The sequence below is a fragment of the Isoptericola sp. NPDC060185 genome, from assembly GCF_042728595.1.
In the GTDB taxonomy this organism is placed as follows: domain Bacteria; phylum Actinomycetota; class Actinomycetes; order Actinomycetales; family Cellulomonadaceae; genus Isoptericola.
On the sequence record NZ_JBHWYY010000010.1, the window covers coordinates 1 to 55613 of the forward strand.

Below are 55613 nucleotides of genomic sequence, written 5' to 3' on the forward strand. Positions count from 1 at the left end.
CGCGCTCGCCGGGCTTCGTCGTCCCCGGGCTCTCGTCGTCCGGGGCCCTCGTCGTCGCGAGGTGTCGTCCTGCGAGGTGTCGTCCTACCGGGCGGCGTCCTCGTGGGAGCCGTCGTGCTCGGCGGCGTCCAGCAGCGCGTCCTCGTAGTCCTCGTCGACGCGGCGGCGCGGCTGCCGCGGGACGCGGGAGCCGCCCGCGCCGCCTGTGCCGTCAGTGTCCGGGCCGTCGTGCGCGGCGATGAGGTCGCCGGCGGTGACGCGCACCGGCCTCGTCTCACGACGCCACAGGACGATGTAGCCGCCCAGCGCCCCGAGCGCGAAGATGCACCACTGGAACGTGTAGCTCAGGTGCGAGCCCGGGTCGGTGTCGGGCTCGGGGAGGGCGCCGGGAGTCGTCGCGGCCGCCGGGTCCTCCGAGCGCAGCTGGCCGTAGCCGCCCACCGTGGCCCCGTCGGCCCAGGACGCGCCCTCGGAGCCGGCGGCGAGCACCTGGTCGGTGTGGATCGCCTGGACCTGGCCGGCGGGCGTGCCGCGCGTGGAGGCCGGCTCGTCGGGCCGCATCGTCATCGTCACCTCGACCTCCCCGCTCGGGGGGTCGGGCACGGACGACGGGCTGCTGGCGTCCTCGCCGGTCGGGACGAAGCCCCGGTCGACCACCAGGACGAGCGGCCGGCCGTCGGCGCCCGTCGTCTCGAAGGGCACCAGGACGTGGAAGCCGGGCTGGCCGCCGACGGGCCGGTTGCGCAGCAGCACCGTGTCCTGCGGGCGGTAGGTGCCGGTCGCCACCGCGGGCTGCCACTCGTCACCCGGGTCGAGGACGGCCCCGGGCTCGGGCAGCAGCGTGTCGAGGGCCACCGGGGCGCTGGCGTAGTTGCTCTCGACGAGGTCGATCTGCGCCTCGCGCCAGGTGTAGCGGTGCCACTGCCAGAACGCGGCGAGGACGCAGAGCGCCGCCAGCACCACGGCACCGAGGCCGAGGGTGATCCACTGCCGGCGGGTGCGCGGCGCGGCGGGGGCGGGCAGGTCGGAGGGTCGGCCCGGCGCGGGGGAGGTGCTCACGCGCGGTCGAGCTCCGCGACGGGGACGGTCTGCTTCCAGAAGGAGCGCGCGCCGAGGAACTGCTCGAGGTGCTCGCGGTGGTCGTCGCACGCGAGCCAGACCTTGCGGCGCTCCGGGGTGTGCAGCCGCGGGTTGTTCCACAGCAGGCCCCACGCGGCCTCGGCGCGGCAGCCCTTCGCGGAGCACACCAGCTCACCGGCCACCGGGTCCGCCCCGGTCCCCAGCACGTCCATCAGCGGTCTCCTCCACGGTTCTCGTCGGTCGGGTCGCCCTGGCCTTGATCCTGGTCTGGACCCTGGTCTGGACCCTGGCCGTCGGGCGCGTCGTCAGGCTCGTCGTCCCGGTGCTCGACCACGCGGTGGGCGCCGTCGAAGGTCTCCGGGGCGGACGACGAGCCGGGCCGCGAGGCGGGCGCGGGGAGCTCGGCCGGCGCGACGTCGACCATCGGCGAGGTGTCGTAGCTGACGCGGTCGCGCCCGGCGTTGGCGAACAGCACGGCCGAGTAGGGGAGCACGACAGCGGCTGCGACGAGCGTCAGACGGATCCAGAGCTCGTCCACCAGGACGGCGCCGATGAAGCACACGATCCGGATGCCCATCTGCACCAGGTAGCGCCGGGTGCGGCGCGCCTGGTCCTCCTCCAGCGGCTCGGGAGCGCTGGTGATCGAAGGGACCTCGGCGTCGCGGCCCGCGTCGTGACGGCGGTTCCCGGACGGGCGCGAACCGGACGAGGTCGCGCGGGCATGGCTCACCCGGCCAGTCTACGGCGGGCCCCGCGTCCCCCCGACCGGCCGCCAGGGACCCCGCGGCTTGTAGGGATCCGACAAACGGCCGCGGCGACGTGTGACGCGCCGCGACCCTGCGGGAGCCCCGCGGCGGGGTACCGTCACCAGGGCGTCGGCGGTGCTTCGCGCGCCTTCGCGCCCCGTCCGTCCCGACCCGCCCTGACCTGCCCTGACCAGAGCACGACCGCCGAGGAGACCCCGTGACCGACGCCCCCGCCACCCAGCCCACCCCGGCCGCCGCCGGTGCCGCACCCACGGGCCGGGTCGTCGTCGTCACCGGTGCCGCGCGCGGCATCGGCCGTTCGATCGCCGAGCGCTTCGTCGCCGACGGCGACACCGTCGCGACCCTCTACCGCGGAGGCGACCTCCCCGAGGGCGTGCACGGCTACGTCGCCGACGTGACCGACTCCGCGGCCGTGGACGCCGCCTTCTCGGCGATCGAGACCGACCTCGGCCCGGTCCAGGTGCTCGTCGCCAACGCGGGCGTCACCCGCGACCAGCTCCTCATGCGCATGAGCGACGAGGAGTTCGAGTCGGTCCTGGACGTGAACCTCACCGGGACGTTCCGCTGCGTGCGCCGCGCCTCCAAGGGCATGATCCGCGCGCGCAAGGGCCGCATCGTGCTGGTCGGCTCCGTCGTCGGCCTGTACGGCGGCCCCGGCCAGGTCAACTACTCGTCCTCCAAGGCCGCCCTCGTCGGCATGGCCCGGTCGATCACCCGCGAGCTCGGCGCGCGCGGCATCACGGCCAACGTCGTGGCCCCCGGCTTCGTCGAGACCGACATGACGGCGGCGCTGCCCGAGGACACCCAGAAGAAGTACAAGGCGACCATCCCCGCCGGGCGGTTCGCCTCGACCGACGAGATCGCGGGCGTCGTCGGGTTCCTCGCCTCGGACGCCGCGGCCTACGTCTCCGGCGCGGTCATCCCCGTCGACGGCGGCCTCGGCATGGGCCACTGACGCCCGCCGCCCCCCGCTCACTCACCCTCAGCACAACCGGAAGGTCATCATGGCTCTGCTCGACGGCAAGAAGCTCCTCGTCACCGGCGTCCTCACGGACAGCTCGATCGCGTTCCACGCCGCCCGCCTCGCCCAGGAGGAGGGCGCCGAGGTGGTGCTCACCTCCTTCGGCCGCCAGATGAAGCTCACGCAGGCGTTCGCCAAGCGGCTGCCCGTCACGGCGCCCGTGGTCGAGCTCGACGTGACCAGCGACGAGGACCTCGCGGCCCTCCCGGAGCGCGTGAAGGAGCACGTCGACGGCATCGACGGCGTCGTGCACTCGATCGGCTTCGCCCCCCAGTCCGTCATGGGCGGCAACTTCCTCGCCGCCGAGTGGGGCGACGTCGCCACGGCCCTGCAGGTCTCGACGTACTCGTACAAGTCGCTCATCGAGGCGGCCCGCCCGCTGATGTCCGGTGGTGCCTACGTCGGCCTCACGTTCGACGCGTCGTTCGCGTGGCCGGTCTACGACTGGATGGGCGTCGCGAAGGCCGGCCTGGAGTCGGCGAACCGTTACCTGGCCCGTGACCTCGGGCCGCACGGCATCCGGTGTAACCTCGTCTCCGCCGGGCCCATCCGCACCACGGCCGCGAAGTCCATCCCGGGGTTCGCGACCATGGAGGACGCCTGGCCGCAGCGTGCCCCGCTGGGCTGGGACCAGACCACGGCGGAGCCCGCCGCGCGCGCCGTCGTGGCGCTTCTCTCGGACTGGTTCCCCGCCACGACCGGTGAGATCGTCCACGTCGACGGTGGTGTGCACGCGATGGGTCAGTGACGGGCCGGTCCCGGAACGACCCCCGGACCGACCTGTGAGACGGAGCGCATGAGAGCGGTAACGCAGGCCGAGGGCGCCGCGCCGAGCTGGCGACTCGTGCTGTTGCGGCACGCGAAGGCGGAGCCGGGCAAGGGGGCGCTCTCCGACGAGCAGCGGCCCCTCGCGCTGAACGGGCGCAAGCAGGCGAGCCGCGTGGGCATGGCCCTCACCGCGGCCGGCCTGCTGCCGCAGGTCGCGCTGGTGTCGTCCGCGCTGCGCACGCGCCAGACCTGGGACCTGGCCTCGGCCCACCTGGACGGCTCGGCTGCGACCGTCCTCGAGGTGCGCGACGAGCTCTACGAGGCGAGCGTGCGCGACGTCCTCGGCCTCCTGCGGGAGGTCGAGGCGTCCGTGCGCACCGTCCTCGTCGTCGGGCACGAGCCGACGATGGCCGCGACGGCGGCGTACCTCGCCGCCGAGGGCTCCGAGCCCGCCGCCCTCGCCCAGGTGCGCGTCGGCGTCCCGACGGCCACCTACTCGGTGCTGGAGTCCGCCGCGCACCCGTGGGCCGACTGGGGTCGCGGCACGTCACGGCTCGTGCACGTCGGCCGCCCGTCCTGACCTCCGGTCTGGCGGGCCCGGGCGCCCGAACCCGCCCCGTTCAGGCGCTGCCGAGCACCTCGTCGACCGACGTGACCTCCACCAGCGGCGCGTAGAGCCGCATCGCGGCCAGCGCGCGCTCGTGGTCCTCGGGGCTCGCGCCGGCGCACGCGTCCGCCACCACCCGCACCCGCCGGCCGGCGTCGGCCGCGGGGAGCACGGTGGACAGCACGCAGCAGTCGGTGGAGACGCCGGCCACCACCAGCTCGCCCGCGCCGCCGACCGCGGCCTCGAGCTCCGGGCCCCACTTGCCGAACGTCGTCGCGGTGACGACGTGCGCGCCCGCCGGGTCCAGGCCGTCAGCGATCGCGTACAACGGGTCGTCGGCGGGCACGAGGGCGAACGGCCACTGCGCGAAGTACTCCCGCCACGCGCCTTCCGGCTCCGCGGGCGCCACGTACCGCGTCCAGACGGTGCGGCCCGCGAACGCGGGCAGCAGGCGCCGCACGCCGTCGGCCGCGGCGTCGAACGCCGGTGACGCCCACGGGCTGCCGGGCGCGCCGAAGACGGTCTGCATGTCGACGACGACCAGGACCGCGCCGCCCGTCCCGCGGCTCATGCCGCCTCCTGCGCCGAATCCTGCGCCGAATGCTCCGCCGACTCCTGGCGCCGCACGGCTCGGGCGGAGAGCAGGAACGTGCCGAGCAGCCCGAGCGCGAGGGCGACCAGGACGCCGAGGTTGGCGCCGGCCCACTGCCCGTCCCGCCCGCCGAGGCCCAGCGGCCCCAGCAGGTAGCCCTGCCAGGACAGCCACCCGGCGTACGTGTTCGTCACCAGGCCCCAGCCGACCACGGTGCCGCCCACCACGAGGAGGACCGCGGGCCAGCGCACGCTCCCGTAGCGGCCGTGCCGGTCGCCCAGCTCGGCGTCGGCGTAGTCGCGGCGGCGCAGCGCGATGTCGGCCAGCAGCACGCCGCACCAGGCGGCGATCGGGACGCCCAGGGTGATGAGGAAGCCCTGGAACGGGCCGAAGAAGTCGTCGGCGACGAAGACCACGTACACGGCGCCGAGCACCATGAGGACGCCGTCGATCGCGGCCGCGACCCAGCGCGGGGCGGGCAGGCCCAGCGACAGGAGCGCGAGCCCGGAGGAGTAGATGTCGAGCGCCGCGCCGCCGATGAGGCCGGCCAGGGCCACGACCATGAACGGGATCAGGAACCACTCGGGCAGCAGCACGGCGAGCGCGCCGATCGGGTCGGCGCCGATCGCGTCGGCCAGCGCGGGGTCCGAGCCGGCGAGCAGGAGGCCCGCGACCAGGAGCAGCACGGGCGGCAGGGACGCACCGAACGTCGTCCAGCCGACGACGCCGGGGCCCGACGCCGTGCGCGGCAGGTAGCGGGAGTAGTCGGCGGCCATGTTCACCCAGCCGAGGCCGAAGCCGGTCATCATGAACACGAGCCCGCCGATCACCTGGGGCGCGTGCCCGGGAGGGATCGCCGCGACCGTCGCCCAGTCGATGTGGCCCGCGACCAGCACGACGTACACCACGGTCAGCACGGCGGTCAGCACGGTGATGACCTGCTGCAGCCGCATCACGAGCTGGAACCCGAAGATCCCCGCCGTCACGACGACCAGTGCCACCACGGCCAGCGTGACCACCTGCGTCACGGTGCCGCCGCCCCAGCCGAGCGTGCCGAGCACGGTCGCGGTGGCGAGGGTCGCGAGCGCCACCAGCACGGTCTCCCAGCCGACGGTGAGGATCCACGACAGCAGGGACGGCAGCCGGTTGCCGTCCACCCCGAAGGCGGCGCGGCTGAGCACCATCGTGGGCGCGGACCCGCGCCGGCCGGCGAGCGAGATGAACCCGCAGGCCAGGAACGACGCCACGATGCCGATCGCGCCCACGGCGACGGCCTGCCAGAAGGACACGCCGAACGCCAGCAGGTACGCGCCGTAGCCGAGGCCGAGCACGGACACGTTGGCCGCGAACCACGGCCAGAACAGGTCGCGGGGGCGGCCGTGCCGCTCGGACTCGTCGATGGTGTTGAGGGCGTTGGTCTCGACCGTCGTCGCCATGGTCCGATCCTGGCCCCCGCCAGGGGTTTCGCGCTACGGGTGGGGGATCACGGCCGCGCGGTGCCCGGCGCCCGCCCGGCGGCGGCGTCCACCTCGTCGATGACGGCGAGCACGGCGTCAAGGCGCGGCCCGTCCACGCTGAACGGCGCCTGCGCCCGCACGACGGGCTTGGCGGCGAACGCGATGCCGATGCCGGCCGCGTCGATCATGTCGAGGTCGTTCGCGCCGTCGCCCACGGCGACGGTGTCGACCATCTCCAGCCCGCACTCGTCGGCCCAGCGGCGGAGGGTCGCGGCCTTGTCCGCCCGGTCGACGACGGGGCCGACGGTCCGGCCGGTGAGGACGCCGTCGGCGACCTCGAGCCGGTTGGCGCGCCAGCGCGCGATGCCGAGGGCGTCGGCGATCGGGCCGAGGATCTCGGCGAAGCCGCCGGAGACGAGGCCGAACTCCCAGCCGCGCCGGCGGGTCTCGCTGACGAGGTCGGCGGCGCCGGGGGTCAGCACGACCGCCTCCCGCACCGCGGTGAGCGCCTCGACGGGCACGCCGCGCAGGGTGGCGACCCGCTCGCGTAGGGAGCCGGCGAAGTCGAGCTCGCCGCGCATCGCGCGCTCGGTCACCTCGGCGACCTGCGCGCGGGTGCCGGCGTGGTCGGCGAGCAGCTCGATCACCTCGGCGGTGATGAACGTCGAGTCGACGTCGGTGACCACCAGGCGGCGCCGGCTCGGCGGCTCGGTGGGAACGGGGGCGGTGCGGGGAGCGGGATCAAGCAACGACGGTGCCCTTCGGGACGACGGTGATCCCCGACGCCGAGACGGTGAAACCGCGGGCCCGGTCCTCCTCGTGGTCGACGCCGACCCGGGCCCGCTCGCTCACCACCACGTTCTTGTCGAGGATGGCGCGGTGGACCTGGGCGTGCCGCTCCACCTGGACGTTGTCCATCACGACGGAGTCGGTGACGGTGGCCCAGGAGTGCAGGTAGGCGCCCGGGGACAGGATGGACCCTGCGACCGTCGCGCCGGAGATGAGGACACCAGGCGAGACGATCGAGTCGGCGGCGTGGCCCAGGCGCCCGGGCCCGGCGTGCACGAACTTCGCCGGCGGCAGGCCGGTGTACCCGGTGAGCAGCGGCCAGTCCTGGTTGTAGAGGTTGAACACGGGCTGGACCGCGATGAGGTCCGTGTTGGCCTCGAAGTAGGCGTCGATGGTGCCGACGTCGCGCCAGTAGTCCCGGTCGCGGTCTGTCGAGCCGGGGATCTCGTTGCGGATGAAGTCGTACACGCCGGCCGTCCCCTCGGCCACGAAGGCGGGGATGATGTCGCCGCCCATGTCGTGCCGGGAGTCCGGGTCGGCGGAGTCCTTCGTGACGGCCTCGACGAGCGCGTCGGCGTCGAACACGTAGTTGCCCATCGAGGCGAGCACCTCGGTGGGGGAGTCGGGCAGGCCCACGGGGCTCTCGGGCTTCTCGAGGAACTCGGAGATGCGCGTCGGGTCCTCGCGGTCCACCTCGATGACGCCAAACTGGTCGGCCATCGCGATCGGCTGCCGGATGGCCGCCACCGTCGCGCGCGCCCCCGTGGAGACGTGTGCCTCCACCATCTGGGAGAAGTCCATGCGGTACACGTGGTCGGCGCCGACCACGACCACGATGTCCGGCCGCTCGTCGTCGATGATGTTGAGGCACTGGTAGATCGCGTCCGCCGAGCCGAGGTACCAGTGCTTGCCCACCCGCTGCTGCGCAGGCACGGACGACACGTAGTTGCCGAGCAGCGACGACATCCGCCACGTCTTGGAGATGTGCCGGTCGAGCGAGTGCGACTTGTACTGCGTGAGCACGACGACCCGCAGGTACCGCGAGTTGATGATGTTCGAGAGCGCGAAGTCGACCAGCCGGTAGATGCCCCCGAAGGGGACCGCAGGCTTGGCGCGGTGCGCCGTGAGGGGCATGAGCCGCTTGCCCTCGCCGCCGGCGAGGACGATCGCGAGCACGCGGGGCTGGGTCGACGCCATGCCCCCGACCCTAGGGCGTCGTGGGCCGCCGCGCCCGCGACCCGCCCGCATGGGTAGGTTGACCGCGTGAGCACCCCGGAGACGAGCCCGTTCCGCGTCGACCTGCTGACCCGCGAGTACCCGCCGCACGTCTACGGCGGCGCGGGCGTGCACGTCGAGGAGCTGTCCGCCGTGCTGCGCCGGCAGGTCGACGTGCGGGTGCGCTGCTTCGACGGGCCGCGCCCCGCGGACGCCGCCGCGGCCGGCGTGACCGGGTACGGGGTGCCCGCCGGCCTGGCCGCCGTGGACCCGGTGCTCGGCACGTTCGGCGTCGACCTCGCGATGGCGCAGGACGTCGCCGGCGCGGACGTGCTGCACTCCCACACCTGGTACGCGAACCTCGCCGGCCACCTGGGCGGCCTGCTGCACGGCGTGCCGCACGTGGTCACGGCGCACTCGCTCGAGCCGTTGCGGCCGTGGAAGGCCGAGCAGCTCGGCGGGGGGTACGCGCTGTCGTCGTGGGCGGAGCGCACCGCCTACCTGGGGGCGGCGGGCGTGATCGCGGTGTCGGCGGGCATGCGCGCCGACATCCTGCGGGTCTACCCGGAGCTCGACCCCGCGCGCGTGCACGTGGTGCACAACGGGATCGACCTGGCCGGCTGGCGGCGTCCCGGCGCCGGCGACCCGGAGGCGGAGCGCGTGGTGCGCGATCTCGGCATCGACCCGGAGCGCCCGGCCGTGGTGTTCGTCGGGCGGATCACCCGGCAGAAGGGGCTGCCGTACCTGCTGCGCGCCGCGGCCCGGCTGCCGCGCGAGGTGCAGCTCGTGCTGTGCGCCGGCGCCCCGGACACCCCGGAGCTGATGGACGAGGTGCGCGGCCTGGTCGCCGAGCTGCGCCGCGCGCGCGGCGGCACGGGGGAGGCCGGGCCCGGCGGGGGCGGCGCCGAGGCCGGCGTCGTGTGGATCGAGCAGATGCTGCCGCGCCCCGACCTGATCGCCGTGCTCGCCGCGAGCACCGTGTTCGTCTGCCCGTCCGTGTACGAGCCGCTCGGCATCGTCAACCTCGAGGCCATGGCCGTGGGCCTGCCGGTGGTCGGCACCGCCACGGGCGGCATCCCCGAGGTGGTCGACGACGGCGTCACCGGCGCGCTGGTGCCGATCGAGCAGGCCGACGACGGCACCGGCACCCCGCTCGACCCCGAGCGGTTCGTCGGCGACCTGGCGGCGGCGCTCCTGGGCGTGCTGGACGACCCGGCGCGCGCCGCGGCGATGGGCGCGGCGGGCCGCCGCCGCGCCGAGGACCTGTTCTCCTGGGACGCCGTCGCGGGCCGCACGCTCGACGTCTACCGGGCGGTCCTCGCGGGCTGACCGGGCTGACCGGGCTGATGGCGCCGGGTCGTGATCCTCGGGGCGGTCAGCGCACCGCGCCGTAGGTGGCGGCGCTCAGCGCGCGCCGCGCGGTGCGCTCCACCTCGCGCAGGGCGGTGGCGCGCTGGTCGGACTGCCAGACGTTGACCGCGCCCCCCTCGTCGACGGTCGCGAGGTCGACGATCGCCAGGAGCCGGGTGGCGAGTTGCAGCACGCGCGCCCGTCGTCCCTCGAGGGTGGGCACGGGCCAGCCGTCCGTGCTGCCGCCGCGCAGCCGCTCGATCGCGTCCGCCGCGTCGTCGCGCCACCGCGCCACGTCGAGGGCGTCGAGGGCCTCGGTGGCGGTGACGAGGCTGGTGCGCAGCTCGCGCTCGGCGTCCGGCAGGGAGCCGAGCGCGCCCGCCACGTGGGTGGACCACGCGGGCACGGCCCGCACCTGCCACGCCACGAGGTGGCCCGGCTCGAGGGCGCTGCCGAACGTGGTGACGGCCGGCACCGCGGCCCACGACCCGGCCGGCGTGGTCACCATCACGCACTCGCCGGCGTCGGTGGCCTCGGCGCTCACGGCCGCCGGCACGCCGCCGAGGTCGCCGGGAGCGGGCAGGAGCGCGCACACCTCGCGGGGGCCGTCGAGCCACGCGGTCACGAGGGCGCGCAGGTCGGCGTCCTCGTCCTCGGCGCGGCCCGGCATCCCCACGACGCCGTGCGGCTCGTCGTCGCCCTGCACGCTGCGCACGACGACGCCCGGCGCGGCGCCCACGGTCTGCAGCCAGAGCGCGAGGACGACGCTGCGCGGCAGGGTGTCGGGGGAGGTGTCCACGGCATCACACCCTAGACGTCGGGCGGGCCCGGACGCAGGCCGGTCCGGCGTCGGCGCTCGGGTAGGGTCGGGCCTCATGAGCGCGGTTCTCGACCTGCAGGGCGTCACCGTTCGACGCGGTACCACCACCATCCTCGACGCCGTGGACTGGCAGGTGAACGAGGGCGAGCGCTGGGTGGTGCTGGGGCCCAACGGCGCCGGCAAGACGACGATGCTGCAGATCCTCGCGGCGCGCTCGCACCCCACGTCCGGCACCGCGGAGCTCCTGGGGGAGCGGCTGGGCCGCGTCGACGTGTTCGAGCTGCGCCCGCGCATCGGATTCGCGTCGGCCGCGCTCGCCGACCGCATCCCGGGCCACGAGACGGTGCGGGACGTCGTGCTGACCGCCGCCTACGGCGTGACGGGCCGCTGGCAGGAGTCGTACGAGGAGTTCGACGAGCAGCGCGCCAAGGACCTGCTCGCGGCGTTCGACGTCGCGGACCTGTCCGACCGCTACTACGGCACCCTGTCCGAGGGGGAGCGCAAGCGCGTGCAGATCGCCCGCGCCCTCATGACGGACCCGGAGCTCCTGCTGCTCGACGAGCCCGCCGCGGGCCTCGACCTGGCCGGCCGCGAGGAGCTGGTGGGCGCGCTGTCCGAGCTCGCGGCCGACCCGGCGTCGCCCGTCCTGGTGCTCGTGACGCATCACGTCGAGGAGATCCCGCCGGGCTTCACGCACCTGCTGCTCATGCGCCACGGGGGGATCCAGGCCGCCGGCCCGATCCACGAGGTGCTCACCGCGGACAACCTCTCGCAGGCGTTCGGGACGCCGCTGATGGTCGCCCACGGGGGCGGTCGCTGGCTGGCGCGCGCGGCGCGACCCGCCGGTCGCTGACCGTTCCCAGCACGGGGGAAGTCTTGGTAAAGTCTGAGCAAAACCCTGTGGCCGCGACAGTCGGGTCCCGGCGCAGGGCCTGGCGGAGGTGACCATGGATTCCTGGCTGTGGTGGATCGGGGCGGCGCTGGTGCTGGCCGCCATCGAGATGTTCTCGCTAGACCTCGTGTTCATCATGCTCGCCGGGGGCGCGCTGGCCGGTTCCGTGACGGCGGCGGCAGGCGGCCCGGTGTGGCTGCAGTTCGTGGTGGCGTGCGTCTTCGCGCTGGTCCTCGTGCTCCTGCTGCGCCCGTGGCTGCTGCAGCACCTCCGGCAGCGCGTGCCGCTGCAGGAGACCAACGTCGCGGCGCACGTCGGGCGTCCCGCCGTCGTCCTGAGCGAGGTCACCGAGACCGGGGGCCGCGTCAAGCTCGCCGGCGAGGTCTGGAGCGCGCGGCTCGTCGACGACGGCGTGCCGAACTCGAGCGGCCGGGTGCCCGAGGGCGCCGAGGTGCGGGTGGTGCGGATCGAGGGCGCGACCGCCGTCGTCGAGCCCGTCCCCACCTCGCACGCCCAGCCCGAGCACAGCGCCTGACGGACGCCCGGGCCGCCGACGGTCCGGGCGCGTTCCACCCTGCCGGGATGCCGGCAGTCCTGTTCGACGTCGACAGAAAGGGACCATCGTGTCCGACCCGTCCGCCGGCACCATCGTGCTGTGGATCGTGATTCTCGCGCTCGTGATCTTCGTGGTCGTGGCGCTGTTCAAGATGGTGCGGGTGGTGCCGCAGGCCACGGCGCTCATCATCGAGCGCCTCGGCCGCTACCGGCACACGTTCGAGCCGGGGCTGCACTGGCTCGTGCCGTTCATCGACCGCGTGCGCGCGGGCGTCGACCTGCGCGAGCAGGTCGTCTCCTTCCCGCCGCAGCCGGTGATCACGAGCGACAACCTCGTGGTGAGCATCGACACCGTCGTGTACTTCCAGGTGACGGAGCCGAAGTCGGCCGTCTACGAGATCGCGAACTACATCACCGCCATCGAGCAGCTCACGGTCACCACGCTGCGCAACGTCGTCGGCTCGATGGACCTGGAGCAGACCCTCACCAGCCGCGACCAGATCAACGGCCAGCTGCGCGGGGTGCTCGACGAGGCGACCGGCCGCTGGGGCGTGCGCGTCAACCGCGTCGAGCTGAAGTCGATCGACCCGCCCGCCTCCGTGCAGGGCGCGATGGAGCAGCAGATGCGCGCCGAGCGCGACCGCCGCGCCACGATCCTCACGGCCGAGGGTGTCAAGCAGTCGCAGATCCTCACGGCCGAGGGTGAGAAGCAGTCGCAGATCCTGCGGGCCGAGGGCAACGCCCAGTCCGCGATCCTCACCGCGGAGGGCGAGGCCCGCGCGATCCTGCAGGTGTTCGACGCGATCCACCAGGGCGACGCCGACCCCAAGCTGCTCGCGTACCAGTACCTGCAGATGCTGCCGCAGATCGCCAACGGCAACGCCTCGAAGCTGTGGGTCGTGCCGACCGAGTTCACGGCGGCGCTCGGCTCGATCGCGCAGGGCTTCGGCGGCGTCCCCGGGACGCCCGGCATCCCGACCCCGCCCTCGGGCGACGACGAGGGCGAGCGCACGCCTCGCCCGCGCACCGCGTTCGGCGAGACCGCGCTGACCGACCCGGGCGAGGCCCTCGCCGAGGCGCGTCGCCAGGCCGAGGCCGCGACCGCCGACGCGACGAGCGCGGGCACCCGGTCGGGCGCGCCGTTCGACCCGTCGGCGGAGCGCGGCCAGCGCCCCGCGGGCGGCCCGGCGACCCCGCCGGCCACCGGCACCCCGCCGCGCCCCGTGACGGGCGAGCCGGAGGAGCCGCAGCAGTAGCCGGCTGCACGCCGCGACGGGACCCCGTCACCCCTCGTGGGTGGCGGGGTCCCGTCGTGTCCGGCCGGTCGCGACGGGAGCGGCGGAGGGGGTGGACGAGTGAGTGCTCACTCATTTAGCATGTCGCTCATGCTGGCTGCACCGGGCGCGAGTCGTCGCGCCACCCCGCTGTCCCCGGAAGACCGGCGGTCCGCGATCATCGACGCCGTCCTGCCGCTGGTCGGCGAGTTCGGCGTCGACGTCACGAGCCGCGAGCTCGCGGACGCCGCCGGGGTCGCCGAGGGCACCCTGTTCCGCGCCTTCGGCGACAAGCTCACGCTCGTCGGCGCCGTCGCGGTCGAGGGGCTGCACCGCGCCTCCGGCCCGGTCGAGACCCGCGCGGAGCTCGCGGCGATCGACCGGGAGGCGCCGCTCGAGGAGCGGCTCGAACGCGTCATCGAGCTCGGCCGGCGCCGGATGAGCGACGTCGTGCGGTGGATGGGCGTGCTGCGGGCGCTGCACCACCGCACAGGCGCCCGCGACCTGGCCCCGTCCGAGCACGTGCAGGACTTCCGGGAGCAGCTCGCGCGGCAGCGCGAGCAGCAGCGCGAGGCCACCGTGGCCGGGCTGGTCGGGGTGCTGCAGCCCGACGAGCACAGGCTGCGCGTGCCGATCGAGGTCGCCGTGGCGCTCCTCGAGGCGAGCATCGCCGGCACGCACGGGCGCGTGGACCACCTGCTCCCGGCGCCCTCGGCCCGCGTGGTCGCCGATGCGCTCGTGCACGGCATCGCGGAGGATCGAGAAAAAGAACAGGTGCCCGAGGCGCCCGGTGCCTGACAATCCCCCCGGGGCAGCGCCCCGTCACCCCCACCCCCAGGAGCCCTGATGCTCGTCTCCCTGGCGCGGAGCTATCTGCGCCCGTACTCCGGCGCCGTCGCGCTGCTGCTGGTGCTCCAGCTGCTCGCGACGCTCGCCTCCCTCTACCTGCCCTCCCTCAACGCCGACATCGTGGACAACGGCGTGACCACGGGCGACACCGCCTACATCATGCGCGTGGGCGGCTGGATGCTCGTCGTCAGCCTGGGCCAGGTCGTGTGCGCGATCGGCGCGGTGTTCCTGGGCGCGCGCACCGCCACGGCGCTGGGCCGCGACGTGCGGCGCGACCTGTTCGACTCCGTGCAGGGCTTCTCCGCGCGCGAGCTCGGGCAGTTCGGCGCCCCGTCGCTCATCACCCGCACGACCAACGACGTGCAGCAGGTGATGATGGTCGTGCTGATGACCTTCACCATCATGGTGATGGCGCCGATCATGCTGGTCGGCGGCGTCATCATGGCGCTGCAGGAGGACGTCGCGCTCTCCGGGCTGTTGCTGGTCGTCGTCCCGGTCCTGGGCATCGCGATGGGCCTGCTGATGTGGCGGATGGTGCCCTACTTCCGGGCCATGCAGAAGCGGATCGACGCCATCAACGGCGTCCTGCGCGAGCAGATCACCGGCCTGCGGGTGGTGCGCGCCTTCGTCCGCGAGGACCGCGAGCTGGAGCGGTTCGGCGCCACGAACGAGGCGCTGTACGACACGTCGCTGAACGCCGGCAAGCTCATGGCCCTGGCGTTCCCGATGGTCATGCTGATCATGAACGCCTCGAGCGTCGCCGTGCTGTGGTTCGGCGCGCAGCGCATCGACAACGGCGAGATGCAGGTGGGCGCGCTCATGGCGTTCCTCAGCTACATCATGTACATCCTCATGGCCGTGATGATGTCCACGATGATGGTGATGATGGTGCCGCGCGCCTCGGTCGCCGCGGGCCGCATCACCGACGTCCTGGACACCGAGACCTCGGTCACCGAGCCGGCCGCGCCCGTGTCCCTCACGTCCCTGGCCGACGGCGAGGGCCCGCGCGGCGAGGTGCGGTTCGACGGAGTCGAGTTCCGGTACCCGGGCGCCGACGAGCCCGTGCTGCACGACCTGACGTTCACCGCGTCGCCCGGCCAGGTCACCGCGATCATCGGCTCGACGGGTGCGGGCAAGACCACGCTGCTCAACCTGGTGCCGCGCCTGTTCGACGTCACCGACGGGCGGGTGCTCGTGGACGGCGTGGACGTGCGCGACCTGACCACGGCGGACCTCGGGTCCATCCAGGGCCTGGTGCCCCAGAAGGCGTTCCTGTTCAGCGGCACGATCGCGGACAACCTGCGCTACGGCAAGGCCGACGCCACCGAGGACGAGATGTGGCAGGCGCTGGAGATCGCGCAGGCGCGCGACTTCGTCGAGGCCCTCCCCGAGGGGCTCGAGGCCCCCGTGGCGCAGGGCGGCACGACGTTCTCCGGCGGCCAGCGGCAGCGGCTCGCGATCGCGCGGGCCGTCGTGCGGCGCCCGAGCATCTACCTGTTCGACGACTCGTTCTCGGCGCTCGACTACAGCACCGACGCGCGCCTGCGCGCGGCGCTGCGGCCCCGGACGAAGGACGCGACCGTCCTCGTCGTCGCCCAGCGCGTGGCGACCATCCGGGACGCGGACCAGATCCTCGTGCTGGACCACGGGCGCATCGTCGGGCGCGGCACGCACGCCGAGCTGCTGGCCGACAACGAGACCTACCAGGAGATCGTCACCTCCCAGATGTCCCTCGAGGAGGCGGCATGAGCACCGAACGCAAGGCACCGGCCGGCCGACCCGCCGGAGGACCCCGCGGGGGCGGCGGGCACGGCCCCATGGGTGGCATGGGCGGGGCCCCCGGCGCGAAGGCGATGGACTTCCGCGGGTCGCTCGTGCGGTTCGCCCGCGTGATGCGCCCCGAGCGGGCGCGCGTCATCCTGCTCACCCTGTGCGGCGTCGTCTCGGTGGCGCTCACCGTGGCCGGCCCGAAGATCCTCGGCGAGGCCACCAACGTCATCTTCGCCGGCGTGGTCGGCAAGGCGATCGAGTCGCCGCAGGTCCCCGCCGGGACGCCCGTCGACCAGGTGGTCGAGGGCCTGCGGGCCTCCGGCGACACCACGCAGGCCGACATGCTCGCCTCGATGCACGGGGTCGTCGTCGGCCAGGGGGTGGACTTCACCCGGCTCGCCGAGATCCTGACGTGGGTGCTCGCCGTGTACGTGGGCGCGTTCCTCTTCGGCTGGCTGCAGGCGCGCATCATGACGATCGCGGTGCAGAACACCATGCGCCGCCTGCGCGACGAGGTGGAGGCCAAGCTCCACCGCATCCCGCTGAGCTACGTGGACAAGCAGGCCAAGGGCGAGATCCTCTCGCGCGTCACCAACGACATCGACAACGTCGCGCAGACCACGACCCAGACGCTCGCGCAGCTCGTGACCTCCGTGCTCACCGTGATCGGCGTGCTCGGCATGATGTTCTGGATCTCGTGGGTGCTGGCCCTGGTCGCGCTGATCACCGTGCCGCTGTCGATCGTCCTGACCATGCAGATCGCCAAGCGGTCGCAGCCGCAGTTCGTGGCGCAGTGGGCCGCGACCGGGCGCCTCAACGCGCACGTCGAGGAGATGTTCACCGGTCACTCGCTGGTGAAGGTCTACGGGCGCCAGGAGGCGGCCGCGGCGAAGTTCGGCGAGGAGAACGAGGCGCTGTACGACGCGTCCCGCAAGTCGCAGTTCATCTCCGGCACGATGCAGCCGTCGATGGGCTTCCTGGCCAACCTCAACTACGTGATCGTGGCCGTGATCGGCGGGCTGCGCGTGGCCTCGGGGCAGCTGTCCCTGGGCGACGTGCAGGCGTTCATCCAGTACTCGCGGCAGTTCACGCAGCCGCTCACGCAGATCGCGTCGATGATGAACCTGCTGCAGTCGGGCGTCGCGTCGGCCGAGCGGGTGTTCGAGCTGCTCGACGCCCCGGAGCAGGACCCGGACCCGTCGGCCCCCCGCCGGCTGGGGCACGTGCAGGGCCGGGTCGCGTTCGAGGACGTGTCGTTCTCCTACGACCCCGAGACGCCGCTCATCGAGCACCTCGACCTCGTCGCGGAGCCCGGCCAGACGATCGCGATCGTCGGGCCGACGGGCGCCGGCAAGACGACGCTGGTCAACCTGCTCATGCGGTTCTACGAGGTCAACTCGGGGCGCATCACGCTCGACGGCGTGGACAGCCGCGACATGACGCGCGATGACCTGCGCAAGCGGATCGGCATGGTGCTGCAGGACACGTGGCTGTTCAAGGGCACCATCGAGGAGAACCTGCGCTACGGCGTGCGCGACGGCGCCACGGTGGGGGAGGCGGAGTTCCTCGCCGCCACCGAGGCGACCCACGTGGACCCGTTCGTGCGCACGCTGCCCGACGGGTACGCCACCCTCCTGGACGACGAGGCCACCTCGCTGTCCGCGGGCGAGAAGCAGCTGCTCACCATCGCGCGGGCGTTCCTGGCCGACCCGGAGATCCTCGTGCTCGACGAGGCGACGAGCTCGGTCGACACCCGCACCGAGGTGCTGGTGCAGCAGGCGATGAACGCGCTGCGGGCGAACCGCACGTCGTTCGTCATCGCGCACCGCCTGTCTACCATCCGTGACGCCGACACCATCGTGGTGATGGAGCACGGGCAGATCGTGGAGCAGGGCGACCACGACGCGCTGCTCGCCGCCGGAGGGGCGTACGCGCGGCTCTACGAGTCGCAGTTCAGCGCCCCCGCCGTCGAGGAGGAGGACGTGGTGGCCGGCCCCGCCGGGGTCTGATCCCGGAGCCGTGCCCCAGCATCGAGCGTGCTGACTCGTTCCTCGCGCGGCCCGTGCGAGGAGCAGGTCAGCACGCTCGATGTCTTCGTGTGGTCAGGGCAGGACGAGCATCCGGGCCGGCGGCGCGCCCTCGCGCTGCCAGTCGAACCGGGCCTCGCCGACCACGCGCCACCCGCGGTGCAGGTAGACGGCGTGCGCCACGCCGTCGCGGTCGTCGACGTCGAGCACCGGGGTGCGGCCCTGCGCGTGCAGGTGGGCGACGGCGACGTCGAGGAGGGCGCCGCCGACGCCCCGGCCCTGCGCCGTGGGGCCGACGAACAGGACGGACACGCAGCCCAGCTCGTGGACCGGTCGACCGGCGCCCGCGGACCAGATCGCGCCGAACCGGTCGTCGGGCACGGCCGTCACGCTGACGTGCCCGACGACCGCGCCGTCCACCTCGGCGACCCAGGCGCGCTCCTCGTCGGGACGGACGATGAACTCCTCGACCGGGAACGGCAGGGGCCAGCGGTGCGGGTAGCCCGACGCCGGCTGCTGGCCGGCGAGGGCCTCGGTGAGGGCGGGCAGGTCGGCAGGGACGCGGTCGCGCAGGACGACGGCGGGCGCGACGCCGGCGCGGGCGGGGTCGGTGGTCACGACCGCGATCCTGGCACGACGCCCCGACACCCCGCCCGACGCGCCGCCTGACGCACCGACGGCGCTCAGGCCGACACGCTGAGCGTGGCGCCGACGGTGCCCGGGTCGCCGAGCGCCGCGGCGTGCACGCCGGCGAGCTGCGCCCGCGAGACCTTGAGGCCGCGCCGGGTGTCGTCGGTCGTGACGTGGGCGGGGGCCTCGGCGGGCGCGCCGTCGGGGGAGTTGGTGAGCGAGACGGGCCGCACGAGCGTCCAGTCCAGCCCGCTGGCGCGCACCACGTCCTCCTGCCGCCCCGAGTCGGTGAACTGGCGGCCGATGACGAACCGGAACACCAGCTTCCACGTGAGGTCCAGGTGCCGCCACGAGTCGCCGAGGCCGTACGTGCTCTGCACGACGAGCCGGCGCACGCCGGTCTCCCGCATGGCCGCGACGACGGTCGCGGTGCCGCGCGAGCGGACGTCCGTCGGGGTGCTCGACCGGCGCAGCCACTGCACGGCCAGCGGGTTGTCCGAGATGCCGAGCGTGACGACCACGGCGTCCTGTCCGGCCACGGCCTTGGCGACCGACTCCGGGTCCAGCGCGTCGCCGTCGAGGGGCCGCAGGCTGCCCGGCCCTTCGACCCGCCCCTCGACCTGGCCGAACGTCGCGCTCGCCGTCCGCCCGAACGCGGTGACGCGGTGCCCGTCCGCCACGAGGCGACGGGTCAGGGCGAGGCCGCTGCCTCGCGTCGCTCCGACCACCAGCACGTCCATGACTCTTCCTTCCTCCGGCCGGGCCCGTGCGGCCCGGCGACTGGTCCCAGACTTCCGCCCGACGGGCGGACGAACCATGCCGTGATCTCCGAGGTTCTTGACCGATCGTCCGGAACAGCGCGAGGATGGCGGCATGGCCGACGCCGCGACGCTGCTGCCCGTGCCGGGCGCGGGGCTCCCGCAGGAGGACCCGTGGGCCCAGGTGCTGGGCGACCTCGAGATGACCGCCGTCTTCTGCTCCACGGGCCGCTACTCCGAGCCGTGGGGGCTCGCGCTGCCGGCCCTGCCGGGCACGACGATGTTCCACCTGCTGCTCGACGGGCGCGCCGTCGTCGACGTCGAGGGCGAGCGGCACGACCTCGCCCCCGGCGACCTGGTGCTGGTGCCGCACGGCACCGGCCACCGCATCACCGGTGCCGCCGACGACCCCGCGACGGGGCTGTGGGACGTGGACCGGACCGTGGTCGCCGACCGGTACGAGCAGCTGCGCATCGACGGCGGTGGCCGCCCCGCGACGCTCGTGTGCGGCGCGGTCGGGTTCACCGACCCCGGGGTGGGCCGCCTGCTCGCCAGCCTCCCGCCGGTCCTGCGGGCCCCCGGCACGAACGGCCCGGGCGTCGCGGCGTCCGGCGCGGATCCCGACGGGACCTGGCTCCGCGCGCTGGTCACCGCCATCGACCACGAGGTGCGGCGTCCGCGGCCGGGCACCGACGTCGTCACCGCGCGCCTGGCGGACGTGCTGCTCGTGCACGTGGTGCGCGGCTGGCTGGAGGCCGAGGAGCCGGCGTCCGGGTGGATCGCCGCGCTGCGCGACCCCGCGCTGGGCCCGGTGCTGCGGGCCGTGCACGCGGCGCCCGCCGACCCGTGGACCGTGGAGTCCCTGGCGGCCGTCGCGCGCCTGTCCCGCTCGGCCTTCGCCGAGCGGTTCACCGCCACCGTGGGCGAGCCGCCGATGGCGTACGTCGCGGGCTGCCGCCTGGACGCCGCGGCCCGGCTGCTGCGCGACGGCGACGCGTCCGTCGAGGCCGTGTCCCGCCGCGTCGGCTACGACTCCGTGCCGGGCTTCCACCGCGCCTTCGTGCGCCGCCACGGCCGGACGCCGGGCGCGTGGCGCGCGTCGGGTGGCGTGCCGACGCTCGAGGACGCCCTCGGGCGGTGACCGGCGCGCTGACGGCGGGGCCCGGTCGCGGACCGGCTGCCGTCCCGGGGGAGAATGCCCCGGTGAGCACCCCCGAGCCCGGCGCCCCGGCCGACCGCGTCACCCGCATCGCCGACCCCGCCGACCCGCGCCTGCACGACTACACCGACCTCAAGGACGTGAAGCTGCGTTCCGTGCGCGAGCCCGCCGAGGGGCTGTACATGGCCGAGTCGTCGTCGGTGATCCGCCGCGCGCTGGAGGCCGGCCACCGGCCGCGGTCGTTCCTCATGGGCGAGAAGTGGCTCGACTCCATGGCCGACGTCATCGACGCGCACCCCGACGCGCCCGTCTACGTCGGGAGCGACGAGGTCGTCCAGCGCATCACCGGGTTCCACCTGCACCGCGGGGCGCTCGCGGCCATGCACCGCCCCGTGCTGCCGAGCGTGCACGAGCTGATCGCGGGCGCCCGCGGCGGCGCCGGCGCGCGCCGCGTCGCCGTGCTGGAGGACATCGTCGACCACACGAACGTCGGGGCCATCTTCCGCGGGGCCGCGGCCCTCGGCGTGGACGCCGTCCTCGTGTCGCCGCGCTGCGCGGACCCGCTGTACCGGCGTTCGGTGCGGGTGTCGATGGGGACGGTCTTCCAGGTGCCGTGGACGCGCCTGGAGTCGTGGCCGGGCGGTCTGCACGCCCTCCAGGAGGACGGCTTCACCGTCGCCGCCCTGGCCCTCTCCGACGACTCGGTGTCCCTCGACGACCTGGTGGCCGACCTGCCCGAGCGCCTCGCGATGGTGCTGGGCACCGAGGGCGACGGCCTCTCGCGCGGCGCGGTGGACGCCGCCGACGTCGTCGTGCGGATCCCGATGGCCGGGGGAGTGGACTCGCTCAACGTCGCCGCCGCGTCCGCCGTGGCGTTCTGGGCGACGCGCTAGGCGCGCCGGGCGTCGCGGTCAGCGCGTGGCGTGCGGGAGCGCCAGGTCCACCAGGCTGACGACGAACCTGCCGGGCTCCTCGTGCATGCACAGGTGCGCCGAGTGCTCGAACCAGACGAGGTCCTTCGACGGCGCGGTGACCCGCTCGAACCACCGCTCCACGGGCGCGGTGGGCGTCGTGTAGTCGTGCCGGCCGAGGAGCTGGATGATCGGCACGTCGAACTCGACCTGGTCGCTGGCGTCGAAGCCGAGGACGTCGTCCAGGACGCGGGGGAGCGTGATCGACTGCCCCTCCCCGATGAGCTCCAGGTCGTCGGCGGAGTAGTACGGCGACAGCGCCTCGGACTCGAAGAAGTACAGCGACTCCGCGCGGTAGGCGGACAGGCCGCCGTAGTGCTGCGCCCACCGCCGGCACACGATGATCCGCTCGACGGTGAGCGGCTCCTCGCCGGGGTAGTCGCCGAGGGCACGCAGCTCGGCCAGCGCCCCGGCGTTCCCGTCGGCGGTGGCGCTGCGCACCGCGTGGGCGAAGGCCTCGGACTCGTTGTCCTGCCCGCAGATCACCTGGCCGACGCCGACGTACGCCCAGAGCAGGTCGGGCCGGCGCCGGGCGAGCAGGACGCCGAGGATCGAGCCCCAGCTGTGCCCGAGGAGACCGACCCGCTCGACGCCGAGCTCGCCCTGCAGCCAGGCGATCAGCTCGACGAGGTCGTCGACGTAGCGGTCCACGCTCATGTCGGTGTCGTCGACGACGCCGCCCACGGACCTGCCGCTGCCGCGCTGGTCGTAGTTGACGACGGTGAAGTAGTCCTCCACGCCGCGCTGCCAGATCCACGACGTGGGCAGCGACGGGACGGCGGGCCCGCCGTGGCAGACGAGGAGCACCGGGTTCGCGCGGTCCCGGCCGCGGATCGAGACGAACTGCTCGACGCCCCCGAGCTCGACCACGGCCGTGCGGTCCACGGCCTGCGGGTTGGGGATCGTGCTGAGGTCGGCGATGACTGCTCGCCCCACGTCGTCGGTCATGACCGCACCCTAGGGGGCCGCTGCGACCGGGGCCCGGGCGACGTCCGCGGCGGGCGCCGCGACCCTTGACCGGCCCGTGGAGCGGGTTTAGGTTGGGCCGCGATCATAATCGCTGCAAAGGGGCAGACCATGGTCGGGAGCACGACGCTGCGGAAGTTCTCCACGAAGGCGCTCGCCACGCTGGTCGGCGTCGCGATGCTCGCCGTGACGGGGGCGGGCGCGGCCGGCGCCGCCGGACCGCCACCCACGGACGGCGGTGCGGCACGGACCGTGGCGGGAGCGGGCACGTTCGACACCCGGCCCGCGCGCGACGTCCTGCGGCGGGTGCTCGGCCCGCGGTACGCCGGGCAGGTGGGCCTTTCCACCATCGCGGCCGACGACGGGCGCGAGACCTTCCGGGTCGCGGCGCACGGCGGCCGGCTGGTCGTCGAGGGCAGCAGCACCTCGGCCCTGCTCATGGGCGTCAACTGGTACCTCAAGGACGTCGCGCAGGCGGACGTCTCCTGGACCGGGGACCAGCTGGACCTCCCGGCGCGGCTGCCTCTGCCGCGCGAGCCGATCACGCACACCTCGCTCGTCTCGCACCGGTTCTCCGGCAACGACACCGAGGACGGCTACTCCGGCCCCTTCCGCACCTTCGAGGACTGGGAGCGGGAGATCGACGTGGCGGCCATGCACGGCGTGAACGAGATGTTCATGCCCGTGGGCGCCGACGCCGTCTACGCGGAGACGCTGCAGTCGTTCGGCTACTCGGCGCAGGAGATGCGGCAGTGGGTCCCGAGCCCCGGCTACCAGCCGTGGTGGCTGCTGCAGAACATGTCCGGGTTCACGGCGCCGGTCACCGAGCACCTGCTCGCCGAGCGCGCGGACCTCGGCCGCCGGATCGCCGACCGGATGCGTTCGCTCGGCATCACGCCGGTGCTGCCCGGCTACTTCGGCACCGTGCCGACCGACTTCGAGCAGCGCAACCCCGGCGCGAAGACGGTGCCGCAGGGCACGTGGAGCGGGTTCACGAGGCCGGACTGGCTGGCGCCCACGGACCCGACCTTCGACCGCGTCGCGCAGCGGTACTACGCCGTGCAGGAGCGGGTCCTGGGGTCGTCGACGATGTTCAAGATGGACCTGCTGCACGAGGGCGGGCGCGCCGGCGACATCCCCGTGGGCGACGCGTCGGTGGCGGTGCAGGACGCGCTCGAGGCGGCCCACCCGGGCGCGATCTGGGTCATCCTCGGCTGGCAGAGCAACCCGCGCCCGGAGACCGTCGCAGCGATCGACCGAAGCCGGATGCTCGTGGTCGACGGCCTCGCCGACCGGGCGCTGAAGCCCGACCGGGACAGCGACTGGAAGGGCACGCCCTACGCCTTCGGGTCCATCTGGAACTTCGGCGGGAACTCGACGATCGGCGCGCCGGTCCGGGCCTGGAACGAGCGGTTCTGGGCGTGGCTGGAGCGCCCCGGCAGCGCGCTCGACGGCGTGGCGATCCTGCCCGAGGCGAGCGGCAACAACCCCGTCGCGATGGAGTTCCTCGCCGAGCTGCCCTGGCACGACGGCCCGGTCGACGTCGACCGCTGGTTCGCCGACTACGCCGACGCGCGCTACGGCGGGGCCGACCCCGCCGCCCGCCGGGCGTGGCAGGTGCTCGCGGACACGGCGTACGCCATCCCGCCCACCGGGGGCCGCTCCTCGGGGCACGGCGGGCTGTTCGCGGCGACGCCCAGCCTGTCGGCGACGCGGCCGCACACGTACGCGCAGGCCGCCTTCGCCTACGACCCGGCGGCGTTCGCGCGGGCCCTGCCCGCGCTGCTCGACGTGGACCCGTCGCTGCGGGGCAGCGCGGCCTACCGGTACGACCTGGTCGACGTCGCGCGGCAGTCGGTGGCCGACCGGTCCCGCACCCTGCTGCCCCAGATCCAGGCGGCGTACCAGGCCGGGGACCTCGACGAGCTCACCCGCCTCACGCGGTCCTGGACGGAGCACATCCGCGGGCTCGACGACCTCCTGGGCACCGACGAGCACTTCCTCCTGGGCCCGTGGACCGCGCAGGCGCGCGCCGCGGCTGGCGACCCGCAGGAGGCGGCCGACCTCGAGCAGGACGCACGCCGGCTGATCACCTCCTGGGGGCCGGCGACCACCGACCTGCACGACTACGCCTACCGCGAGCGGTCCGGCCTGCTGGACGACTACTACCTGCCGCGGTGGGAGCGCCTGTTCGACGCGCTCCGCGCGCACCTGGAGACCGGCGAGGCGCTGCCCGACATCGACTACGACGCGATGGCGGAGGAGTGGATCGCGGACCGCACGGTCTACCCGACCCGGCCGTCGGGCAGCGCCTACCGGGAGGCGTCGCGGACGCTCCACCGCCTGCAGGACGACCGCTACGACGTCCCCCTGACCCTGCGGCCGACGGGCTCGGTCACGCAGGCGGGCACCGGGCCGGAGGCCGCGCAGGTGACCGCGTCGGTGACCAACACCAACTACTTCGCCGCGGCCACCGGCGTACGCGTCGAGGTCACGGCGCCCGCCGGGGTCGAGGTGGTCCCGACCGGGGAACAGCCGGACGAGATCGGCCCCGGGGAGACGGCCGAGCGGACCTGGACGATCCGCCGCACCGCCGCGCTGCCGGAGGGCACCGACGAGGTGACCGTCGACGTCACGGTCCGCTTCGACCGGGCGGACGGGTCCCAGGAGAGGACGGCGTCGGCGGTGCTCCCGGTCGCGTCGCCCGGGCGCTACCAGCTCAGCGACCTCGCGTTCTCCTCGTCGCGCAACCACGACGGGCTGCACCCGGTGAAGCGGGACACGGTCACCGACGCGACCCCGGCCGGCGACGGTGCGCCGATCCGGCTCGACGGGGTGGCGTACGCGAAGGGCCTGGGCACCAACTCCAACGCCGACGTGCGCTTCGAGCTCGGCGGCACCTGCCAGAGCCTCACGACCGTCGTCGGCATCGACGACGCCATGAACCACACCGCCGACGGCGACGTGGTGGTGCGGGTCTACGGCGACGGCAGGCTTCTGGAGCAGACCGGCGTGCTCCGCAGCGGCCCGTCGGGCCCCGGCACGGAGGCGGTCCGCCTGGACGTGGACGTCACCGGGGTGACCCAGCTGCGCCTGCAGGTGGACCAGTCGGACGCCAACCGGTACTTCGACGCGCTGTCCTTCGGGGCGCCGACGGTGGCCTGCGACGCGCCGCCGCCCACGCCGCTCAGCGAGGGCGCGCCGGCGACGGCCACGAGCGCGGAGGCGGGCCGGGGGCCGGCCAAGGCGGTCGACGCCGACCTGAGCACGGGATGGTTCTGCCTCCCGGCGGCGTGCGGCGGGACGCCCTCGTCGCTGCAGGTCGACCTGGGCGCCGCCCACGACCTGTCGGCGGTCCGGGTGACGCCGTACTACGCCGACCGCCGGTCGTACCTCTACCGCGTGGAGGGCAGCGTCGACGGCCAGTCCTGGACGCTGCTTGCCCAGAAGACGGAGCACGCCCCGCAGACGGACGTGGGCGACCGGTACGCCGTCGACGGCCGCTACCGGTACGTGCGGGTCACCGGGTTCGGGAACACCACCAATGCCTATAGCCTCCATCTGCAGGAGCTGGCGGTCTACGGGGCCGGGTAGGCGCCCGTCGCCGGGTCCTCGAGGCCGCGGGGAGGGTCGATGACGTCGGGACCGGTGCGCGTCGCGCAGAAGGCGACCCCTGCGGGGCTGCGCGAGCGCAACACCCGGCTGGTGCTGCAGAGCGTGCTGAGCGGCGCCGGCGAGGTCTCCCGGGCCGACATCGCGCGCTCGGTCGGGCTCGCCCGCGCGGTGGTGTCCGAGATCGTGCAGGACCTGGTGGCCCGGCGCCTGGTCGCCGAGGGCGCGGGCCGCCCGCAGGGCCGGGGCAAGCCCGCGACGCCGCTGCGGGTCGACACCCAGCACTCCTGCCTGCTGATGGCCGACGTGACGCCGGGCGGCGTGCGCGCCGGGGTCGGCGGGCTCGACGGGGCGATCGGGGCGACGGCGCGGGCGCCGCTGGCCGCGGGCCCCACGGCGGACGACGTGGTCGGGGCGCTCGCCCCGCTGCTCGCCGGCCTGGCCGAGCGCGACGGCCGCGAGCTGCTCGCCGTGGGCGTGGCCGTCCCGGGCATCGTCTCCCCGGACGGCCGGGTCACCGAGGCCCTGCAGCTCGGGTGGGAGGACGTGGACCTCGCCGGCCCGCTGGCCGCCGTCCTCGGGCACGAGGTCGTCCTCGTGAACGACGCGACGGCCGTCGCGCTGTCGGAGGTCTCCCACCAGGGCGCCCCGGGCGCGGGCGTCATCGTGCTGCACGTCGACACGGGCGTCGGCTCGGCCGTGCTGCTCGACGGGCGCGTCCACCTCGGCGACCGGCAGCGCGCGGGCGAGGTCGGGCACATCGACCTCGGCGTGAGCGACCGACTCTGCTCCTGCGGGCGGCGCGGCTGCCTGGAGACCGTCGCCGGCCTGCCCGCGGTGCTCGAGGGACTCCCGGTCGAGCGGCTCGACGACGTCGCGGCGCCGGGGGACGGCCCCGCGTCGGGCGAGCTGCGGGCGCTGGCCGCGCGCGTCGACCGCGCCGCGGAGGGGCTGGCGGCGCTGATCTGCGCCCAGGTCGCGATCCTCGACGTCGCGGACGTCGTCATCGACGGGCCGGTGCGCCGGGCCGGTGCGCGGCTGCTCGACACGGTCGAGGCCGCCCTCGCCCGGCGGCTGCCGCCGAGCGACGTGCGCCGCCCGCGGTACTCGGCGCTGGGGGAGCGGTCCGTCATGCACGGCGCGGGCGCCGCGGCGATGCTGCGCGAGCTGGGAGTGATGTGGGTCCAGGAGGCCGGAGCGCCGGGGTGACCTGAAGTGACCCGGTGTGAACCGGTGTGAACCGGAGCGGGTCGGGGGCGAGGGGCCGGCGCGCGCCGACCCCTCGCCCCCGTGGCTCGTCCGGGCGGCACGGTCAGGAGCTGAGGTCACCGCCCAGGGCGGTGAGGAAGGTGTCGAGCACGCCGTCGCCCAGCTTCACCGGGGCGACGCCCCAGCGGTTGTCCGGCGGGTCCACGAGCACCTTCGCCGCGGAGTCGGCGGACTCCTTCGCCCGGGCGAGGAGGGCGTCGCGGGCGGCGTCGTCGCCGTCGACGTCCGCCTGCGCGGCGTCGAGGGTGGCGACGAAGGCGTCGCCCCACAGGTCGTCGGCGTCGAGCCAGGGCCTCGCGTCGGAGAGGAAGCCGGGGTCGACGTCCGCGGACCGCAGGGTCTCGGGGATCGCGGCGACGAGCTCGGCGCGGTGCCGCAGCCCGTCGACGGCGGCCTGCCGGTCGCCGGCCTCCCAGCGGTCCCAGAACGTGGCGACGTCGGCCGCGAGCGCGGGGGCCTGCGGCTGCCACGGGTCGCCGAAGCTCGGCGCCAGGTGGTTGAGGTCGCCGAACGCGAGGAGCGCCTCGACGGCCCGCTCGTCGTCGTGGGCGAGGTAGCGCATCGCCTCGGTCCAGCTGCGGTCGCGGTCGTAGCCGCGGTCGTGCCAGGCGAAGTCGAGCATGCCGAAGACGGCGACCTTGCTGGCCGCGGCCTGGTTCATCGGGTTGGAGACGAGGCCCGCCAGGTGGTCGGAGAGGCCGGGCTCGCGCTTGTCGTAGGGCGCGAGCAGGAGCCGGCCGCTGGTCTGCCCGAAGTCGTTCACGGGGTAGTTGTCCCAGAGGAACGTGGGCCCGCCGAACACGGTGTCGGCCTCCTGGGCCTGCGCGATCGAGATCGACTGCGGCACGACGTCGTTGCCGGTCCACATGACGACGACGTCGTCGTCCATGGTGCGTAGCGCGGCCTTGTAGGGCGACTCGGTGGTGTTGTAGTACTCGGTCGGCACCATCTGGAGGGGCTGGGCGCCGTCGTGCGTCTCGATCCAGCCCTGCTGCACCCGGGTGAGGAAGTCGGCCTGCGCCTGGCCGGCGGCCCCGGGCGACGGGTCGCCGTAGGCCTCGCGGTCGGAGTCGCACGCCCAGCGCGAGTAGTCGATGTCGTCGAGGGGCACGTTGAAGGCCCGCACCCCGACGTCGTACAGGGCCTGGAACTTGGCCTCGAGGGCGGCCATGTCGGCGTCGCTGGTGTAGCAGATGCTGTTGCCGGGGGAGAGCGCGAACGTGAAGCGCACGTGGTTCGCGGTGGCCGCGTCGACGAGGTCCGTGAGCTCGGCGAGCTTGTCCGCGGGGTACGGGTCTCGCCACTGCTCGCGGTGGTACGGGTCGTCCTTGGGCGCGTAAACGTAGGTGTTCGCCTTGAGGTCGCCGTAGAACGCCATCTGGTCGAGCCGCTCGGCCGCCGTCCACGGCTCGCCGTAGAAGCCCTCGATGGTGCCGCGCAGCGGCATGGACGGGAAGTCCTGCACGGCCGCGCCCGCGACGGACGTGTCGCCTCCCCGGGTGACGAGGAGCTGCTGGAACGACTTCACGGCGTAGAACTGACCGTCCGCGTCCGCCCCGGCGAGGGCCACGGTGCCGACGCCGCCTCCCGCGCCGCGGTCGACGCGCAGGGCGTACCCCTCGGCGTGGTCGGGGACGGACACGTCGCCGAGGGCGGCGCGCACGTCGGCGCGGCCGGCGTCGCCGAGCAGGAGCTGCAGCGGCGCCCGACCGGGCCCCGCCGACCCGGCGGGGTCGATCACGCGGACCTTCGTGACCCCGTGGGCGCGCAGCGCCCGGACCAGCGCGTCGCGGGCGGGGGCGTCGGTGTGCTCGTCGACGACGACGTCGACCCTCCCGGTAAGGGGCACGTCGCGGCCGGCGCGCCACATCTGCTGGGGCGCGGGGCTGACGACCGGCAGGTCGGCGGCCGCGGAGCGCGACGAGGTCGACGGGGTCGCGAGGCTCGACGGCGCGAGCGGCGCGGCGGACGCCGCGGCGGCCGGGACGGCGACGGCCGCCGCGGCGAGGAGCGCGGCGGCGGAGAGGAGACCGGCGGCGTTGCGGGGTCTCGTGGGCATGGTCATGGTTACCTCCATTGGTCTAGACCAGGGCGGTGATAACGCTGTCATCGACGATGGCCCGTGTCAACCGCTCCGTGGGGCCCGGCGTGACCCGAGTCACAGGGAATTACGCAACAGGGGGATGACGAAATGATCTGGTGAAGGTTAGCCTCACCTACGTGAGTCAGACCCTGGCGTCCTCGGCGCCCCCCGTGCTCGCCGCCCGCCCCGCTGCCGCGCTGGCCGGGCGCGACCTGCGGCTCTCCTACGACCGCCGCACCGTCGTCGACGGCGCCGCGATCGAGCTGCGGCCGGGCGCCGTGACCGCGCTGCTGGGCCCCAACGGCTCGGGCAAGTCGACGCTGCTGCGCTCGCTCGCCCGCCTGCACCGTCCCGACGCGGGCAGCGTCACGCTCGCGGACGGCAGCGGCGCGACCGACGCCCTGGCCCTGCACCCGAAGGACTTCGCCCGCCGGGTCACGCTGCTCTCGCAGAGCCACCCCACGCCGAGCGGCGTCACCGTGCGCGACGTCGTCGCCTACGGCCGCCACCCCTACCGCGGGCGGTTCCGCTCCGCCGACGCCGACGGGCCGCGCGCCATCGCGCACGCCATGGACGTCACGGGCGTGGCCGACATGGCCGAGCGGGGCGTGGACGAGCTCTCCGGCGGGGAGCTGCAGCGCGTGTGGCTCGCGACCTGCCTCGCTCAGGACACCGGCGTGCTGCTGCTCGACGAGCCCACGACCTACCTCGACCTGCGCTACCAGGTGGAGCTGCTCGACCTGGTGCGGGACCTCGCCGCCGAGCACGGCGTGGCCGTCGGCGTCGTCCTGCACGACCTCAACCAGGCCGCCGCCGTCGCCGACCACGTCGTGGTGCTGCACCGCGGCGAGGTGCGGGCCTCCGGCCCCGCCGCCGAGGTGCTCACCAGCGAGCTCCTCACCGAGGTCTACGGCATCCGCGTCGACGTCATGACCCACCCGGGTACCGGGCGCACCCGCTGCGAGGCCGTCGGCCGGCACGACGCGCGCGCCTGACCCCACCGACCTCCCGCCGGCCCGCGCCGGCGGCCCCGCGCGCCCGCCCCGCGGCGTGCCGACACGAAGGACACCGAGACACCCATGCGCACCCCCACCCGCTCGCTGCTCGTCGGCGCCACCGCCGCGGTGGCCGCCCTCTCCCTCGCGGCCTGCGGCACCACCGAGGACCCCGCCGCGGAGGCCGCCCCCGAGACCTCGGCCGCGACCGGCCCCGTCACGTACACCGACGAGCGCGGCGAGCACACGCTGGACGCCCCCGCCACCGACGTCGTCTCGCTGGAGTGGGGGCTCACCGAGAACCTCGTCGCGCTCGGCGTGCAGCCCGCCGGCCAGGCCGACGTCAAGGGCTACAACACCTGGGACACCACCGCGCCGATCGACGAGGGCACGCCCGACGTCGGCGACCGCGGCGAGCCGAGCCTCGACGCGATCTCGGCGCTCGAGCCGGACCTGGTCGTGACCACGACCGACCTGCCGGAGAACGTCATCACGCAGATCGAGGAGGTCGCTCCCGTCCTCACGCTGCGCGGCTCCGACGGCACCGACCCGCTCGGGTACATGAAGGAGACGGTGACCACCCTCGGCGAGGTCACCGGCACGCAGGACGCCGCCGCGTCCGCGCTGAAGGACTTCGACGCCAAGGTCGCCGAGGGCAAGGCGGCCCTCGAGGCCGCGGACCTCGGCGGCGCCGAGTTCGCGATGGCCGACGGCTGGATCGCGAACGGCACCGTGTCCGTCCGGATGTACACGCCCGGGTCGTTCTTCGGCGCGCTCGGCGAGGCCGTCGGCCTCAAGGACGCCTGGACCGAGGGCGGCGACCCCGACTACGGGCTCGCGCAGACCGACGTCGAGGGCCTCACGAAGCTCGACGACGTGAAGTTCGTCTACGCCGCGAACGACTCCGAGGCTGACCCGTTCGCCGACGGCCTCAAGGACAACAAGGTCTGGGAGCAGCTGCCGTTCGTCACCGCCGGCGACGTGCACCGCATCCCGGACGGCATCTGGATGTTCGGCGGCCCGCTGTCGGGCGCCGCGTACATCGACGCGCTCGTCGACGCGCTCGCCTGACCGCCCGCCGCACGTGTCCGTGACCGTCTCCCTGCCGTCCGCCGCCCCCGCCACCGCGCCGGGGCGGCGAGCGGCGCCCGCGCGCGTCGTCGCGGCGTTCGCCCTCGCCGTCGTCGCCGTCCTCGTGCTGTCCGCCGTCCACCTCGCGCAGGGCACGGCCGACGTCGGGGCGCTCGACGTGCTGCGCGCCGCCGTCGGCGCGGACACCGACGGCACGGTCGCGGTGCTCCTGTCCTCCCGGCTGCCGCGCCTGCTGGCGGGGCTGCTCGTCGGCGTCGCCCTCGGCGTCGCCGGCGCGGTGCTCCAGTCGGTGGCGCGCAACCCGCTCGCCTCGCCCGACACGCTGGCGGTCAACGCCGGGGCGTACGTCACGGTGGTCGCGGCGGCCGCGCTCGGCCTCACTGTGCCGTTCTACCTGCAGGGCGGCCTCGCGTTCCTCGGCGGGCTGGCCGCCGCCGGGCTCGTGCTGGCCCTCGCCCGCGGCGGGGCGGACGGCCCGACGAGGCTCGTCCTGGCCGGGTCGGCCATCATGCTGGCGCTGCACTCCCTGACGATGGTGCTGCTCGTCCTCTTCGAGCAGGAGACCACCGGCCTCTTCGCCTGGGGCAGCGGCAGCATCGTCCAGTCCGGCACGCGAACCGTCAGCCTCGCCGCACCCGTCGTCGCCGTCGGCGTCGTGGGCGCGCTGCTGCTCGCCCGCCGGCTCGACCTGCTCGGCCTCGGGGACGACGCCGCCCGCGTGCTCGGCATCGACGTGCGGCGCACCCGGGTGCTCGCGGTGCTGGCGGCCGTGCTGCTCGCCGCGATCGCCGTGACCGTGGCGGGACCCATCGGCTTCGTGGGCCTGGCCGCCCCCGTCATCGCCCGCCTCGTGGGGCGCAAGGTGCCCGGCCTCGGCCGGCACGTGCTGCTCCTGCCGTTCTCGGCCCTCGTCGGCGTGATCGTGGTGCTCGGCTCCGACGTCCTGCTGCGCGCGCTCCTGCCCGGTCAGGCGTCCGTCGCGGTGCCCACGGGCGTCGTGACGACCGTCCTCGGCGCCGGCATCCTCGTGTGGATGGCGCGGCGCCTGCGCGACTCCGGGGCCGGGGCGCGGGGCGCCCGCGGCGCGCTCGGCCGGCCCCGGTCGCGGGCCCGGGTCGTCACCGTGCTCGTCGTCCTGGTCGCCGCCCTCGTGGCGGCGGTGGTCGCCGGGCTCCTGCTGGGGGACCGGCTCGTGCTGCTCGGCGACGTGTCGAACTGGCTGCAGGGCGCCGCCGGGCGGCAGGTCTCCTTCGTCCTCGACCAGCGCGTGCCGCGCGTGCTCGCCGCCGTCCTCGCGGGCGGGGCCCTGGCGCTCGCCGGCACGATCGTGCAGGCGGTGTGCCGCAACCCGCTCGCCGAGCCCAGCCTGCTCGGCGTGACGTCGGGCGCGGGCCTCGGCGCGGTCCTCATGATCCTGCTCGTGCCGGGGGTCGGGATCTGGTCGATGTCCGCCGCCGCGGGGGTCGGCGCGCTCGTCGTCTTCGCCCTCGTGTACCTGCTGTCGTCGCGCGGCGGCCTCGGGTCCGAACGGCTCGTCCTGGTCGGCATCGGCGCGCAGGCGGGCACGACGGCGCTCATCACGCTCGTCGTCCTCGTGATCTCCCCGTGGGACGTCAACCTCGCCCTGACCTGGCTGTCGGGCTCCACCTACGGGCGCAGCCTCGAGCAGCTGCTGCCCGTCGCCCTGGCGCTGGTCGTCATGGTGCCGCTCGCGGCGACCTACCGGCGCGAGCTCGACGTGCTCTCCCTCGACGAGGACATGCCCCGCGTGCTCGGCCTCGCCGTGGACCGCACGCGCCTCGTGCTGCTGGGCGCGGCGGCGCTGACCACCGCGGCCGCCGTCTGCGCGGTCGGCGTCATCGGCTTCGTCGGCCTCGTCGCGCCGCACGCCGCGCGGGCACTGGTCGGCGCGCGGCACGCCCGCGTGCTGCCCGTCGCCGTGCTGCTCGGTGCCCTGCTCGTGTCGGCCGCCGACACCCTCGGGCGCGTCGTCATCGCGCCCGGGCAGATCCCCGCCGGGCTCGGCACCGCCCTGCTGGGCGCGCCGTACTTCGTCTACCTGCTCTGGCGCTCGCGAGGCCGCGGCACCGCCTGACCCTCCGTCGCGACCGGGTCGGGCGCGGTGTCGAGCGGGGCCGTCCCGAGAGACGATGGCGGGGTGAGCGAGCACCAGGCCGCCCCGCTGGTGGTGGGCTACGACGCGTCGGGACCCGCCGACGTCGCCCTGGCGTGGGCGGCGCGCGAGGCCCGCGTGCGCGGCGCCGTGCTGCGCGTCGTCTACGTGCGCGACGCCCGCGACACCGGGACGGCGACCCACCCCCACGGCGGTGACCTGGGGGAGCGCGGCGACGCCGGGGCGTGGCCGGTGGTCGAGGAGGCCGCCGCGCGTGCCCGCGACGTCGCGCCCGGCGTGGACACCGAGACGTTCGTCGAGTACGCCTCGCCCGCCTCGGCGCTCGTCGGCATGTCCGCCGACGCCGGCGCCCTCGTGCTGGGCGCGTCGCGGCACGGCGGGCTGTACGAGGCGCTGCGGGGCACCGTGGTGCTCCAGGTGACCGCGCACGCGCACTGCCCGGTCGTCGTCGTGCCCGCCGAGGGCGTGCGCCCCGACCTGCCCCCCGACGCGCCCGTCGTCGTCGGCTACGACGGCTCGGAGCCGGCGGGCCTCGCGCTCGACGCCGCCACCGGCACCGCCTGGGAGCTCGGGCGCGCATTGCGCGTCGTCGTCGTGTGGCGCCCTGGCGTGACCGAGTGGGTCGCGTCGCGCGGGCCCACCGAGCACGAGGGGCACGACATCACCGAGGCGGACGCCGGCGCGGTGCTGGAGCAGGCGCTGGCGCGCGTGGAGGAGCGGCTGCGCGAGCGGGGTGCGGCCGAGGGCGCCCTCGAGGTCGTGGGCCTGACCCGCGAGGGGCAGGTGGCGCGGGTGCTGCACCGGGAGGCGGAGGACGCCGAGCGGCTGCTCCTGGGCACCCGGGGGCGCGGAGGCTTCGCCTCGCTGCTGCTGGGCTCCGCCACGCACACGCTGGTGCGGACGGCGGCCTGCCCCGTCGTCGTGGTCCGCGGCGTGGGGGAGGCCTCGCGGGTGTGACGCCGCTCACCCGGGCTTGCGGACCCCCGGCGAGGTGAGGTTAGGCTTACCACCGTGACCGAGACCGTCCAGGCGACCGAGCGCGCCGACCAGACCACGCCGCAGGTGGTCCCCGAGCAGCCCTACCGCATGTTCGACGTCACGGTCTCGCGCGTGACCCGCCTCTGCCCGTCGTTCATCCGCATCACGTTCACCGGCGAGGACCTGCACCTCTTCGCCGACAACGGCAAGGACCAGCGGATCAAGTTCCTGCTCCCCGCGCCATGCGGCGGCTGGGAGTACCTCGACCGGCAGAACCCCGACTGGTTCACGTCGTGGCGCGCGCTGCCCGAGGAGCGTCGTAACCCGCTGCGCACGTACACCGTCCGCGCCGTCCGCCAGGACCTGCACGAGGTGGACGTCGACATCGTGCTGCACGGCGACACCGGGCCCGCGTCCCGCTGGGCGAACGGCGCCACGCCGGGCGCCCCGCTGGTCATCATGGGCCCCAACGCCGGATACACCGACGGCCCGCACGGAGGGCTGGAGTTCAACCCGCCGCAGCGCAGCCACGCGCTGCTGCTCGCCGGCGACGAGACCGCCGTCCCCGCCATCGCGGCGATCTGCGAGTCGCTGCCCGAGGACGCCGTGGGCGAGGTCTTCCTCGAGGTGCCGCACCCCGAGGACCGCTGGACCCTGGCCGCGCCGGCCGGCGTGCGGATCTCCTGGCTGCCCCGCGAGGACCGCGAGCACGGCGACGTGCTCGTCCCCGCCGTGAAGGAGGCCGCCGACCGGCTGCTCGCCATGGGCGTGCGCCCGTCGTCCGACGCGCCCGTGGCCCCCGAGCTGCTCGAGGCCGAGGGCGACCGCCCGGCCCTGACCGCCGCCGGCGTCGACCTGGACGGCGAGCTGCCCGACGTCGACATCGACGCGGACATCCTGTGGGAGGTCCCCGTCGACGCGACCGGCCAGCCGCTCGCGCAGGACACCGTGCTCTACGCCTGGCTCGCCGGCGAGGCCGGCTCCATCAAGACGCTGCGTCGCTACCTCGTCTCCGAGAAGGGCGTGGACCGCAAGGCCGTCGCCTTCATGGGCTACTGGCGCCGCGGCCGCGCGGAGTGCTGACCGCCGCGCGCTGACCCCGCGCCGACCGCGGGGCGCTGCGCACGTGAGCGTGTCGGCGCGCGGGTCTAGCGTCCGGAGGATGACCGAGAACACGCTGGACACGAGGATCGACGAACCCGGCCCGCTCGCCGGGGAGGCGGAGATGCTCCTCTTCTCCGTCGACCGTGCCCGCGCGCAGTTCGCCTGGAAGGTGGGCGGGCTCGACGCCGAGGCGCTGCGCCGACCGCACCCGCCGTCGCAGATGACGCTGGGCGGGCTGGTCAAGCACCTGGCGTTCGTGGAGGACGACGTGACGTCGCGCGCCTTCGGGTGGCCCGAGGGCGCGCCGTGGGACCCTGCCGACTGGGAGGCGGACCCGCGCTGGGACTGGACCTCCGCGGCCCGCGACACCCCCGAGGAGCTCTACGCGACCTGGGAGGCCGCCGTCGCGCGGTCCCGGACCACGTGGGCGCAGGTGCTCGACGGCGGGCTGGACGCGCCCTCCCGGCTGACGTTCCCCGACGGGTTCACGCCCAACGTGCGGCGCATCCTCGTCGACCTCGCCGACGAGTACGCGCGGCACGTGGGGCACGCCGACCTGTTCCGGGAGGCCGTCGACGGGCTGGTCGGGGAGGATCCGCCGCAGCCCGCATGAGCGCGGGCGAGGACGATCAGCGGGCGACGCCGAGGTCCTCGACCACCTCGACGCCCGGCAGCGCGCACAGCAGCTCGCCCGGCATGAGCAGCTTGGAGCGGCGCACGCCCGAGCCCATCAGCGCCAGCGCGCCGGGCGCGGCGAACCGCGCGTCCACGAGCACGCGCCACCCGGCGGGCAGGCCGACGGGCGTGATGCCGCCGTACTCCATCCCGGACTCCGCCGTCGCGCGGTCCACCGGCAGGAACGACGCCTTGCGCGCGTCCAGCAGCTTGCGCACCCGCGTGTTCACGTCGGCGAAGGTCGTGGCCGTGACGACGCATGCCGCGATCCGCTCGACGTCGCCCCGGCGGCCGGCCACGACCACGCAGTTCGCGGACGCCTCGGGTGGCAGGCCGTGCCGCTCGTTGAGCGTGGCGGTGTCCGCGTGGTCCGGGTCGATCTCCACCACCGCGACCTGCCGGGCCACGCGGTCGTCGTCGGCCGCCCAGGACTCGAGCGCGGCGCGCACCGGGTCCGCGAGCAGGTCGGGGTGCTCGAGCGCCGGCGCCCAGGCGAGGTCGCCGAGGACGGGGAGCCCGGGGAGCCCGGACGTGGCGCCGCTCATCGCCGGTAGGTCGCCGTGAGCGTGGCGCGCGCGAGGGTGTGGAAGTAGACGTTGAACGCCACGTGCACCGGGCTGTTCGCCTCCGACAGACCGAGCGACGGGACGTCGAGGGCGTGCACGGCGAACACGTAGCGGTGCGCGTGGTCCCCGGGCGGCGGGCCCGCGCCCTCGAAGCCGAGCCGGCCGCCGTCGCTGGGCACGTGGAACGCCCCGGCGGGCAGCCCGGCCCCGCCGACCGCACCCGCGCCGCGGGCCAGGGACGTCACGTCCGCGGGCACGTCGGCGGCCGTCCAGTGCCAGTAGCCCGACGGCGTCGGGGCGTCCGGGTCGAAGCAGCTCACCACGTACGAGCGGGTGCCCGCCGGGGCGCCGGACCACTCGAGGTGCGGCGACACGTCCGCGCCGTCGACGCTGAAGTCGGGGTCGAGGGGCTCGCCCTCCGTGACGTCCGCGCTGCGCAGCGTGAACGTGACGGGGACGGGGAGCAGCGAGTACGGGTCGGGGGGAAGCGGGCGCTCGAAGTCCATGCCGCCATCGTGCCGGACGGGTGCCGCGGGCGGCCAGGGCGACACGGGGCCCGCGCCCGTCCCGCCCCGGCCGTGCTCAGCCCGGCTCGGGTACGTACAGCTCCAGCGCCTGGGCGACGAGGGCGGGGCGCTGCCCGCCCTCGATCTCGACGGTCACGGTGGACGCCAGCCGCACGCCCTGCGAGACGGCCTCCGCACCGGTGAGCTCCGTCGTCGCCCGGACGCGCGAGCCGGCCGGCACGGGCGCGAGGAACCGCACGCGGTCCAGCCCGTAGTTCATCGCCATCGCGACGCCGCCCACCTCGACGAGCGACGACGCCAGGCGGGGCAGCAGGGACAGCGTGAGGAACCCGTGCGCGATCGTCGTGCCGAACGGGCCGGCCGCCGCGCGGTCCGGGTCCACATGGATCCACTGGTGGTCCTCGGTGGCGGCGGCGAACGCGTCGATCCGCGCCTGGTCCACGGTGAACCAGGCGCCGGTGGCCCGTCGCCCGACCGCGTCCGCCAGCGCGGCGGGGGAGGCGACGCGGATCGGGGCGCCGCCGTCCCCGGCGCTCATGCCTTCGGCCCGCCCGCGACGTAGAGCACCTGCCCGGAGACGTACCCGGCCTCCTCGGAGCAGAAGAACGCCACCGCGGCGGCGATGTCCTCGGGCCGGCCGGCGCGCCCGACGGGCACGTCCTTCGCGGCGGCGGCGAGGTAGTCGTCCAGGCTCATGCCGATGCGCTCGGCCGTCGCGGCGATCATCTCCGTGGCGACGACGCCGGGCGCGACGGCGTTGGCGGTGACGCCGAACTTGCCCAGCTCGATCGCGAGGGTCTTGGTGAAGCCCTGCATGCCCGCCTTCGCGGCGGAGTAGTTCGCCTGGCCGCGGTTGCCGAGGGCGGACGTGCTGGACAGGTTGACGATGCGGCCCCAGCCGGCCGAGACCATGTGCGACTGCACGGCGCGCGACATGACGAACGCGCCGCGCAGGTGCACGCGCAGCACGGCGTCCCAGTCGTCCTCGGACATCTTGAACAGCAGGTTGTCGCGCAGGATGCCGGCGTTGTTGACCAGCACGGTGGGCGCGCCCAGCTCGTCGGTCACGCGGGCGACGGCGGCCTCGGCGGCGTCGGCGTCGGCGACGTCCGCGCCGACCCCGATCGCGCGCCCGCCGGCGGCGACGATGCCCGCGGCGGTCTCGGCGGCCTGCTCCTCGCGCAGGTCGAGGACGGCGACGGCGCACCCGTCGGCGGCGAGGCGGCGGGCGGTCGCGGCGCCGATGCCGCGGGCTCCTCCGGTGACGATCGCGGTGCGGGCGGGGTGCTCGGTGGGCTGCTCGGTCATGCGTGGTCCTTCCTCGGGTGGAGGCGCGGGGGCCGGCGCAGGGCGGGGCGAGACGTCGCGTCGGGCGTCGGCACGGGCACGACCTCCTCGTCGCCGCGGTGCTCCTCCGGCCGGGCCGGGGCCGCCGCGCGGGGTGTGGCGCGGCGAGGAGAGCGTACGACGCAGGTGCGAGGAGGGCGTGCGACGTAGGTGCGAGGAGGGCGTGCGACGGTGGCCGCGAGGAGGGGCGTAGGGCACGGACGACGACGCGTGGGGAGGGTGGCGGCGGGCGCCCGCGGCCCGGACCTGCGCGGTTGACAGGGCGGTCGCGCCCGGCGTCTACTGGCGGTGTTCGAACAGGCGTTCGAACACGACGGGTGTCGCCCGTCGTGCTGGTCTGGCCCGTCCGGGGTGCTCGCGCACGTCGGGGGCCCGGGAGGAGGTCGCGTGACGGTCGTCGCCCCTCCGCGTCCCGCGACCACTGTGCCCGTCCCGGATCGCGCGGCCGCCGCGCGGGCTGCCCTCCGAGCCGCGGAGCAGCGCACGGGGCACCGTGCGGGGCGCCACGCGCCCGGCCGGACGTCGGAGCCCGAGGGCGGCCGGCTGCTGCCGGTGCACCCCGGGCTGGCCGGCCTCCTGCCCGGGGGCGGGCTGGCCGCGGGCACGGTGCTCGCGGTGCACGGCTCGACCACGCTGCTGCTCGCCCTGCTGGGGGAGGCGTCCCGGGCCGGGGCGTGGGTCGCGTTCGTCGGCACGCCGGCGGTCGGGATGCTGGCCGCCGCTGACGCCGGGATCGCGCTCGGGCGGACCGTGCTCGTGCCCGCCCCGGGGCCGGACGCGCCCGCGGCCCTCGCCGCGCTGCTCGACGGGATGGACGTGGTGGTCGTCGGCCCCGGCGCCACGCTGCTGGACGCCGACCGGCGCCGGCTGGCCGCGCGCGCCCGGGAGCGGGGCGCGGTGCTGGTCGCGCAGGCGGCGTGGCCGGGTGCGCACGTCGCCCTCGAGGCGCGCGGCGGCACCTGGTCCGGCGTCGACCACGGGGCGGGGTGGCTGCGCCGCCGCACCCTGCGGGTGCGCCGCACCGGGCGCGGCGCCGCCGCCCGGCCGGTCGACGTCGAGGTGGACGTGCCGCTGCGGGTCGAGCGCGTGGTCGGGGGAGACCTCGTCCCGACGGGCCTCGACGCGGGCCTCGGCTCTGCCCCCGGCACCGGTCTCGGCTCCGCGCCGGGCGTGGGGCGCGGCGAGCCGGGCACCCGGCTGCGGGTGGCGTGATGGCGGCGACACCGAAGGCCGTGACACCGCGGGCCGTGACATCGGGGGCCGTGACGTCGGGGGCCGCGACGTCGGAGGCCGCGACGTCGGGCGCCGTGCCGGGCGGGACGCCGGGGGCGCAGGGCGGCGCGGCGGCGACGGGCGGGGTGCGCACGGCCGTGCTGTGGGTCCCGGACTGGCCGGTGGTGGCGGCGCTGACGGGCGCGGGCCTGGACGCGCACGTCCCGGCGGCGGTGCTCGGCGCGCGGTCGGGCGGCGGCTCGGGCGCGGGGCACACCGTGGTGGCCGTGTCCGCCGTCGCCCGCGCGCAGGGCGTGCGGCGCGGGATGCGGCGCCGGCAGGCGCAGGAGCGGTGCCCCGAGGTGGCGCTGCTGGCCGCCGACGACGCCCGCGACGCCCGGGAGTTCGAGCCCGTGGCGCTCGCCGCCGAGACGGTGGTGGCGGGGCTCGAGGTGGCGCGCCCCGGCCTGCTCCTGCTGTCCGCGGGCGGGGCCGCGCGGTACCACGGCTCCGAGCTGGCGCTCGCGCAGGCCCTGGTGGGAGCCGTCGCCGCGCGCACCGGGCACGAGAGCCAGGTGGGCGTCGCCGACGGGCTGCTCGCGGCGGTGCTCGCCGCCCGCGAGGACGCCGTCGTGCCCCCGGGCGGGTCCGCGGCGTTCCTCGCCGGACGCCCGGTGGGGGAGCTGGTGCACGCCGTCTGCGACCCGGCCGGGGTGGCCGCCGTGCGCGAGGCGGCCGGGCTGTGGTGGCGGCTGGGCCTGCGCACCCTGGGCGACCTGGCCGCCCTGCCCGCCCCGAGCGTGCAGGCCCGCTTCGGCGACCTGGGCACCTGGGCACAGCGCCTCGCCCGCGGGGAGGACCTGCGCCCGCCGGCGCGCCGCCGCGTGGAGGAGGACCTCGCCGTCGCCGAGGAGCTCGACCCGCCCGCCCTGCGCGTCGACGTCGCGACGTTCGCCGCGCGCCGCCTGGCGACCGCGCTGTACGACCTGCTCACCGCCCGCGGCCTGGCGTGCGGGCGCCTGCGCATCACCGCGCGCACGACGGCGGGCGCCGACCTGGGCGGGGACGACGTCGGCGGGGGCGGCGCGGGAGAGGACGGCGACGGCGCCGTGCTGGAGCGCGTGTGGCGCACGGACGACGCCGCGGCCGGCGGGATGAGCGCCGCGCGGATCACCGACCGGGTGCGGTGGCAGCTCGAGGGCTGGCTGACCGCGGCGTCCGCACGGCGGGGCGGCGCGGACGACCCGGTCGTCGCGCCGATCGCGCACCTGGCGCTGGCGGCGGAGGACGTCGTCCCGGCGACCACCCACCAGCCCGGCCTGTGGGGTGCGGACGCGGGCGAGGGCGAGCGCGCCCGTCGCGCGCTGGGGCGGGTGCAGGGCCTGCTCGGCGGGCACGCCGTGCTCACGATGGAGCTGCAGGGCGGCCGCGGCCCCCGCGACCGGGTGCGGCTCGTGCCCTTCGGCACGGAGGGCGGCGCGGGCCGTGACCCCGGGCTGCCCTGGCCGGGCGCTCTGCCCAGCCCCGCGCCCGCCGGCCTGCCCGACGAGCCGGTGCCTGCCCGGGTGCTCGACGCGGCGGGGCGCGACGTCGTCGTCGACGCGCGGCTCGCGATGAGCGGCGAGCCCGCGGCCGTGGTGTGCGGTCGCGACGCGGGTGTCGGAGCCGCGGACGGTCGGGGCGCGGACGGTCGGGGCGGGCGGGAGGCCGCCGTCGTGACGGGCTGGGCCGGGCCGTGGCCGCTCGCCGAGCGCTGGTGGGCGGCCGACGGAGGTGCGCGCCGCGTCTACCTGCAGGCGGTGCTCGACGACGGGCGGGCGCTGCTGCTGGCGCAGTCCGGCGGCCGGTGGCAGGTGGAGGCGTTCTATGACTGAGGCGACGACCGGCGGGTACGCGGAGCTGCACGCCCACTCGGCGTTCAGCTTCCTCGACGGCGCGTCGCACCCGGAGGAGCTGGCCGCGGAGGGCGCGCGGCTGGGGCTGGAGGCGCTGGCCCTGACCGACCACGACGGGCTGTACGGGGTGGTCCGCTTCGCGGAGGCGGCCCGGAAGGTGGGGCTGCCCACGGTCTTCGGCGCGGAGCTGCACCTGCCCGCCCCGCTGACGCCCGGGGCGTCGCCGGGCACGGCGGGGAGCCGCCCGGTGCTCGACCCGCCCACCGGCCTGCCCGACCCGCGCGCCACCCACCTGCTGGTGCTGGCCCGCGGCGACCAGGGCTACCGCAACCTGTCCCGCGCGATCGCCCTCGCGCACCTGGAGGCGGGGGTCAAGGGCAAGGCCCGCTACGACCTCGAGCGGCTCGGCGCCGAGGCGGGCGGCGAGTGGCTCGTGCTCACCGGGTGCCGCAAGGGGGCCGTCCGGCGCGCGCTCACCGCCCCCGGGCCGGGCGGCGGCCCGGACGCGGCGCGCCGCGAGCTCGACCTGCTGACCGCGACCTTCGGCCGCGACAACGTGGCGGTCGAGATCACGGCGACCGGCGACCCGCGGGACGCCGACCTGCACGCGGCGCTCGCGGCGCTGGCCCGCGACGCGGGCGTGCCGCTCGTCGCGACCACCGACGCGCACTACGCCCGCCCGCGGGACGCCGACCTGGCGGGCGCGCTCGCCGCGGTGCGGGCGCGGTCCTCGCTGGACGGGCTGGACGGCTGGCTGCCCGGCGGCCCGGTGGCGCACCTGCGCTCGGCGGACGAGATGCGGTCGCTGCACCGCCGGCACCCGCAGGCCGTCACCACGGCGGCGGCGCTCGCCGCGGAGTGCGCCTTCGACCTGCGCCTGGTGGCGCCGAACCTGCCGCCCTACCCGGTGCCCGACGGCCACGACGAGGCCAGCTGGCTGCGCGAGCTGGTGCGGCGGGGCGCCACCGACCGGTACGGGCCGCGGCCGGATGCTAGGTCGGGCGCTAGGTCGGGCGCCGGGCCGGGCGACATCGGGCCGGGCGACATCGAGCCGGGCGGCGCGGGCAACGCGAAGGCCTGGGCACAGATCGACCACGAGCTGCGCGTCATCGAGGACCTGACGTTCCCCGGCTACTTCCTGGTCGTCTACGACCTCGTCGAGTTCTGCCGGCGCGAGGGAATCCTGTGCCAGGGACGGGGGAGCGCCGCGAACTCGGCGGTCTGCTACGCCCTGGGCATCACGGCGGTCGACGCGGTGAAGCACGGCCTGCTGTTCGAGCGCTTCCTCGCGCCCGAGCGCGACGGCCCGCCGGACATCGACATCGACATCGAGTCCGGGCGCCGCGAGGAGGTCATCCAGCACGTCTACACGACGTTCGGGCGCACGCACGCGGCGCAGGTCGCGAACGTCATCTCCTACCGGCCGCGCTCGGCCGTGCGCGACGCCGCCCGCGCCCTCGGCTACGACGTCGGGCAGCAGGACGCCTGGAGCAAGTCCATCGAGCGCTGGGGGTCGCTGCGCGGGCCGGACCCGGCCAGCCCGGCCGACGACGCCGCCGCCGGGGCCGCGCGGGCCGCGGCGGGCGCTCCGGGCCGGCCCCGGCCGGCCCCGCAGCCGACGAACCGGACCGCGGCCAAGGACGCGCGCGTGGCCGCGCTGTGGGGTCCGGCGGAGACGCTCCCGGACGGGCCGGACGGGCCGGACGTGCGGGGTGGACCAGGTGGGCCAGGTGGACCGGGCGGCCGCGCCGACCGCCCGCACGCGGGGCACCTGCCGGGCCGCGGACGCCGGGACTGGTCGCCGTCGCTCGGCCACCGTCGGGTCGTGGACCCGCTCGCGACGGACGAGGGCGAGGTCCGCCGCGCGGACGACACCCACGACGTCGTGCCCGGTCACCGCCCGCCGTCGGCCGCGGAGGAGGGGCAGATCCCCGCGCCCGTGCTCGACCTCGCCGAGCGGATGCTGCGCCTGCCGCGCCACCTGGGCATCCACTCCGGCGGGATGGTCATGTGCGACCGCCCCGTGATCGAGGTCTGCCCCGTGGAGTGGGCCCGCATGGAGGGGCGCACGGTGCTGCAGTGGGACAAGGAGGACTGCGCGGACGCGGGGCTGGTGAAGTTCGACCTGCTCGGCCTCGGCATGCTCACCGCGATCCGGTACGCGTTCGACTCGATCGAGCGACAGACGGGGGAGCGGCTCACGCTGCACGGCCTGCCCGACGACGACCCGGCGGTGTACGACCTGCTGTGCGCCGCGGACACGGTCGGGGTGTTCCAGGTGGAGTCGCGCGCGCAGATGGCCACCCTGCCGCGCCTGCGGCCGGAGAAGTTCTACGACATCGTCATCGAGGTCGCGCTGATCCGGCCCGGCCCCATCCAGGGCGGGTCCGTGCATCCGTACATCGAGCGGGCGCGAGGGCGGGAGGAGGTGACCTACCTGCACCCGTTGCTGGAGAGCTCGTTGAGCAAGACCAAGGGCGTGCCGCTGTTCCAGGAGCAGCTCATGCAGATGGCGATCGACGTCGCGGGGTTCACCCCCGCCGAGTCGGACCAGCTGCGCCGGGCGATGGGCTCCAAGCGGTCGGTCGAGCGGATGGAGGCATTGCGCGGGCGCCTCATGGAGGGGATGCGGAAGAAGGGGGTGGACGACCCGGCCGTGCGCGAGGAGATCTACGACAAGCTCAAGGCGTTCGCGGACTTCGGCTTCCCCGAGTCGCACGCCTACTCGTTCGCGTACCTCGTGTACGCGAGCTCGTGGCTCAAGGTGCACCACCCGGCCGCGTTCTACGCCGGGCTGCTGGCCGCGCAGCCGATGGGCTTCTACTCGCCGCAGTCGCTGGCCGCCGACGCCCGCCGCCACGGCGTGCAGGTGCTGCGCCCGGACGTCAACGCGTCGCAGGCGCTCGCGGGCGTCGAGCGGCTGCCGGAGCAGGGCCCGCCGGACGCGGCCCCCGGCCAGCGCAGCCCGTCCGCATCGCCCGCGCCGTCCGCGCCGTCCGCGGGGGAGTTCGGGCCGCCGCCGGACCCGGCGCTCGCGGTGCGCCTCGGGCTGTCCGCCGTGCGTGGCATCGGGGACGACCTGGCGGAGCAGATGGTCGCCGAGCGTGCGGAGCACGGGCCGTTCCGCGACCTGCGTGACCTGGCTCGCCGGGTGGGCCTCAGCACCGCCCAGCTGGAGGCGCTCGCGACGGCCGGCGCCACCGAGGGGCTCGGCGCGGGGCGTCGCGAGGCGCTGTGGGCCGCGGGCGCGCTCGGCCAGGAGGGGCCGGGCACCCTGCCGGGCGTGTCGGTCGGGGTGGACGCGCCGACGCTGCCGGGCATGACGACGCTCGAGGTGGACGTCGCGGACGCCTGGGCCACCGGCATCACGCCGGGCTCGACGTCGCCCCTGGAGCACGTGCGCGAGGGGCTGGAGCGCGCGGGCGTGCTCACCGTCGCGCAGGCGTGCGCCACCGAGCCCGGCCGGCGCGCGGCCGTGGGCGGCGTGGTGACGCACCGCCAGCGCCCGGGCACGGCGGGCGGCGTGACGTTCCTGTCGCTCGAGGACGAGACCGGCCTGCTCAACGTGATCTGTACCGCCGGGCTGTGGCGGCGCTTCCGCACCGTGGCGCGCAGCGCCCCCGCGATGGTGGTCCGGGGGCGGATCGAGCGTGCCGACGGCGCGGTCAACCTGCTCGCGGAGCACCTCGCGCCGCTGCGGCTGCCGGTGGCCACCCGGTCCCGGGACTTCCGGTGACGGGCGCCCGCCGGTGGCGTCTCTCCGCCGCGCTCACCAGCCGGGCGACCAGCCCTCGGGCCGACCGGTGCCCGCCCACGTGGCGCCGTCCCGGGTCACGAGCCGGACGGAGGTGACGTCGCTCGCGTCGCCGGCGAGCACGCCGCCCGCGGTGCACGCGCCGTCGCGCACGACGCACGCCCCGAGCCTGGACTCGCGCGCGTCCGGTCCCGCGGTGACCACGACGTCGTAGGCCTCCTCCGCGCCGGGGTCGCGGACCACGACGTACGCCCACGACGGGTCGCCGTCGTAGAGGAACGCCGTGCCGACCGAGCGCGCCGTCCCGCCCGGCCCGGAGTCCGCGGACACCAGGTCGGCCGCGGTGAAGGAGCGCCCGTCCGCGAGGTCCAGCACCTGCCGGTACGACGCCGCCAGCTCGCGGTCCGGGGCGGTGGCGGTCCACACGGCGGCCCCGCCCGCGACGAGCAGGCCTGCCCCCGCGACCGCGGCGAGCACCCGGCGGCGGCCCCGGTGGTGCCTGCGGACGGTGGTCGTCGGGGCGGGAGTGCCCCGGCGACCCGACGGGCGCGACGCGTCGGAGGGTTCCGGCGTCCCCGCGGCCGGCGAGGGCTCCGCCATCCGGGCGAGCACGCGCCCCTCGAAGTCGGCCGACGGCTCGCGGTCCGGGGCCAGCAGCAGCAGCTCGTCGGCGGCGGCCGACAGCGCCGACAGCTCCTCGCGGCAGGCGTCGCAGCTCGCCAGGTGCTCCAGGACGGCGGCGCGGGTGGCGCCGTCGGCGGTGCCCGTGGCCACCGCCGTGAGGTCGTCGCGCAGGGCGTCGCACCGCGCGTCGGGCGTCCGCGAGGGGCGGTCGCTCGTCATGGCGTCACCTCCCGGAGGCTCGCGAGCTCCTCGCGCAGGTGCCGCAGGCCCAGCCGGATGCGGGTCTTGGCGGTGCCCAGCGGCACCCCGGTCCGCTCGGCCACGTCCGCGCCGCTGAGCCCGAAGACGGACGCGAGCACCACGGCCGTCGCCTGCTCGTGCGGCACGCGGGCGAGGGCGGCGTCGAGCGTGGTGCCGGTGGCGACGCGCTCGGCGAGCCGGTCGGGCGCGACGAGCGTCTCGGCCATGACCACCGGGTCCACGGGGACGTCGCGCCGCACGCGCACCACGTCGATGGCGGCGTGCCGGGCGATCGCGAGCAGCCATGTCGTCGCGCGCCCGCGCCGCGGGTCGAACCCGTCGGCGTGCCGCCACGCCCGCACGAACGTCTCCTGCGCCACCTCCTCCGCGACGGCCGGGATACCGACGACGAGCAGCGCCAGGCCGTACACCTTCGCCTGGTGGCGGCGCACGAAGACGGCGGCCGCGTCCGGGTCGTCCGCGGCCATCCCGGCGAGGAGCGCCTCGTCCGACACCACCATGACCTTCCTTACGTGCGAGGGCCCCGGACGGATCTCTCGACCACGGATCCGGGCGGATCGGGGCGCGGAGAGATCCGTCCGCCGCCGGGGCACGTATGGACGGGTGAAGGAAGGGCCGCGGCACGCGACGCTGCCACGGGGCCCGGAGGGAGAGGAACCATGTCCGGTCTGACCAGCCTGTTCGACGTGTCCACCCCGTTCGGGGTGCGCACCAGCTCCAGGGTCCGCCCGCCGCGGCGGTCGACGCCACCGGGCGGCGCGCGGGGGAACGCGGTGCGCCTGGCCGCGGGCGGCGCAGTCCTCGCCCTGCTCGCCGCGGGCTGCGGCGGTGCCGACGACGCCGGCGGGGGCGGGGCGGCGAGCGCCGGCGGCATGACGCTCCAGATCACCGCGCCGAAGGACGGCGCCACCGTCGACGTGCCGTTCACCGTGAACCTGTCCTCCAGCGAGGAGCTCGGCCCCACGGAGTCCGGCAAGCACCACGTGCACGTCTTCTTCGACGGGAACGACGCCGAGTATCAGGTGGTGGAGGGCGACAGCGTCGAGATCACCGACCTGCCCGCCGGCGAGCACGAGATCGACGCCTCGCTGCGCAACGCCGACCACTCGCCCGCGGGCGTCGAGACGTCCATCAAGGTGATGGTGGGCGAGGGCGGCACCGGCGGGACCGGGGGCGGCGATGAGCTCCCCGGGTACTGACCGGACGCGCACGACCCGTGCCCGTCGGCCGCCCGAGCCGACCGTCGTGCGCAACCCGCGGCCGGCGCGCTGGTTCCACGCGGGCGTCTACGTGACGGTGCTGGTGCTGCTCGCCACCGGGTGGTGGCTCCTGCTGGGGCACGAGGGGAGCCCCAGCGTGGTGGCCCGCGCGACCGGGGTCGCGGACGCGGACCTGCACACCGTGACCGGCTGGGTCCTCGCCGGCCTGGTGGTGCTCGCCGCGGCCCTGGGCGCGCGCGGCTGGCGCACCTTCTGGCGGGAGTCGGTGCGCTTCCGCCGGGGCGACGGCGCGTGGTTCCGCCGCTGGCCCGCGGCCGTGCTCACCGGGAAGTTCGGCCGCCACGAGGGACGGTTCGACCCGGGGCAGCGGGTCGCCAACCTCGTGCTCGTGGCGACCCTGCTGGTCCTCGTGGGCTCGGGTGTGGGCCTGGCCCTGGTCAGCGGGGGGCCGGCGTTCGTGTGGTTCGCGCGCCTGCACCGCGTCGCGACGTGGGTCGTGACGCCCGTGATCGTCGGGCACGTCGTCATCGCGGCCGGCATCCTGCCGGGCTATCGCGGGGTGTGGCGTGCGATGCACGGGCGCGGCCGGCTGCGCGTGCGCGACGCCGAGCGGGTGTGGCCGGGATGGACCGAGCGGGTGACCGCGCGCCGCTCCGACCACGCACGGGGCGCCGAGCCGGGTGACGAGCCGCGTGGCGAGCCGGATCGCGACGCTACGTGATGAGCGGTGGCGAGGCCGTGACGACCCGGGACGGCACACCGCGCGGTGTCGGTGGGCGCCGCTAGCGTGGCGGGCATGACCTCCGGGCTCCGGATCGTGCCGGCGAGCGCCGACCGGTTCGACGACGTCGCGACGATGCTCAACCCGCGCGGTCGCCCGCAGGCGTGCTGGTGCTTGCACTGGCGCCAGCCGCGCGGGATGCCCGTCGACGGTCGGCGCGAGCACCTGCGCGACCTGTCCGGCGGCACCCCGGCGCCCGGTCTCCTCGCCTACCTCCCCGATCCCGAGCGCGGGGACGGGCCGTCGGACGAAGGCAGGGGCGGGGGCGAGGGCGAGACGGTGGTCGGCTGGCTGGGCTTCGCGCCGGTGTCCGCGGCGTCGTCGCTCCAGCACACGCGGGTGCTGCCGCGCGTGGACGAGGCCGAGTGGCCGACGACGTGGGCCGTCATGTGCTTCGTCGTCCGGCCGGGGTACCGGCGCCGCGGCGTCGCCCGGGCCCTGCTCGCCGCGTCCGTGGAGTACGCCCGCGAGCACGGGGCGCGCGCCGTCCAGGGCTACCCGGTGGAGCCGGAACCGGGGCGACGCGTCCCCGTGAGCGCGGCGTTCGTGGGCACGGTGGGCCTGTTCGAGTCGGAGGGCTTCGACCGGGTCGGGGAGACGGCCGCGACGAGCGGCCGCCTGCCTCGGTGGGTGCTGCGCCGCGAGCTCGTCCCCTGAGGTCACCCCGCCCGGCCCGCGGCGTCCCCGTCCGTCCCGCGGGCCGGTCCCTGCCGTCGGGCGCGCCGGCCGCGGGCCAGCTCCGTCTCCAGGGCGTCGAGCGGCTGGGCGAACGGCTCGGCGAAGCGGGCGAGCCAGACACGCACGACGTCGAGCCCGGCGTCGTCGACGGCGTAGTGGCGGCGGGTGCCCTCCGCGCGCACGGTGACCAGGCGCGCGTCGCGCAGCACGCGCAGGTGCTGCGAGACGGCGGGCTGGGAGATGCGCGCCTCGGCTCGCACGGCCTCGACCAGCGCCCCCGCGGGCTGCTCCCCGGCGGCGAGCAGCTCCAGCAGCCGGCGCCGGACCGGGTCGCCCAGCGCCTCGAAGACCCCGCGACGGACGGCGCCCGGTTCACCGCCCGGTTCACCGCCCGGTTCACCGCCCAGCCCGGTGCCCGCCGTCCGGGGCATCAGGCCTCCGGCGCGGTGGTGTAGAACGCGACGGTGCGCTCGGCGGCGGCGCGGGCGGCCTCGGGGTCGTCTCCGTCTGCGACCGCGGCGTCGGCCCAGCCCGCGGCGGCGAGGCGCGCGAACGCGACGCCGTCGGGGGAGAGCGACCACGCCTCGGCGACCTTCGGGTCGATCGGGCTCGCCGGGTCGGCGATGTGCAGGCCGAGGCCCATGAGCCCCATGTCCCAGCCGACGCCGGTGGCGCCCGGCCCGTACTGGTCCCACAGCTCCTGCGGCACCGAGGCCTCGTGCACGAGCTCGAGCACGGTGCCGTCGACGGCGGGCGTCAGGGACACCGTCAGCCACGAGACCGACCCGCCGAACTCCCAGGTCACGGCGAAGCTCTCGGGTGCTGTGCAGCGCTCGACGGTGCCCCCGGCGTTGCCCTCGAGCTGGTACCGGCCGCCGACGGCGAGGTCCCCGCTGACGGGCAGGAACCAGCGCCGGATGCGCTCGGGGGAGGTGACGGCGTCCCAGAGGTCGTCGCGGTCCGTGGTGTAGGCGCGGCGGGCGACGGCGATCTTGGTGGGCGCGCCGTCACGCTCGCTCGTGCGGATCTCTCGCGCCACCAGTCCCGCGGTGGCGACCGGGTCGATGGTGATGGTCATGACGGCTCCTCGGTCTCGCCAGTGTATAAGTGGACACTTATAGAAAACCACGGATCGCGGCCACGGGGAAGGCCCAGGGGCGAAGGGAAGGGCTCAGTCGACCGGCGCGACGACGCACACGGCGAACGTGGACCGCCCGCGGCGCAGCAGATAGCGCACCTCGTCGGCGGCCCGCTCGGCGGCGAGCTCGTCGCGGTAGCTCCACCGCACGTCCACCCAGAGCAGCCCCCAGCCCGCCTCGTCGACGGCGCGGACCTCGGGGACGACGGCCACGGCGTCGGCGGCGGCCGCGGGCCGTTCCCGGTGGAGCTCCAGCACCTGCTCGGGCGACGTCACGACCGTGGAGGCGGACTGGCCCACGTGCAGCGCCGGCAGGTCGAACCGCTCGGTCAGGTCCTCGAGGTCTCCGGCGCCGAGCGCCAGGCCGAGGGCCGCGAAGAAGGCGGCCAGCGCCTCGTCGTCGTACGCCGCCGGTGCACCCATCCGTCCACGGTAGCCCCGTGGCATCATCAGCGCTCATGAGCCTGCGCCGAGCACGGACCCTGCCCGTCGTCGTCGCGCTGCTGGCCCTGGCCGCCTGCGGTTCGCCCTCGGCCGGCCCGGGCGGATCGGCCTCGACAGCCCCACCGGCCGACCCCGACGAGCTCGATGCGGCGGCGGCAGGCTGGGGCGCCGCGCCGCAGTACGTGCTGACCACGTCGGCCGAGCCGTTCGCGGCCGTGCCGATGGCCGCGGGCGTCTACGGTGCGGACGGGTTCTCGCTGGTCTTCAGCGACCCGGCGACCGCGGGGACGTTCCTGCTCAGCGCGACGGGCAACCCGTTGAGCGCTGACGACTGCGCGCGGGTGCCCCTCCTGTCCGTCACGGGCGACGAGGTGGGCGGCACCATCACCTGCACGGAGGACGGCGACCTCCTGGAGCGCGCGGCGGGCGAGGCGCTGGAGTACGTCGTGCTGCGCGACGACGTCACGGTGCGTCTCTCCGGAGAGGCCGCCGACCGCGCCGCGCTGCGGGAGGCGGCGCTGAACGTCCGCGTCCCGACGCACGACGAGCTCGCCGCCCTGACCGCGGGCACGCCCGGCGGGGGGAACCCGCTGCAGCGCGGCGACCTGCCGCCCGGCGACGGCGCGCCGGACAACAGCGTGGGTGCGGGCGGCTGACGCCCGCACCCACGCCCGCCACGCGTGTCCGGCGTGACCCCCGGCGGGACACCCGGCCGGTGTCACCAGGCCTGTGCGAAGACGTCCGCGAACAGCTCGTCGGGGTCGACGTCGAGGCCGCGCGAGGCGAACCAGGTGCACACGTTGCGGCAGTCGCGGTGCAGCAGGTCCGCGCCGAACGGGTTCGCCACGAGGTCGACGACCTGGGGCAGGTCGATGATCACGAGCCGTCCGCCGTCGTCGACATCGTCGCCGAGGCCGTCTCCGCCGTCGGCCCGACCGTCGACCAGGCCGTCCACGAGGATGTTGTACGGCGACAGGTCGCCGTGTGCCCACCCGAGCCGGGCGATGACGCACATCCCGTGCCGCAGCTGGTCGAACCAGTCTGCGAGCTGCCCGGGGCCGGGTCGCGTGCGCGCGAGGCGCGGCGCGGCCACCGCGGTGCCGTCCGCGGACTCCTGGCCGACGAACTCCAGGAGGATCTCCGTGCCGTCGATCTGCACGGGGTAGGGGACCGGTGCGCCCGCGTCCCACAGACGCGACAGGGCGAGGAACTCGGCGTCGGCCCACTGGGTGGCGGCCATCGCCTTGCCCCAGGAGGACTTGCGGTCCTCGATCGCGCGCTGGTCGCGGGTCCGGCGGGTGCGACGGCCGTCGGTGTACTCGCCGTCGCGGTGGAACTGCCGGTGGTCGCGGCCCCGGTAGCGCTTGGCGGCCAGCAGGCTGCGGCGGTCCGGGTCGCCGGGCACGGCGCGCTCGACGAGGAAGACGTCCGCCTCCTTGCCGGTCTTGAGCACGCCGAGCTCGGTGTCGAGCGCGGCGTCGGCGGTGACGACCCAGTCGGGGCGCGGCTCCGGGCCGCGTTGTCCCTTGGTCACGGAGGTCCAGGTGGACCAGCGCTGGTCGACGCCGGGCTCCACGGGGGCGTCGCCGTCCGCGTCGAAGGCGGCCAGGGGGACAGGGGAGGTAGAGAGGGAAAGGGAAGGGGTGTGCTGGTGCACGCGAGACTCCTGCTCAGGTCGAGGAGCTCGAGCACGGCCCCTCAGGATCGGGTGGTGTCCGCCCGCCGGAGCATCTCCGGGAGGGCGCGCAAGACGACGACGTCCATCGGTCTGCCCTCCTTCGCGTGCGGGCCCGCACCGGTCGCGTGCCCTCTGCCGGGAGCCTGCCAGGGCCGGTCCGGGCCGGTCCAGGGATTTATCGCGTTCGTCGGGGAACGGGTCCGCGGGCCCGGCGTGGCCCGCATCCGTAGGGTGCGGGGATGGGTTTCGTGCTGGTGGTCGAGGGGTCGCCGCGGGTCGGGTCGGTGCTGGTGCGCACGTCCCGGCGGCTGCGCACGACGACCACCCTCGTCCTCGGCCCGCCGGCGTCCGGCGCGCGGCCCGCGCTGCTCGTGGACGCGGCGTGGGAGCCGGACGAGCTGGTGGCGATCGCCGACGAGGTGCGGGCGCTCGGCGCCCGGCCGGTCGCGGGGTTCGCGACCCACGCCCACCACGACCACGTCCTGTGGCACCCGCGTCTCGGGTCAGGCGTCCCCCGCTGGGCGACGCCCAGGGCCGCCGCCGTGGCCGCGCGGCGCCGGGACCGCCTGCTCGCCGAGGCGCGCGCGGACGCCGCTCGCTACGGCGGGGCCGGCCACCCGCCCGAGGTGCTGGACCTCCTCGGGCGCGTCGACCCGATCCCGGCGGGGGCGTGTGGCGTCCCCGACCCGGGCGGGCTGCTGCCGCCCACCGAGGTCGTGGCACACGACGCGCACGCCCCCGGGCACGGCGCGCTGTGGCTGCCGCGCAGCGGCGCCCTGGTGGCCGGGGACCTGCTGAGCGACGTCGAGCTCCCGCTCCCGCGCGACGAGATCACCGGCGGGCGCGGGGCGGTGCGCGACGTCGAGGCGTACCTCGCCGGGCTCGACCTGCTCGTGCCGCTCATCGCACGCTGCGCCGTCCTCGTCCCCGGGCACGGCACGCCGACGCGGGACCCGGCGCCCCGGCTGGACGCCGATCGCCGCTACCTCGAGGCGGTGCTGGCCGGGCGCGCGTCCGACGACCCGCGCCTGGCGCTGCCGTGGATGGCGGAGGCGGACCGGGAGCTGCGCGCGGCCCTCGAGGCCGACCGGCGCGGCATCTGAGCCTCGTGCGGGGTCAGCCCGCCACCGCCGTGGCCCACGCGGTCGCCTGGTCCCACACCGGCTGGGTGTCGAAGCCCATCTGCGCCAGCGCCGACCAGGCGACGCCGACGATCGCGTACAGGCTGACGGGCGTCATGACGAGCCACTCGCGCCACGACCCGGCGTCGCCGAGGATCGGCAGGGACAGGTTGCCGCCGTCGCGCCACACGTCGTCGAACGGCAGCACGCGGTAGCGGCGCACCCAGTAGGGGGAGCGGAACTTCAGCGGCCACAGGAGGGGGACGCCGGCGGTGGTGACGAGGTCGCCGAGCACGTGCACGGTGCAGCCGAGGGCGACGGCCAGCGGCATCCAGTTCCACTCCTCGGGCGCGAAGACGGCGACGCAGGCGGCCAGCAGCAGCGACAGGGTCCAGTTCCACCAGCGCTTGCCGCCGGTGACCTTCCAGGCCCGCAGGGCGAACGCGATGAGCAGGACGGCCATGATGCCGGGGCCGACCAGGACCTCGCCGAACGCCTCCGTGCGGATCGAGACCATGCCCATCACCCAGGCGATCGCGGTGAAGACGGCGATGCCGAGGATCGAGTGGGTGCCGTTGCGGTGCCCGCCGGAGACGGTCGCGACGAGCTTGGAGACGCCCTCGGAGACCGGCGGCAGGGAGTGCGCGATCGTGCCGCTGTGGTGGTCGGCGTCGGGCAGCAGGGCGGCGCCCGCGCAGACCAGCGCGCCGGTCATCACCCCGACCTCGGAGACCGGGTGCCAGCCGAACGCGAACGGCGCCGTCGACGTGACCGCGACCCAGGCGGCCGCTCCCGACGCGGCGTGGTGCCCACCCATCATGACGTGCGACGCTCCCGTCCTCGCGACCGTCCGACGCCGGTCGTCCCGTTCCTCACCCTTGACCGGTTGGTCCGGGCCGGGCAGGACGCTACACGTCGCCCCCGACGCCCGCCCGCACCGCTCAGACCTGTGCGGACGTCCCGCTCGCGGGTCGGGCGAGGCCCTCCGCACCGCCGGGCGATTTGGGGGTTCACGCCGTCGTCGTGTTATGTTTTTCCCCGCACCGAGACGGCGCTGAGGCGCGGTCGAGGTCCACTCGTCCGGGTGGCGGAATGGCAGACGCGCTAGCTTGAGGTGCTAGTGCCCTTTATCGGGCGTGGGGGTTCAAGTCCCCCTCCGGACACTCGTTGAGACAGCGACGAAGAAGCCCCCGGGGTCCACAACCCGGGGGCTTTTTCGTGCCCGGACACTGTGCCCGGGGCCAGGTCCCGGGAACGGTTCACAGGGCCGGTCGTCGCGCCTCGTCGGAGCGTGCGGCGAACGCGGCGAGCGCCGCACGGGTCTTCGTCTCCTGGGGCGCGCCGAGGTCCACCCCGCGGCCTGCGAGGAACACCTTCGTCTCCGCCGCCGCCTGGAAGGCAGCGCCCGGCGCCGCCTTGGTGGACAGCTCGAGGATGCGGTCACCGTCGGGCAGGAACCACAGCTCGGCGACCATGCGGCGGGGCAGGTTGGCCGGCGCGAACCGCGCCTTGAGCAGCGTGAGCGGGCCGAGCACGCGGAGATCGCCGAGGCCGGTGCCGGGAGGTAGCCGGTCGGTCAGGAGGGCCCGCTGCTCAGGGTCGAGGGTGTCGGGCAGTCGGCCGACGTCTCCCAGCAGGGCCCGGACGTCGCGGTCGGGCACCCTCCGGGTCAGCGAGCACGAGCACGTGAAGCCGGCGGGGGAGGCGTCCACCTCGACCTTGAAGCCGTCGGCCCGGCGCACCCGCTCGGGGACCTCCGCCGGCAGCATCGGCCGCAGCTTCACGGTGACGTCGCCGTCCTTGCGCTGGGTGCGGCGTGCGCGGACGACGAGTCCCGCCGCGGAGAGGTCGAGGCCGGGCGTGTCGACGAACGCGACCTGCCGGATCGTCGCGTCCAGGGCGTCGATGCCGAGCCGGTCGAGCACGCGGCGGTGGTCGGCGCCCGGGACGGTGAGCTTGAGCTCCACGGCGTCGACGTCGGGCATCAGGGCGAGGATGTCGGCGAGCTGCGCCGTGTCGTACGACGCGGACCCGCGGGTGCGGTCGCCGGGCTCCGACGGTGCGACGGTCATGGCTCGGCTCCTCTCGCCGGGCGCCGGCGCCCGGAT

Annotated in this window: 52 protein-coding genes and 1 tRNA gene; 29 read left to right on the forward strand and 24 right to left on the reverse strand. The window is 75.6% G+C overall.

Going from position 1 to position 55613, the window contains the following annotated elements; all coding sequences use genetic code 11:
- Positions 1-84: 84 nt before the first annotated feature.
- From ACFWDO_RS05845 to ACFWDO_RS05855, 3 genes are read right to left on the reverse strand one after another with little or no spacing between them, the layout of a single operon-like run.
- Positions 85-1059, reverse strand: coding sequence for an SURF1 family protein (locus ACFWDO_RS05845; protein ID WP_380319264.1), 975 nt, complete (start codon positions 1057-1059; stop codon positions 85-87).
- Positions 1056-1292 carry a hypothetical protein gene (locus ACFWDO_RS05850; protein WP_380319267.1) on the reverse strand — a complete coding sequence of 79 codons (237 nt, stop codon included), beginning with the start codon at positions 1290-1292 and terminating at the stop codon, positions 1056-1058. The genes ACFWDO_RS05845 and ACFWDO_RS05850 overlap by 4 nt, the downstream gene beginning before the upstream one ends.
- Positions 1292-1810: a DUF3099 domain-containing protein gene (locus ACFWDO_RS05855; protein WP_380319270.1), complete on the reverse strand. Its 519-nt coding sequence runs from the start codon at positions 1808-1810 to the stop codon at positions 1292-1294. Before ACFWDO_RS05855 ends, ACFWDO_RS05850 begins: the two co-directional genes overlap by 1 nt.
- 233 nt (positions 1811-2043) lie before the next feature.
- On the opposite strand from ACFWDO_RS05855, the gene fabG (ACFWDO_RS05860) reads away from it, so the two are divergent.
- The 3 genes from fabG (ACFWDO_RS05860) to ACFWDO_RS05870 are packed head-to-tail and all read left to right on the forward strand — an operon-like array spanning position 2044 to position 4216.
- Positions 2044-2802, forward strand: a complete 759-nt coding sequence (fabG, locus tag ACFWDO_RS05860; protein ID WP_380319273.1) for a 3-oxoacyl-ACP reductase FabG — start codon at positions 2044-2046, stop codon at positions 2800-2802.
- A gap of 49 nt (positions 2803-2851) precedes the next feature.
- Positions 2852-3616, forward strand: coding sequence for an enoyl-ACP reductase FabI (gene fabI, locus ACFWDO_RS05865; RefSeq protein ID WP_380319276.1), 765 nt, complete (start codon positions 2852-2854; stop codon positions 3614-3616).
- Positions 3617-3664: 48 nt separating this feature from the next.
- Positions 3665-4216: a SixA phosphatase family protein gene (locus ACFWDO_RS05870; protein ID WP_380319279.1), complete on the forward strand. Its 552-nt coding sequence runs from the start codon at positions 3665-3667 to the stop codon at positions 4214-4216.
- Positions 4217-4256: 40 nt separating this feature from the next.
- Here ACFWDO_RS05870 and ACFWDO_RS05875 read toward each other — a convergent pair whose 3' ends face one another.
- The 4 genes from ACFWDO_RS05875 to glgC are packed head-to-tail and all read right to left on the reverse strand — an operon-like array spanning position 4257 to position 8278.
- On the reverse strand, positions 4257-4814 hold the full coding sequence (locus ACFWDO_RS05875) for a cysteine hydrolase family protein (RefSeq protein WP_380319282.1): 558 nt from the start codon (positions 4812-4814) through the stop codon (positions 4257-4259).
- Entirely contained in the window at positions 4811-6271 is a 1461-nt protein-coding gene (locus ACFWDO_RS05880) for a purine-cytosine permease family protein (RefSeq protein ID WP_380319285.1), read from the reverse strand. Before ACFWDO_RS05880 ends, ACFWDO_RS05875 begins: the two co-directional genes overlap by 4 nt.
- 47 nt (positions 6272-6318) lie before the next feature.
- A complete protein-coding gene (serB, locus tag ACFWDO_RS05885; protein WP_380319288.1) occupies positions 6319-7041 on the reverse strand; it encodes a phosphoserine phosphatase SerB in 723 nt (240 codons plus the stop codon).
- Entirely contained in the window at positions 7034-8278 is a 1245-nt protein-coding gene (gene glgC / locus ACFWDO_RS05890; RefSeq protein ID WP_380319291.1) for a glucose-1-phosphate adenylyltransferase, read from the reverse strand. Before glgC ends, serB begins: the two co-directional genes overlap by 8 nt.
- Positions 8279-8344: 66 nt before the next feature.
- Between glgC and glgA the strand changes: the two genes are divergently transcribed.
- The gene (gene glgA / locus ACFWDO_RS05895; RefSeq protein ID WP_380319294.1) at positions 8345-9625 is read left to right on the forward strand and encodes a glycogen synthase; all 1281 of its coding nucleotides are present in this window, start codon (positions 8345-8347) and stop codon (positions 9623-9625) included.
- Between the two features lie 46 nt (positions 9626-9671).
- On the opposite strand, the gene ACFWDO_RS05900 is transcribed toward glgA, so the two are convergent.
- Positions 9672-10445 carry a hypothetical protein gene (locus ACFWDO_RS05900; protein WP_380319297.1) on the reverse strand — a complete coding sequence of 258 codons (774 nt, stop codon included), beginning with the start codon at positions 10443-10445 and terminating at the stop codon, positions 9672-9674.
- A gap of 76 nt (positions 10446-10521) precedes the next feature.
- Between ACFWDO_RS05900 and ACFWDO_RS05905 the strand changes: the two genes are divergently transcribed.
- The 6 genes from ACFWDO_RS05905 to ACFWDO_RS05930 all read left to right on the forward strand — a co-directional run bounded on the left by ACFWDO_RS05905 (position 10522) and on the right by ACFWDO_RS05930 (position 17815).
- Positions 10522-11319, forward strand: a complete 798-nt coding sequence (locus tag ACFWDO_RS05905; RefSeq protein WP_380319300.1) for an ABC transporter ATP-binding protein — start codon at positions 10522-10524, stop codon at positions 11317-11319.
- 94 nt (positions 11320-11413) lie between these two features.
- The gene (locus ACFWDO_RS05910) at positions 11414-11893 is read left to right on the forward strand and encodes an NfeD family protein (RefSeq protein ID WP_380319303.1); all 480 of its coding nucleotides are present in this window, start codon (positions 11414-11416) and stop codon (positions 11891-11893) included.
- 88 nt (positions 11894-11981) lie between these two features.
- Positions 11982-13169, forward strand: a complete 1188-nt coding sequence (locus ACFWDO_RS05915; protein WP_380319306.1) for an SPFH domain-containing protein — start codon at positions 11982-11984, stop codon at positions 13167-13169.
- A gap of 129 nt (positions 13170-13298) precedes the next feature.
- Entirely contained in the window at positions 13299-13985 is a 687-nt protein-coding gene (locus tag ACFWDO_RS05920; RefSeq protein ID WP_380319309.1) for a TetR/AcrR family transcriptional regulator, read from the forward strand.
- Between the two features lie 48 nt (positions 13986-14033).
- The gene (locus tag ACFWDO_RS05925) at positions 14034-15785 is read left to right on the forward strand and encodes an ABC transporter ATP-binding protein (protein WP_380319312.1); all 1752 of its coding nucleotides are present in this window, start codon (positions 14034-14036) and stop codon (positions 15783-15785) included.
- Positions 15782-17815 carry an ABC transporter ATP-binding protein gene (locus ACFWDO_RS05930; RefSeq protein ID WP_380319315.1) on the forward strand — a complete coding sequence of 678 codons (2034 nt, stop codon included), beginning with the start codon at positions 15782-15784 and terminating at the stop codon, positions 17813-17815. Before ACFWDO_RS05925 ends, ACFWDO_RS05930 begins: the two co-directional genes overlap by 4 nt.
- Before the next feature lie 93 nt (positions 17816-17908).
- Here the strand turns inward: ACFWDO_RS05930 and ACFWDO_RS05935 are convergent, their stop codons facing one another.
- On the reverse strand, positions 17909-18451 hold the full coding sequence (locus tag ACFWDO_RS05935) for a GNAT family N-acetyltransferase (RefSeq protein WP_380319318.1): 543 nt from the start codon (positions 18449-18451) through the stop codon (positions 17909-17911).
- 65 nt (positions 18452-18516) lie between these two features.
- A complete protein-coding gene (locus ACFWDO_RS05940) occupies positions 18517-19203 on the reverse strand; it encodes an NAD(P)-dependent oxidoreductase (RefSeq protein WP_380319321.1) in 687 nt (228 codons plus the stop codon).
- A gap of 133 nt (positions 19204-19336) precedes the next feature.
- On the opposite strand from ACFWDO_RS05940, the gene ACFWDO_RS05945 reads away from it, so the two are divergent.
- On the forward strand, positions 19337-20362 hold the full coding sequence (locus tag ACFWDO_RS05945; protein WP_380319324.1) for an AraC family transcriptional regulator: 1026 nt from the start codon (positions 19337-19339) through the stop codon (positions 20360-20362).
- Between the two features lie 62 nt (positions 20363-20424).
- Positions 20425-21273 carry a TrmH family RNA methyltransferase gene (locus ACFWDO_RS05950; protein WP_380319327.1) on the forward strand — a complete coding sequence of 283 codons (849 nt, stop codon included), beginning with the start codon at positions 20425-20427 and terminating at the stop codon, positions 21271-21273.
- Positions 21274-21291: 18 nt separating this feature from the next.
- On the opposite strand, the gene ACFWDO_RS05955 is transcribed toward ACFWDO_RS05950, so the two are convergent.
- Positions 21292-22299 carry an alpha/beta fold hydrolase gene (locus ACFWDO_RS05955; RefSeq protein WP_380319330.1) on the reverse strand — a complete coding sequence of 336 codons (1008 nt, stop codon included), beginning with the start codon at positions 22297-22299 and terminating at the stop codon, positions 21292-21294.
- Between the two features lie 129 nt (positions 22300-22428).
- Here ACFWDO_RS05955 and ACFWDO_RS05960 point away from each other — a divergent pair, with 129 nt between their 5' ends.
- Positions 22429-25911 carry an alpha-N-acetylglucosaminidase TIM-barrel domain-containing protein gene (locus tag ACFWDO_RS05960; RefSeq protein ID WP_380319333.1) on the forward strand — a complete coding sequence of 1161 codons (3483 nt, stop codon included), beginning with the start codon at positions 22429-22431 and terminating at the stop codon, positions 25909-25911.
- 39 nt (positions 25912-25950) lie between these two features.
- Positions 25951-27138 (forward strand): ROK family transcriptional regulator, encoded by a 1188-nt coding sequence (locus tag ACFWDO_RS05965; RefSeq protein ID WP_380319336.1) that lies wholly within the window; start codon positions 25951-25953, stop codon positions 27136-27138.
- 103 nt (positions 27139-27241) lie between these two features.
- Here the strand turns inward: ACFWDO_RS05965 and ACFWDO_RS05970 are convergent, their stop codons facing one another.
- Positions 27242-29263 carry a beta-N-acetylglucosaminidase domain-containing protein gene (locus ACFWDO_RS05970; RefSeq protein ID WP_380320414.1) on the reverse strand — a complete coding sequence of 674 codons (2022 nt, stop codon included), beginning with the start codon at positions 29261-29263 and terminating at the stop codon, positions 27242-27244.
- A 155-nt stretch (positions 29264-29418) separates the two neighbouring features.
- Between ACFWDO_RS05970 and ACFWDO_RS05975 the strand changes: the two genes are divergently transcribed.
- From ACFWDO_RS05975 to ACFWDO_RS06000, 6 genes are all read left to right on the forward strand, one after another.
- On the forward strand, positions 29419-30276 hold the full coding sequence (locus tag ACFWDO_RS05975) for an ABC transporter ATP-binding protein (RefSeq protein ID WP_380320411.1): 858 nt from the start codon (positions 29419-29421) through the stop codon (positions 30274-30276).
- 84 nt (positions 30277-30360) lie between these two features.
- Positions 30361-31347, forward strand: a complete 987-nt coding sequence (locus ACFWDO_RS05980; RefSeq protein ID WP_380320408.1) for an ABC transporter substrate-binding protein — start codon at positions 30361-30363, stop codon at positions 31345-31347.
- A gap of 19 nt (positions 31348-31366) precedes the next feature.
- Positions 31367-33463 (forward strand): iron ABC transporter permease, encoded by a 2097-nt coding sequence (locus ACFWDO_RS05985; protein WP_380320405.1) that lies wholly within the window; start codon positions 31367-31369, stop codon positions 33461-33463.
- 63 nt (positions 33464-33526) lie between these two features.
- Positions 33527-34459, forward strand: a complete 933-nt coding sequence (locus ACFWDO_RS05990) for a universal stress protein (protein ID WP_380320402.1) — start codon at positions 33527-33529, stop codon at positions 34457-34459.
- Between the two features lie 54 nt (positions 34460-34513).
- Positions 34514-35563: a siderophore-interacting protein gene (locus tag ACFWDO_RS05995; protein WP_380320399.1), complete on the forward strand. Its 1050-nt coding sequence runs from the start codon at positions 34514-34516 to the stop codon at positions 35561-35563.
- A gap of 79 nt (positions 35564-35642) precedes the next feature.
- The gene (locus ACFWDO_RS06000) at positions 35643-36197 is read left to right on the forward strand and encodes a DinB family protein (protein WP_380320396.1); all 555 of its coding nucleotides are present in this window, start codon (positions 35643-35645) and stop codon (positions 36195-36197) included.
- Positions 36198-36213: 16 nt separating this feature from the next.
- Here the strand turns inward: ACFWDO_RS06000 and ACFWDO_RS06005 are convergent, their stop codons facing one another.
- The 4 genes from ACFWDO_RS06005 to fabG (ACFWDO_RS06020) form a co-directional block, all read right to left on the reverse strand.
- Complete coding sequence (locus ACFWDO_RS06005) at positions 36214-36804, reverse strand: YbaK/EbsC family protein (RefSeq protein ID WP_380320393.1); 591 nt, start codon at positions 36802-36804, stop codon at positions 36214-36216.
- Complete coding sequence (locus ACFWDO_RS06010; RefSeq protein ID WP_380320390.1) at positions 36801-37331, reverse strand: YbhB/YbcL family Raf kinase inhibitor-like protein; 531 nt, start codon at positions 37329-37331, stop codon at positions 36801-36803. Before ACFWDO_RS06010 ends, ACFWDO_RS06005 begins: the two co-directional genes overlap by 4 nt.
- Before the next feature lie 76 nt (positions 37332-37407).
- The gene (locus tag ACFWDO_RS06015; RefSeq protein WP_380320387.1) at positions 37408-37890 is read right to left on the reverse strand and encodes a MaoC family dehydratase; all 483 of its coding nucleotides are present in this window, start codon (positions 37888-37890) and stop codon (positions 37408-37410) included.
- Positions 37887-38660, reverse strand: coding sequence for a 3-oxoacyl-ACP reductase FabG (gene fabG / locus ACFWDO_RS06020; protein WP_380320384.1), 774 nt, complete (start codon positions 38658-38660; stop codon positions 37887-37889). Before fabG (ACFWDO_RS06020) ends, ACFWDO_RS06015 begins: the two co-directional genes overlap by 4 nt.
- 426 nt (positions 38661-39086) lie before the next feature.
- Between fabG (ACFWDO_RS06020) and ACFWDO_RS06025 the strand changes: the two genes are divergently transcribed.
- Genes ACFWDO_RS06025 through ACFWDO_RS06035 form a run of 3 tightly spaced genes read left to right on the forward strand, consistent with a single transcriptional unit; the run spans position 39087 to position 45542 of the window.
- Positions 39087-39911: a hypothetical protein gene (locus ACFWDO_RS06025; protein WP_380320381.1), complete on the forward strand. Its 825-nt coding sequence runs from the start codon at positions 39087-39089 to the stop codon at positions 39909-39911.
- On the forward strand, positions 39911-41785 hold the full coding sequence (locus ACFWDO_RS06030; protein ID WP_380320378.1) for a DNA polymerase Y family protein: 1875 nt from the start codon (positions 39911-39913) through the stop codon (positions 41783-41785). The genes ACFWDO_RS06025 and ACFWDO_RS06030 overlap by 1 nt, the downstream gene beginning before the upstream one ends.
- Positions 41778-45542: a PHP domain-containing protein gene (locus ACFWDO_RS06035; protein ID WP_380320375.1), complete on the forward strand. Its 3765-nt coding sequence runs from the start codon at positions 41778-41780 to the stop codon at positions 45540-45542. Before ACFWDO_RS06030 ends, ACFWDO_RS06035 begins: the two co-directional genes overlap by 8 nt.
- A gap of 33 nt (positions 45543-45575) precedes the next feature.
- On the opposite strand, the gene ACFWDO_RS06040 is transcribed toward ACFWDO_RS06035, so the two are convergent.
- Positions 45576-46403 (reverse strand): zf-HC2 domain-containing protein, encoded by an 828-nt coding sequence (locus tag ACFWDO_RS06040; protein WP_380320372.1) that lies wholly within the window; start codon positions 46401-46403, stop codon positions 45576-45578.
- Positions 46400-46945, reverse strand: coding sequence for an RNA polymerase sigma factor (locus tag ACFWDO_RS06045; protein ID WP_380320369.1), 546 nt, complete (start codon positions 46943-46945; stop codon positions 46400-46402). The genes ACFWDO_RS06040 and ACFWDO_RS06045 overlap by 4 nt, the downstream gene beginning before the upstream one ends.
- A gap of 159 nt (positions 46946-47104) precedes the next feature.
- Between ACFWDO_RS06045 and ACFWDO_RS06050 the strand changes: the two genes are divergently transcribed.
- The 3 genes from ACFWDO_RS06050 to ACFWDO_RS06060 all read left to right on the forward strand — a co-directional run bounded on the left by ACFWDO_RS06050 (position 47105) and on the right by ACFWDO_RS06060 (position 49103).
- Positions 47105-47644 carry a hypothetical protein gene (locus tag ACFWDO_RS06050; protein ID WP_380320366.1) on the forward strand — a complete coding sequence of 180 codons (540 nt, stop codon included), beginning with the start codon at positions 47105-47107 and terminating at the stop codon, positions 47642-47644.
- Entirely contained in the window at positions 47625-48386 is a 762-nt protein-coding gene (locus ACFWDO_RS06055; protein ID WP_380346843.1) for a cytochrome b/b6 domain-containing protein, read from the forward strand. The genes ACFWDO_RS06050 and ACFWDO_RS06055 overlap by 20 nt, the downstream gene beginning before the upstream one ends.
- Positions 48387-48461: 75 nt before the next feature.
- Complete coding sequence (locus ACFWDO_RS06060; protein WP_380320360.1) at positions 48462-49103, forward strand: GNAT family N-acetyltransferase; 642 nt, start codon at positions 48462-48464, stop codon at positions 49101-49103.
- 2 nt (positions 49104-49105) lie between these two features.
- Here ACFWDO_RS06060 and ACFWDO_RS06065 read toward each other — a convergent pair whose 3' ends face one another.
- The 3 genes from ACFWDO_RS06065 to ACFWDO_RS06075 form a co-directional block, all read right to left on the reverse strand.
- The gene (locus ACFWDO_RS06065) at positions 49106-49555 is read right to left on the reverse strand and encodes an ArsR/SmtB family transcription factor (RefSeq protein ID WP_380320357.1); all 450 of its coding nucleotides are present in this window, start codon (positions 49553-49555) and stop codon (positions 49106-49108) included.
- Positions 49555-50202: an SRPBCC family protein gene (locus ACFWDO_RS06070; RefSeq protein WP_380320354.1), complete on the reverse strand. Its 648-nt coding sequence runs from the start codon at positions 50200-50202 to the stop codon at positions 49555-49557. Before ACFWDO_RS06070 ends, ACFWDO_RS06065 begins: the two co-directional genes overlap by 1 nt.
- Before the next feature lie 93 nt (positions 50203-50295).
- Positions 50296-50685, reverse strand: a complete 390-nt coding sequence (locus ACFWDO_RS06075; protein ID WP_380320351.1) for a hypothetical protein — start codon at positions 50683-50685, stop codon at positions 50296-50298.
- A 17-nt stretch (positions 50686-50702) separates the two neighbouring features.
- Between ACFWDO_RS06075 and ACFWDO_RS06080 the strand changes: the two genes are divergently transcribed.
- The gene (locus ACFWDO_RS06080; protein ID WP_380320348.1) at positions 50703-51362 is read left to right on the forward strand and encodes a hypothetical protein; all 660 of its coding nucleotides are present in this window, start codon (positions 50703-50705) and stop codon (positions 51360-51362) included.
- A 62-nt stretch (positions 51363-51424) separates the two neighbouring features.
- Here ACFWDO_RS06080 and ACFWDO_RS06085 read toward each other — a convergent pair whose 3' ends face one another.
- Positions 51425-52363, reverse strand: a complete 939-nt coding sequence (locus tag ACFWDO_RS06085) for a serine protein kinase RIO (protein ID WP_380316996.1) — start codon at positions 52361-52363, stop codon at positions 51425-51427.
- Positions 52364-52623: 260 nt separating this feature from the next.
- On the opposite strand from ACFWDO_RS06085, the gene ACFWDO_RS06090 reads away from it, so the two are divergent.
- Entirely contained in the window at positions 52624-53487 is an 864-nt protein-coding gene (locus ACFWDO_RS06090) for an MBL fold metallo-hydrolase (RefSeq protein WP_380316993.1), read from the forward strand.
- A 13-nt stretch (positions 53488-53500) separates the two neighbouring features.
- Here the strand turns inward: ACFWDO_RS06090 and ACFWDO_RS06095 are convergent, their stop codons facing one another.
- Positions 53501-54325, reverse strand: a complete 825-nt coding sequence (locus tag ACFWDO_RS06095) for a metal-dependent hydrolase (RefSeq protein WP_380316990.1) — start codon at positions 54323-54325, stop codon at positions 53501-53503.
- Positions 54326-54583: 258 nt separating this feature from the next.
- Here ACFWDO_RS06095 and ACFWDO_RS06100 point away from each other — a divergent pair.
- A tRNA-Leu gene (locus ACFWDO_RS06100) sits at positions 54584-54668 on the forward strand.
- 96 nt (positions 54669-54764) lie between these two features.
- Here ACFWDO_RS06100 and ACFWDO_RS06105 read toward each other — a convergent pair.
- Positions 54765-55577 (reverse strand): hypothetical protein, encoded by an 813-nt coding sequence (locus ACFWDO_RS06105; protein WP_380316987.1) that lies wholly within the window; start codon positions 55575-55577, stop codon positions 54765-54767.
- Positions 55578-55613 lie beyond the last annotated feature (36 nt).

Bases quoted from the DNA above. Each gene is read 5' to 3' on its own strand.
- ACFWDO_RS06060 (WP_380320360.1), top strand. From the start codon at position 48,462: ATGACCTCCGGGCTCCGGATCGTGCCGGCGAGCGCCGACCGGTTCGAC.
- ACFWDO_RS05880 (WP_380319285.1), bottom strand. From the start codon at position 6,271: ATGGCGACGACGGTCGAGACCAACGCCCTCAACACCATCGACGAGTCC.
- ACFWDO_RS05910 (WP_380319303.1), top strand. From the start codon at position 11,414: ATGGATTCCTGGCTGTGGTGGATCGGGGCGGCGCTGGTGCTGGCCGCC.
- ACFWDO_RS05920 (WP_380319309.1), top strand. From the start codon at position 13,299: ATGCTGGCTGCACCGGGCGCGAGTCGTCGCGCCACCCCGCTGTCCCCG.
- ACFWDO_RS06090 (WP_380316993.1), top strand. From the start codon at position 52,624: ATGGGTTTCGTGCTGGTGGTCGAGGGGTCGCCGCGGGTCGGGTCGGTG.
- ACFWDO_RS05925 (WP_380319312.1), top strand. From the start codon at position 14,034: ATGCTCGTCTCCCTGGCGCGGAGCTATCTGCGCCCGTACTCCGGCGCC.
- ACFWDO_RS06065 (WP_380320357.1), bottom strand. From the start codon at position 49,555: ATGCCCCGGACGGCGGGCACCGGGCTGGGCGGTGAACCGGGCGGTGAA.
- ACFWDO_RS05945 (WP_380319324.1), top strand. From the start codon at position 19,337: ATGGCCGACGCCGCGACGCTGCTGCCCGTGCCGGGCGCGGGGCTCCCG.
- ACFWDO_RS05870 (WP_380319279.1), top strand. From the start codon at position 3,665: ATGAGAGCGGTAACGCAGGCCGAGGGCGCCGCGCCGAGCTGGCGACTC.
- ACFWDO_RS05850 (WP_380319267.1), bottom strand. From the start codon at position 1,292: ATGGACGTGCTGGGGACCGGGGCGGACCCGGTGGCCGGTGAGCTGGTG.
- ACFWDO_RS05980 (WP_380320408.1), top strand. From the start codon at position 30,361: ATGCGCACCCCCACCCGCTCGCTGCTCGTCGGCGCCACCGCCGCGGTG.
- ACFWDO_RS05955 (WP_380319330.1), bottom strand. From the start codon at position 22,299: ATGACCGACGACGTGGGGCGAGCAGTCATCGCCGACCTCAGCACGATC.
- ACFWDO_RS05960 (WP_380319333.1), top strand. From the start codon at position 22,429: ATGGTCGGGAGCACGACGCTGCGGAAGTTCTCCACGAAGGCGCTCGCC.
- ACFWDO_RS06000 (WP_380320396.1), top strand. From the start codon at position 35,643: ATGACCGAGAACACGCTGGACACGAGGATCGACGAACCCGGCCCGCTC.
- ACFWDO_RS06105 (WP_380316987.1), bottom strand. From the start codon at position 55,577: ATGACCGTCGCACCGTCGGAGCCCGGCGACCGCACCCGCGGGTCCGCG.
- ACFWDO_RS05875 (WP_380319282.1), bottom strand. From the start codon at position 4,814: ATGAGCCGCGGGACGGGCGGCGCGGTCCTGGTCGTCGTCGACATGCAG.
- ACFWDO_RS06030 (WP_380320378.1), top strand. From the start codon at position 39,911: ATGGCGGCGACACCGAAGGCCGTGACACCGCGGGCCGTGACATCGGGG.
- ACFWDO_RS05965 (WP_380319336.1), top strand. From the start codon at position 25,951: ATGACGTCGGGACCGGTGCGCGTCGCGCAGAAGGCGACCCCTGCGGGG.
- ACFWDO_RS06070 (WP_380320354.1), bottom strand. From the start codon at position 50,202: ATGACCATCACCATCGACCCGGTCGCCACCGCGGGACTGGTGGCGCGA.
- ACFWDO_RS06045 (WP_380320369.1), bottom strand. From the start codon at position 46,945: ATGGTGGTGTCGGACGAGGCGCTCCTCGCCGGGATGGCCGCGGACGAC.
- ACFWDO_RS05930 (WP_380319315.1), top strand. From the start codon at position 15,782: ATGAGCACCGAACGCAAGGCACCGGCCGGCCGACCCGCCGGAGGACCC.
- ACFWDO_RS05940 (WP_380319321.1), bottom strand. From the start codon at position 19,203: ATGGACGTGCTGGTGGTCGGAGCGACGCGAGGCAGCGGCCTCGCCCTG.
- glgC (WP_380319291.1), bottom strand. From the start codon at position 8,278: ATGGCGTCGACCCAGCCCCGCGTGCTCGCGATCGTCCTCGCCGGCGGC.
- ACFWDO_RS06040 (WP_380320372.1), bottom strand. From the start codon at position 46,403: ATGACGAGCGACCGCCCCTCGCGGACGCCCGACGCGCGGTGCGACGCC.
- ACFWDO_RS05905 (WP_380319300.1), top strand. From the start codon at position 10,522: ATGAGCGCGGTTCTCGACCTGCAGGGCGTCACCGTTCGACGCGGTACC.
- ACFWDO_RS06095 (WP_380316990.1), bottom strand. From the start codon at position 54,325: ATGATGGGTGGGCACCACGCCGCGTCGGGAGCGGCCGCCTGGGTCGCG.
- ACFWDO_RS06005 (WP_380320393.1), bottom strand. From the start codon at position 36,804: ATGAGCGGCGCCACGTCCGGGCTCCCCGGGCTCCCCGTCCTCGGCGAC.
- ACFWDO_RS06075 (WP_380320351.1), bottom strand. From the start codon at position 50,685: ATGGGTGCACCGGCGGCGTACGACGACGAGGCGCTGGCCGCCTTCTTC.
- ACFWDO_RS06015 (WP_380320387.1), bottom strand. From the start codon at position 37,890: ATGAGCGCCGGGGACGGCGGCGCCCCGATCCGCGTCGCCTCCCCCGCC.
- fabI (WP_380319276.1), top strand. From the start codon at position 2,852: ATGGCTCTGCTCGACGGCAAGAAGCTCCTCGTCACCGGCGTCCTCACG.
- ACFWDO_RS06050 (WP_380320366.1), top strand. From the start codon at position 47,105: ATGTCCGGTCTGACCAGCCTGTTCGACGTGTCCACCCCGTTCGGGGTG.
- fabG (WP_380320384.1), bottom strand. From the start codon at position 38,660: ATGACCGAGCAGCCCACCGAGCACCCCGCCCGCACCGCGATCGTCACC.
- ACFWDO_RS06010 (WP_380320390.1), bottom strand. From the start codon at position 37,331: ATGGACTTCGAGCGCCCGCTTCCCCCCGACCCGTACTCGCTGCTCCCC.
- ACFWDO_RS05970 (WP_380320414.1), bottom strand. From the start codon at position 29,263: ATGACCATGCCCACGAGACCCCGCAACGCCGCCGGTCTCCTCTCCGCC.
- ACFWDO_RS06035 (WP_380320375.1), top strand. From the start codon at position 41,778: ATGACTGAGGCGACGACCGGCGGGTACGCGGAGCTGCACGCCCACTCG.
- ACFWDO_RS06055 (WP_380346843.1), top strand. From the start codon at position 47,625: ATGAGCTCCCCGGGTACTGACCGGACGCGCACGACCCGTGCCCGTCGG.